The organism is Mangrovicoccus sp. HB161399 (assembly GCF_013184745.1).
Lineage (GTDB): Bacteria > Pseudomonadota > Alphaproteobacteria > Rhodobacterales > Rhodobacteraceae > Mangrovicoccus.
Map to the genome: position 1 here is coordinate 97,999 of NZ_JAATVU010000002.1, position 55,860 is coordinate 153,858.

The 55,860-nt window shown below is 67.6% G+C and carries 52 protein-coding genes and 1 tRNA gene (1 of these 53 only partly in view); 27 read left to right on the forward strand and 26 right to left on the reverse strand.

Annotated elements, in window-relative coordinates; all coding sequences use genetic code 11:
- From tuf (HCC78_RS01840) to HCC78_RS01865, 6 genes are all read right to left on the reverse strand, one after another.
- Nucleotides 1–1,143: elongation factor Tu (gene tuf, locus HCC78_RS01840; protein WP_172327026.1), on the reverse strand; the 1,143-nt coding region annotated here is incomplete at its 3' end.
- A gap of 88 nt (nucleotides 1,144–1,231) precedes the next feature.
- Nucleotides 1,232–3,355, reverse strand: coding sequence for an elongation factor G (gene fusA, locus HCC78_RS01845; protein ID WP_172327027.1), 2,124 nt, complete (start codon nucleotides 3,353–3,355; stop codon nucleotides 1,232–1,234).
- Nucleotides 3,356–3,389: 34 nt separating this feature from the next.
- Nucleotides 3,390–3,860 (reverse strand): 30S ribosomal protein S7, encoded by a 471-nt coding sequence (rpsG, locus tag HCC78_RS01850; RefSeq protein ID WP_138469896.1) that lies wholly within the window; start codon nucleotides 3,858–3,860, stop codon nucleotides 3,390–3,392.
- A 12-nt stretch (nucleotides 3,861–3,872) separates the two neighbouring features.
- On the reverse strand, nucleotides 3,873–4,244 hold the full coding sequence (gene rpsL, locus HCC78_RS01855; protein ID WP_008331617.1) for a 30S ribosomal protein S12: 372 nt from the start codon (nucleotides 4,242–4,244) through the stop codon (nucleotides 3,873–3,875).
- Between the two features lie 315 nt (nucleotides 4,245–4,559).
- The gene (locus HCC78_RS01860) at nucleotides 4,560–5,462 is read right to left on the reverse strand and encodes a DMT family transporter (protein WP_172327028.1); all 903 of its coding nucleotides are present in this window, start codon (nucleotides 5,460–5,462) and stop codon (nucleotides 4,560–4,562) included.
- 94 nt (nucleotides 5,463–5,556) lie between these two features.
- The gene (locus HCC78_RS01865; protein WP_172327029.1) at nucleotides 5,557–6,471 is read right to left on the reverse strand and encodes a LysR family transcriptional regulator; all 915 of its coding nucleotides are present in this window, start codon (nucleotides 6,469–6,471) and stop codon (nucleotides 5,557–5,559) included.
- Between the two features lie 99 nt (nucleotides 6,472–6,570).
- Between HCC78_RS01865 and ilvD the strand changes: the two genes are divergently transcribed.
- From ilvD to rpoC, 11 genes are all read left to right on the forward strand, one after another.
- A complete protein-coding gene (gene ilvD, locus HCC78_RS01870) occupies nucleotides 6,571–8,421 on the forward strand; it encodes a dihydroxy-acid dehydratase (RefSeq protein WP_172327030.1) in 1,851 nt (616 codons plus the stop codon).
- Nucleotides 8,422–8,602: 181 nt separating this feature from the next.
- Nucleotides 8,603–8,678 (forward strand) — tRNA-Trp (locus tag HCC78_RS01875).
- A 737-nt stretch (nucleotides 8,679–9,415) separates the two neighbouring features.
- Nucleotides 9,416–10,258 carry a hypothetical protein gene (locus tag HCC78_RS01880; protein WP_172327031.1) on the forward strand — a complete coding sequence of 281 codons (843 nt, stop codon included), beginning with the start codon at nucleotides 9,416–9,418 and terminating at the stop codon, nucleotides 10,256–10,258.
- A 51-nt stretch (nucleotides 10,259–10,309) separates the two neighbouring features.
- Entirely contained in the window at nucleotides 10,310–10,510 is a 201-nt protein-coding gene (secE, locus tag HCC78_RS01885; RefSeq protein ID WP_172327032.1) for a preprotein translocase subunit SecE, read from the forward strand.
- Nucleotides 10,511–10,666: 156 nt separating this feature from the next.
- Nucleotides 10,667–11,200: a transcription termination/antitermination protein NusG gene (gene nusG, locus HCC78_RS01890; RefSeq protein ID WP_172327033.1), complete on the forward strand. Its 534-nt coding sequence runs from the start codon at nucleotides 10,667–10,669 to the stop codon at nucleotides 11,198–11,200.
- A 123-nt stretch (nucleotides 11,201–11,323) separates the two neighbouring features.
- On the forward strand, nucleotides 11,324–11,776 hold the full coding sequence (rplK, locus tag HCC78_RS01895) for a 50S ribosomal protein L11 (RefSeq protein WP_172327034.1): 453 nt from the start codon (nucleotides 11,324–11,326) through the stop codon (nucleotides 11,774–11,776).
- 3 nt (nucleotides 11,777–11,779) lie between these two features.
- The gene (rplA, locus tag HCC78_RS01900) at nucleotides 11,780–12,490 is read left to right on the forward strand and encodes a 50S ribosomal protein L1 (protein WP_172327035.1); all 711 of its coding nucleotides are present in this window, start codon (nucleotides 11,780–11,782) and stop codon (nucleotides 12,488–12,490) included.
- Nucleotides 12,491–12,958: 468 nt separating this feature from the next.
- Nucleotides 12,959–13,477 (forward strand): 50S ribosomal protein L10, encoded by a 519-nt coding sequence (gene rplJ / locus HCC78_RS01905; RefSeq protein ID WP_172327036.1) that lies wholly within the window; start codon nucleotides 12,959–12,961, stop codon nucleotides 13,475–13,477.
- 68 nt (nucleotides 13,478–13,545) lie between these two features.
- Nucleotides 13,546–13,926 (forward strand): 50S ribosomal protein L7/L12, encoded by a 381-nt coding sequence (rplL, locus tag HCC78_RS01910; protein WP_172327037.1) that lies wholly within the window; start codon nucleotides 13,546–13,548, stop codon nucleotides 13,924–13,926.
- A gap of 253 nt (nucleotides 13,927–14,179) precedes the next feature.
- Nucleotides 14,180–18,316: a DNA-directed RNA polymerase subunit beta gene (gene rpoB / locus HCC78_RS01915; RefSeq protein ID WP_172327038.1), complete on the forward strand. Its 4,137-nt coding sequence runs from the start codon at nucleotides 14,180–14,182 to the stop codon at nucleotides 18,314–18,316.
- Between the two features lie 69 nt (nucleotides 18,317–18,385).
- A complete protein-coding gene (gene rpoC, locus HCC78_RS01920; RefSeq protein ID WP_172327039.1) occupies nucleotides 18,386–22,669 on the forward strand; it encodes a DNA-directed RNA polymerase subunit beta' in 4,284 nt (1,427 codons plus the stop codon).
- Between the two features lie 233 nt (nucleotides 22,670–22,902).
- Here rpoC and HCC78_RS01925 read toward each other — a convergent pair whose 3' ends face one another.
- The gene (locus HCC78_RS01925) at nucleotides 22,903–23,478 is read right to left on the reverse strand and encodes a lytic transglycosylase (RefSeq protein ID WP_172327040.1); all 576 of its coding nucleotides are present in this window, start codon (nucleotides 23,476–23,478) and stop codon (nucleotides 22,903–22,905) included.
- A gap of 90 nt (nucleotides 23,479–23,568) precedes the next feature.
- Nucleotides 23,569–24,450, reverse strand: coding sequence for an AEC family transporter (locus tag HCC78_RS01930; RefSeq protein WP_172327041.1), 882 nt, complete (start codon nucleotides 24,448–24,450; stop codon nucleotides 23,569–23,571).
- Nucleotides 24,451–24,541: 91 nt separating this feature from the next.
- On the opposite strand from HCC78_RS01930, the gene hspQ reads away from it, so the two are divergent.
- On the forward strand, nucleotides 24,542–24,868 hold the full coding sequence (gene hspQ, locus HCC78_RS01935; RefSeq protein ID WP_172327042.1) for a heat shock protein HspQ: 327 nt from the start codon (nucleotides 24,542–24,544) through the stop codon (nucleotides 24,866–24,868).
- A gap of 16 nt (nucleotides 24,869–24,884) precedes the next feature.
- On the opposite strand, the gene HCC78_RS01940 is transcribed toward hspQ, so the two are convergent.
- The 5 genes from HCC78_RS01940 to dapB all read right to left on the reverse strand — a co-directional run bounded on the left by HCC78_RS01940 (nucleotide 24,885) and on the right by dapB (nucleotide 28,689).
- On the reverse strand, nucleotides 24,885–26,465 hold the full coding sequence (locus tag HCC78_RS01940) for a gamma-glutamyltransferase family protein (RefSeq protein WP_172327043.1): 1,581 nt from the start codon (nucleotides 26,463–26,465) through the stop codon (nucleotides 24,885–24,887).
- A gap of 45 nt (nucleotides 26,466–26,510) precedes the next feature.
- Nucleotides 26,511–27,005: an ATP-binding protein gene (locus HCC78_RS01945; protein WP_253948995.1), complete on the reverse strand. Its 495-nt coding sequence runs from the start codon at nucleotides 27,003–27,005 to the stop codon at nucleotides 26,511–26,513.
- Nucleotides 26,995–27,339 (reverse strand): STAS domain-containing protein, encoded by a 345-nt coding sequence (locus HCC78_RS01950; RefSeq protein WP_172327044.1) that lies wholly within the window; start codon nucleotides 27,337–27,339, stop codon nucleotides 26,995–26,997. The genes HCC78_RS01945 and HCC78_RS01950 overlap by 11 nt, the downstream gene beginning before the upstream one ends.
- A gap of 132 nt (nucleotides 27,340–27,471) precedes the next feature.
- A complete protein-coding gene (locus HCC78_RS01955) occupies nucleotides 27,472–27,825 on the reverse strand; it encodes a dihydrodipicolinate reductase (RefSeq protein ID WP_172327045.1) in 354 nt (117 codons plus the stop codon).
- A gap of 51 nt (nucleotides 27,826–27,876) precedes the next feature.
- On the reverse strand, nucleotides 27,877–28,689 hold the full coding sequence (gene dapB, locus HCC78_RS01960) for a 4-hydroxy-tetrahydrodipicolinate reductase (protein WP_172327046.1): 813 nt from the start codon (nucleotides 28,687–28,689) through the stop codon (nucleotides 27,877–27,879).
- Between the two features lie 91 nt (nucleotides 28,690–28,780).
- Here dapB and rbfA point away from each other — a divergent pair, with 91 nt between their 5' ends.
- Complete coding sequence (rbfA, locus tag HCC78_RS01965; protein WP_172327047.1) at nucleotides 28,781–29,212, forward strand: 30S ribosome-binding factor RbfA; 432 nt, start codon at nucleotides 28,781–28,783, stop codon at nucleotides 29,210–29,212.
- A 1-nt stretch (nucleotide 29,213) separates the two neighbouring features.
- Nucleotides 29,214–30,128: a tRNA pseudouridine(55) synthase TruB gene (truB, locus tag HCC78_RS01970; RefSeq protein ID WP_172327048.1), complete on the forward strand. Its 915-nt coding sequence runs from the start codon at nucleotides 29,214–29,216 to the stop codon at nucleotides 30,126–30,128.
- Here the strand turns inward: truB and HCC78_RS01975 are convergent.
- Nucleotides 30,112–30,414: a hypothetical protein gene (locus HCC78_RS01975; protein ID WP_172327049.1), complete on the reverse strand. Its 303-nt coding sequence runs from the start codon at nucleotides 30,412–30,414 to the stop codon at nucleotides 30,112–30,114. The two genes, truB and HCC78_RS01975, sit on opposite strands and share 17 nt — an antisense overlap.
- A gap of 95 nt (nucleotides 30,415–30,509) precedes the next feature.
- Between HCC78_RS01975 and HCC78_RS01980 the strand changes: the two genes are divergently transcribed.
- The gene (locus HCC78_RS01980; protein ID WP_172327050.1) at nucleotides 30,510–31,022 is read left to right on the forward strand and encodes a DUF1643 domain-containing protein; all 513 of its coding nucleotides are present in this window, start codon (nucleotides 30,510–30,512) and stop codon (nucleotides 31,020–31,022) included.
- Between the two features lie 55 nt (nucleotides 31,023–31,077).
- On the opposite strand, the gene HCC78_RS01985 is transcribed toward HCC78_RS01980, so the two are convergent.
- Nucleotides 31,078–32,595, reverse strand: coding sequence for a catalase (locus HCC78_RS01985; protein WP_172327051.1), 1,518 nt, complete (start codon nucleotides 32,593–32,595; stop codon nucleotides 31,078–31,080).
- Between the two features lie 88 nt (nucleotides 32,596–32,683).
- On the opposite strand from HCC78_RS01985, the gene HCC78_RS01990 reads away from it, so the two are divergent.
- A complete protein-coding gene (locus HCC78_RS01990) occupies nucleotides 32,684–33,604 on the forward strand; it encodes a hydrogen peroxide-inducible genes activator (RefSeq protein ID WP_172327052.1) in 921 nt (306 codons plus the stop codon).
- Here the strand turns inward: HCC78_RS01990 and HCC78_RS01995 are convergent.
- Nucleotides 33,565–34,245 carry a TetR/AcrR family transcriptional regulator gene (locus HCC78_RS01995; RefSeq protein WP_172327053.1) on the reverse strand — a complete coding sequence of 227 codons (681 nt, stop codon included), beginning with the start codon at nucleotides 34,243–34,245 and terminating at the stop codon, nucleotides 33,565–33,567. The genes HCC78_RS01990 and HCC78_RS01995 overlap by 40 nt on opposite strands.
- Nucleotides 34,246–34,374: 129 nt before the next feature.
- Here HCC78_RS01995 and HCC78_RS02000 point away from each other — a divergent pair, with 129 nt between their 5' ends.
- Entirely contained in the window at nucleotides 34,375–35,520 is a 1,146-nt protein-coding gene (locus HCC78_RS02000) for an HlyD family secretion protein (RefSeq protein ID WP_172327054.1), read from the forward strand.
- Nucleotides 35,521–35,525: 5 nt separating this feature from the next.
- Complete coding sequence (locus tag HCC78_RS02005) at nucleotides 35,526–37,073, forward strand: DHA2 family efflux MFS transporter permease subunit (protein WP_172327055.1); 1,548 nt, start codon at nucleotides 35,526–35,528, stop codon at nucleotides 37,071–37,073.
- Nucleotides 37,074–37,089: 16 nt separating this feature from the next.
- Here the strand turns inward: HCC78_RS02005 and HCC78_RS02010 are convergent, their stop codons facing one another.
- The 5 genes from HCC78_RS02010 to HCC78_RS02030 form a co-directional block, all read right to left on the reverse strand.
- On the reverse strand, nucleotides 37,090–38,823 hold the full coding sequence (locus HCC78_RS02010; RefSeq protein WP_172327056.1) for a calcium-binding protein: 1,734 nt from the start codon (nucleotides 38,821–38,823) through the stop codon (nucleotides 37,090–37,092).
- A 200-nt stretch (nucleotides 38,824–39,023) separates the two neighbouring features.
- On the reverse strand, nucleotides 39,024–40,199 hold the full coding sequence (tuf, locus tag HCC78_RS02015; protein WP_172327057.1) for an elongation factor Tu: 1,176 nt from the start codon (nucleotides 40,197–40,199) through the stop codon (nucleotides 39,024–39,026).
- 182 nt (nucleotides 40,200–40,381) lie between these two features.
- Nucleotides 40,382–40,945: a hypothetical protein gene (locus tag HCC78_RS02020; RefSeq protein ID WP_172327058.1), complete on the reverse strand. Its 564-nt coding sequence runs from the start codon at nucleotides 40,943–40,945 to the stop codon at nucleotides 40,382–40,384.
- 77 nt (nucleotides 40,946–41,022) lie between these two features.
- Entirely contained in the window at nucleotides 41,023–42,132 is a 1,110-nt protein-coding gene (locus HCC78_RS02025) for a M48 family metallopeptidase (RefSeq protein ID WP_172327059.1), read from the reverse strand.
- The gene (locus HCC78_RS02030) at nucleotides 42,132–43,343 is read right to left on the reverse strand and encodes a DUF898 family protein (RefSeq protein WP_172327060.1); all 1,212 of its coding nucleotides are present in this window, start codon (nucleotides 43,341–43,343) and stop codon (nucleotides 42,132–42,134) included. The genes HCC78_RS02025 and HCC78_RS02030 overlap by 1 nt, the downstream gene beginning before the upstream one ends.
- 161 nt (nucleotides 43,344–43,504) lie before the next feature.
- Between HCC78_RS02030 and HCC78_RS02035 the strand changes: the two genes are divergently transcribed.
- A complete protein-coding gene (locus HCC78_RS02035; protein WP_172327061.1) occupies nucleotides 43,505–44,221 on the forward strand; it encodes a hypothetical protein in 717 nt (238 codons plus the stop codon).
- A gap of 22 nt (nucleotides 44,222–44,243) precedes the next feature.
- On the opposite strand, the gene parC is transcribed toward HCC78_RS02035, so the two are convergent.
- The gene (parC, locus tag HCC78_RS02040) at nucleotides 44,244–46,475 is read right to left on the reverse strand and encodes a DNA topoisomerase IV subunit A (protein WP_172327062.1); all 2,232 of its coding nucleotides are present in this window, start codon (nucleotides 46,473–46,475) and stop codon (nucleotides 44,244–44,246) included.
- Between the two features lie 112 nt (nucleotides 46,476–46,587).
- Here parC and HCC78_RS02045 point away from each other — a divergent pair, with 112 nt between their 5' ends.
- From HCC78_RS02045 to HCC78_RS02060, 4 genes are all read left to right on the forward strand, one after another.
- Nucleotides 46,588–47,268, forward strand: a complete 681-nt coding sequence (locus HCC78_RS02045; protein ID WP_172327063.1) for an SH3 domain-containing protein — start codon at nucleotides 46,588–46,590, stop codon at nucleotides 47,266–47,268.
- Nucleotides 47,265–48,107: an SDR family NAD(P)-dependent oxidoreductase gene (locus HCC78_RS02050; protein WP_216670994.1), complete on the forward strand. Its 843-nt coding sequence runs from the start codon at nucleotides 47,265–47,267 to the stop codon at nucleotides 48,105–48,107. Before HCC78_RS02045 ends, HCC78_RS02050 begins: the two co-directional genes overlap by 4 nt.
- Before the next feature lie 114 nt (nucleotides 48,108–48,221).
- Complete coding sequence (rpsO, locus tag HCC78_RS02055) at nucleotides 48,222–48,491, forward strand: 30S ribosomal protein S15 (RefSeq protein ID WP_172327064.1); 270 nt, start codon at nucleotides 48,222–48,224, stop codon at nucleotides 48,489–48,491.
- Nucleotides 48,492–48,615: 124 nt separating this feature from the next.
- Entirely contained in the window at nucleotides 48,616–49,650 is a 1,035-nt protein-coding gene (locus tag HCC78_RS02060; protein ID WP_172327124.1) for a sodium:calcium antiporter, read from the forward strand.
- A 28-nt stretch (nucleotides 49,651–49,678) separates the two neighbouring features.
- On the opposite strand, the gene HCC78_RS02065 is transcribed toward HCC78_RS02060, so the two are convergent.
- A complete protein-coding gene (locus tag HCC78_RS02065; RefSeq protein ID WP_172327065.1) occupies nucleotides 49,679–50,332 on the reverse strand; it encodes a peroxiredoxin in 654 nt (217 codons plus the stop codon).
- A 78-nt stretch (nucleotides 50,333–50,410) separates the two neighbouring features.
- Complete coding sequence (locus tag HCC78_RS02070; RefSeq protein ID WP_172327066.1) at nucleotides 50,411–50,971, reverse strand: HNH endonuclease family protein; 561 nt, start codon at nucleotides 50,969–50,971, stop codon at nucleotides 50,411–50,413.
- Between the two features lie 204 nt (nucleotides 50,972–51,175).
- On the opposite strand from HCC78_RS02070, the gene HCC78_RS02075 reads away from it, so the two are divergent.
- Nucleotides 51,176–51,754, forward strand: coding sequence for a HupE/UreJ family protein (locus HCC78_RS02075; RefSeq protein WP_172327067.1), 579 nt, complete (start codon nucleotides 51,176–51,178; stop codon nucleotides 51,752–51,754).
- A 32-nt stretch (nucleotides 51,755–51,786) separates the two neighbouring features.
- On the opposite strand, the gene HCC78_RS02080 is transcribed toward HCC78_RS02075, so the two are convergent.
- Nucleotides 51,787–52,452, reverse strand: coding sequence for an RluA family pseudouridine synthase (locus HCC78_RS02080; protein WP_172327068.1), 666 nt, complete (start codon nucleotides 52,450–52,452; stop codon nucleotides 51,787–51,789).
- A gap of 254 nt (nucleotides 52,453–52,706) precedes the next feature.
- Here HCC78_RS02080 and nhaA point away from each other — a divergent pair, with 254 nt between their 5' ends.
- On the forward strand, nucleotides 52,707–53,912 hold the full coding sequence (nhaA, locus tag HCC78_RS02085) for a Na+/H+ antiporter NhaA (protein WP_371743760.1): 1,206 nt from the start codon (nucleotides 52,707–52,709) through the stop codon (nucleotides 53,910–53,912).
- Nucleotides 53,913–53,979: 67 nt separating this feature from the next.
- Here the strand turns inward: nhaA and HCC78_RS02090 are convergent, their stop codons facing one another.
- Nucleotides 53,980–54,174: a DUF1674 domain-containing protein gene (locus tag HCC78_RS02090; RefSeq protein ID WP_172327069.1), complete on the reverse strand. Its 195-nt coding sequence runs from the start codon at nucleotides 54,172–54,174 to the stop codon at nucleotides 53,980–53,982.
- A gap of 45 nt (nucleotides 54,175–54,219) precedes the next feature.
- Here HCC78_RS02090 and HCC78_RS02095 point away from each other — a divergent pair, with 45 nt between their 5' ends.
- Both HCC78_RS02095 and HCC78_RS34690 read left to right on the forward strand, forming a co-directional pair.
- A complete protein-coding gene (locus HCC78_RS02095; RefSeq protein WP_172327070.1) occupies nucleotides 54,220–55,563 on the forward strand; it encodes an RsmB/NOP family class I SAM-dependent RNA methyltransferase in 1,344 nt (447 codons plus the stop codon).
- 109 nt (nucleotides 55,564–55,672) lie between these two features.
- Nucleotides 55,673–55,860 carry the start of a heparinase II/III family protein gene (locus HCC78_RS34690; protein ID WP_172327071.1) on the forward strand. The gene runs 1,528 nt beyond the window's last position, so only the first 188 of its 1,716 coding nucleotides appear in the window; it begins with the start codon at nucleotides 55,673–55,675; its stop codon lies off the right edge, out of view.

A 55,860-nucleotide genomic window follows, 5' to 3' on the forward strand; every position in this document is an offset into this window, starting at 1 on the left:
GACGGTGCGGCCGCCTTCGCGGATGGCGAAGCGCAGCTTCTCTTCCATCGCGATCGGAGCGATCAGCTCGACCGTGAACTTCAGGTTGTCGCCCGGCATCACCATCTCGGTGCCTTCCGGCAGCGTCACGGTCCCGGTCACGTCGGTGGTCCGGAAGTAGAACTGCGGACGGTAGTTCGCGAAGAACGGCGTGTGGCGGCCGCCCTCTTCCTTGGTCAGGATGTAGGCCTCGGCCTCGAACTTCGTGTGCGGGGTCACGGAGCCCGGCTTGCAGAGAACCTGGCCGCGCTCGACGCCTTCACGGTCGACGCCGCGCAGCAGCGCGCCGATGTTGTCGCCGGCTTCGCCGCGGTCCAGCAGCTTGCGGAACATCTCGACGCCGGTGCAGGTCGTCTTCTTGGTGTCGCGGATGCCGACGATCTCGATTTCGTCGCCGACATTGATGACACCGCGCTCGACGCGGCCGGTCACGACGGTGCCGCGGCCGGAGATCGAGAACACGTCCTCGATCGGCATCAGGAACGGCTGGTCGATCGGACGGTCCGGGGTCGGGATGTACTCGTCGACGGCAGCCATCAGCTCGCGGATCTTGTCCTCGCCGATCGCGTTGTCGCGGCCTTCCATCGCGGCCAGCGCCGAACCCGCGATGATCGGGATGTCGTCGCCGGGGAAGTCGTAGGAGGACAGCAGTTCGCGGACTTCCATCTCGACGAGCTCGAGCAGCTCCTCGTCATCGACCTGGTCGACCTTGTTGAGGAACACGACCAGCGCCGGGACGCCGACCTGGCGCGCCAGCAGGATGTGCTCGCGGGTCTGCGGCATCGGGCCGTCGGCGGCGTTCACGACCAGGATCGCGCCGTCCATCTGGGCGGCACCGGTGATCATGTTCTTGACGTAGTCGGCGTGGCCGGGGCAGTCGACGTGGGCGTAGTGGCGCGCCTCGGTCTCGTATTCCACGTGCGCGGTGGAGATGGTGATGCCGCGGGCCTTCTCTTCCGGCGCGCCGTCGATCTGGTCGTAGGCGCGGAATTCGCCGAAGTACTTCGTGATTGCTGCGGTCAGCGTCGTCTTGCCGTGGTCAACGTGACCGATCGTGCCGATGTTCACGTGCGGCTTGTTACGCTCAAACTTTGCCTTTGCCATGGTGGCCTCCTGTTTTCGTTCCTGGCGGTGAGCGCCGGGCTCACCCTACGGGTGGATGGCAGGGCGGGCCACAGGGCCCGCCGCCAGATCAGGCGTATTTCGCCTGGATTTCCTCGGAGATGTTCGACGGCACCGGATCGTAGTGGTCGAACTGCATGGTGAACTGCGCGCGGCCCGAGGACATGGAGCGCAGGGTGTTGATGTAGCCGAACATGTTGGCCAGCGGCACGAACGCGTCGATCGCGATCGCGTTGCCGCGGTTTTCCTGTCCGGACACCTGGCCGCGCCGCGAGGTCAGGTCGCCGATGATCGAACCGGTGTATTCTTCCGGAGTGATCACTTCGACCTTCATCATCGGCTCGAGCAGCTTCGCGCCTGCCTTCTTGAGGCCTTCGCGCATGCCTGCACGTGCGGCGATCTCGAACGCCAGGACCGAGGAGTCGACGTCATGGAAGGCACCGTCGGTCAGGGCCACCTTGAAGTCGATCACCGGGAAGCCTGCCAGCGGACCGGAGTCCATGACCGACTTGATGCCCTTCTCGACGCCGGGGATGTATTCCTTCGGCACCGCGCCGCCGACGATCTTGGATTCGAAGGAGAAGCCTTCGCCCGGCTCGGTCGGGGTGATGGTCATCTTCACGCGTGCGAACTGGCCCGAACCGCCCGACTGCTTCTTGTGGGTGTAGTCCACTTCGGCTTCGTGGCTGATCGTTTCGCGGTAGGCCACCTGCGGCGCACCGATGTTCGCTTCCACCTTGAATTCGCGCTTCAGGCGGTCGACGAGGATGTCGAGGTGAAGTTCGCCCATGCCCTTCATGATGGTCTGGCCCGACTCGAGGTCGGTCTCGACGCGGAAGGACGGGTCTTCGGCGGCGAGGCGCGCGAGGCCCTGGGACATCTTCTCCTGGTCGGCCTTGGTCTTCGGCTCGACGGCGATCTCGATCACCGGCTCGGGGAAGGTCATGGTTTCCAGGACGACCGGATCCTTCGGATCGCAGAGCGTGTCGCCGGTGGTGGTGTCCTTGAGACCCGCCAGCGCGATGATGTCGCCTGCGAACGCTTCCTCGATTTCCTCGCGGTTGTTCGAGTGCATCATCATCATGCGGCCGACACGCTCGCGCTTGCCCTTGGTCGCATTGAGCAGCTGGTCGCCCTTCTTCATGACGCCGGAGTAGATCCGGGTGAAGGTCAGCGAACCGACGAAGGGGTCGTTCATGATTTTGAACGCAAGGCCGGCGAAGGGCATGTTGTCATCAGCGCGGCGCGCGATGTTCCGGACTTCCTCTTCGTCGCCCGGCTTGAAGCCCATGTAGTCGACCACGTCGAGCGGGCTCGGCAGGAAGTCGATGACGGCGTTCAGCAGCGGCTGCACGGCCTTGTTCTTGAATGCGGAACCGCCCAGCATCGGGACGAACGCCATTTCCAGCGTGCCCTTGCGGAGCAGCTTGCGGAGGGTATCGACGTCGGGCTCTTCGCCTTCGAGATACTTCTCCATCCACTCGTCGTCCATTTCGACGGCGGCTTCGATCATGACGCCGCGCCACTCGTCGGCCTGGTCCTGCAGCTCGGGACGGATGTCCTCGAGGACCCAGCTTGCGCCGAGGTCGTCGCCCTTCCACAGCCATTCCTTCATCAGGACGAGGTCGAGCAGGCCTTCCAGCTCGGTCTCGGCACCGATCGGAATCGCGACCGGGATGGCGCGCGCGCCGGTGCGGTCTTCGATCATCTTGTGGCAGTTGAAGAAGTCAGCGCCGATCTTGTCCATCTTGTTGACGAACACGATGCGCGGAACCTTGTAGCGGTCAGCCTGGCGCCACACGGTTTCGGTCTGGGGCTCGACGCCTGCGTTGGCGTCGAGCACGCAGACAGCACCGTCGAGCACCGCCAGCGAACGCTCGACTTCGATGGTGAAGTCGACGTGGCCGGGGGTGTCGATGATGTTGAAGCGGTACTTCGTGTCAGAGGTACCGTCGGCGGTCGGAAGCTCCTGGCGCTGCCAGAAGGTGGTCGTCGCAGCCGAGGTGATGGTAATGCCCCGCTCCTGCTCCTGCTCCATCCAGTCCATGGTCGCGGCGCCGTCGTGCACTTCCCCGATGTTGTGGGACTTGCCGGTGTAGTACAGGATCCGTTCCGACGTGGTGGTCTTGCCCGCGTCGATATGGGCCATGATACCGAAGTTCCGGTACCGCTCGAGTGGGTAGTCGCGTGCCATGGGAGATGTCCTTCAGGCGGAGTAGGTCAGAAAGTTACCAGCGGTAGTGGCTGAACGCCTTGTTGGCGTCTGCCATCTTGTGCGTGTCTTCGCGCTTCTTGACCGCGGTACCACGCGAGTTCAGCGCATCGACGAGCTCGCCTGCGAGGCGCTCTTCCATGGTGTTCTCGTTGCGGTTGCGGGCAGCAGCGATCAGCCAGCGGATGGCCAGCGCTTCGCGGCGCTCGGGACGGACTTCGACCGGAACCTGGTAGGTCGCACCGCCGACCCGGCGGGAGCGGACCTCGACGGACGGCTTGATGTTGTCCATGGCCTCGTGGAAGACCTCGACCGGCGATTTCTTCGTCTTCGCTTCGACGCGGTCGAAGGCGTTGTAGACGATGCGCTCGGCGGTGGATTTCTTGCCATCCACCATGAGGTTGTTCATGAACTTGGTCAGAACCTTGTCGCCATACTTGGCGTCAGGCAGGACTTCGCGTTTTTCAGCAGCGTGACGACGGGACATCTACGTCTCTCCTTATTTCGGGCGCTTCGCGCCGTACTTCGAGCGGCGCTGCTTACGGTCTTTGACGCCTTGGGTATCCAGGACGCCGCGGAGGATGTGGTAACGGACGCCCGGAAGGTCCTTCACCCGGCCGCCACGGATCAGGACAACGGAGTGCTCCTGAAGGTTGTGGCTTTCACCCGGGATGTAGCTGATCACCTCGTAGCCGTTGGTGAGACGCACCTTGGCCACCTTCCGCATTGCCGAGTTCGGCTTCTTCGGAGTGGTGGTGTAGACGCGCGTGCAGACGCCGCGCTTCTGGGGGCAGGACTCCAGGTGCTGGGACTTGGAGCGCTTCACTTTGGGCTGCCGCGGTTTGCGGATCAGCTGTTGGATCGTTGGCATGCCGGGTATCTCTCCGCTTTGCACATTTTCTTCGTCTCTCGCGCACCTGCCGTGCGTAGGCCCCTGAGACGCCGAGCCCGGGACCCGGACAAAGCGCAAAAACCACGCCGTCCCACAGTGGGGTACGCCGTGGTGGGTCCTCAGAGGATCGGGGCTTTTCACGGCCCGGATCTTGACCACTTAAATACTTGAGATGCGACAGGATACAGTGATCCCGTCGCGATTGGGCGGCGTATATGCAGAGTCGCGGGGGTTGTCAACAGCACCCCGGACAACTGGACCCATTCCCCGGGAGGGTTTCCCGGCATGCCCGGATCACGGGCGCGGAATGACCGGCCGCGCGCGCAGGCGGCGCAGCCGGATCTCGCGCCAGAGCGAGTATCCGCCCGAGGCCACGACGATGGCCGAACCGATGACCGTATAGATGTCGAGCGTCTCCTTCAGCCAGATCACCCCGATCAGGATTGCCCAGAGCAGGCCCATGTAGCGGAAGGGCGCGACGAAGCCGATCTCGCCCGAGCGCATCGACTGGATCGCGAGCAGGTAGGCCGCGACCAGCAGCACCCCGCCGCCGCAGAGCGTGACCGCCACCAAGAGCGGCACCGCCTGCCAGTCGGAGAACATCCCCCAGACCAGCGCCATCGTGGTGGTGGCCAGCGAGCCGCAGAAGGCCGGGATGGTCGGCGGGATCGCCGCGGGGATCTGGCGCGAGGAGAGGTCGCGCAGCGTCAGGAAGGCCACGGCCAGCAGCGCCACCAGGCTCCAGGCCGAGAATCCCTCGGTGCCCGGGCGGATGATCACCAGCACGCCGAGGAAGCCAGCGGTGATCGCGGCCAGACGGCGCCAGCCGATCGGCTCCTTCAGGAAGACCGCGCCGGCCAGCGTCACGCTCAGGGGCGCCGCCTGGCCGATCGCGGTGAAGACCGACAGCGGCATGTGGTAGAGCGAGACGATCACCGAGGTCCCGGTCCCGGCCTCTGCCGCCGAGCGGGTCAGGATCGTGCGCAGGTCGCGCCCGCGCGGCATGGGCAGGCTCTTGCGCGTCGCGAAGAGGATGCAGGCCAGAAGGAAGCTGGAGACAGCGCCGCGGATGAAGATCGCCTGCGAGACCGGGATCTGGCCCGCAATCGACCGCATCAGCGCGTCATTGGTCGCGAAGGCGCCCATGCAGGCCGTCATCAGGACCGCACCGCGGATGTTGTCGGTGGAACTCAGCATGTCTCGGAACTTTCGCGGCGTCACGGGCAGGTGTCAGGTCCGTGAACCACAGAACCGGCGCCCCGGCAATGGCCCCTTCCGGGATCGGCCCGCATCAGCCGCCCTCGGCAAGCTCCGCCTCCACCACCGACAGGAAGTTGCGCAGCACCGGCGGCGCCTCCCCGGACCGCCAGATGATGCCGGTTTCCAGCTCGGGCGGCGCGGCGGCCAGATCGAGATAGCGCACGCCGGTCCGCGCAAGGTTGCGCAGGGACCGCGGCACCAGAGCGATGCCCATCCCGGCCGAGACCAGGCTGATGATGGTCTGCATCTGGATCGCATGCTGGGCGACATGGGCCTCGCCGCCGCATTCCGAATAGTAGCCGGTGACGAGATCGTGGAAGACCGGCGCGGCGCGGCGCGGGAACAGGATCAGCGGCGAGGCGATCACCGCCTCCGCCGGGATCCGCCCGGCCTCCGGGACCAGCCGCCCCTCGTCGATCCACAGCTCCGGAATTGCGGCGATCAGCGGCTCGACCAGCAGCCGGCGGTAGGCGAAGCCCTCGGGCAGAACGCCGACGCCCTGCCGGATCACGATCCCCGCCTGCCCCCTGCCCTCGGCCAGCGCCGCGATCTGCCGGTCGCTGGTCGCCTCGTTCAGCGACAGCTCCACCTCCGGGTAGAGCTCGCGGAAGCGGTGCACCAGCCGCGGCAGGATGGAATAGTCGGCGGTGGAGACGAAGGACAGCTCCAGCCGTCCGGAATGGCCGCCGAGGATCCGCTCCGCCGCCGGCTCCAGCGCATCGACGGCCGCCAGCGCCGCGCGCACCTGCGGCAGCCAGGCCGCGCCGAAGGGGCTGAGCGCCACGCTGCGCCGGGTCCGGATGAACAGGGCCGCGCCGAGCCGCCGCTCCAGCGCCTGGATCGACTGGCTGAGCGGCGGCTGCGTCATGCCCAGCCGCTCGGCCGCCCGCCCGAAATGCAGTTCCTCCGCCACCGCCGCGAAATGCCTCAGCGGGCGCACATCCATCCGTCATATCTCCAGCGACCCAATCTGCGCACAATAATATATTTCCCACCGCTTTTCGAGACTGATAGAAGGCGCCGACAGTTTCCAAGGGAGGGTCCGATGCCCCAGTACCGCTCGAGAACCAGTACCCATGGCCGCAACATGGCAGGGGCCCGCGGCCTCTGGCGCGCCACGGGGATGACCGACGACGATTTCGGCAAGCCGATCATCGCCATCGTCAACAGCTTCACCCAGTTCGTGCCCGGCCATGTCCACCTCAAGGACCTGGGCCAGATGGTGGCCCGCGAGGTCGAGAAGGCCGGCGGCGTCGCCAAGGAGTTCAACACGATCGCGGTCGATGACGGCATCGCCATGGGCCATGACGGGATGCTGTATTCCCTGCCGTCGCGCGAGATCATCGCCGACAGCGTGGAATACATGGTGAACGCGCATTGCGCCGACGCGATGGTCTGCATCTCCAATTGCGACAAGATCACCCCCGGCATGCTGATGGCTGCGATGCGCCTGAACATCCCGGTGGTCTTCGTCTCCGGCGGCCCGATGGAGGCCGGCAAGGTCGTGTGGGAAGACGGCAAGGAACAGGCACTCGACCTCGTCGACGCCATGGTCGCCGCCGCAGATGACCGGATCTCGGACGCCGATGTCGCCACCATCGAGCGCTCTGCCTGCCCGACCTGCGGCTCGTGCTCGGGCATGTTCACCGCGAACTCGATGAACTGCCTGACCGAGGCGCTCGGCCTGTCGCTGCCCGGCAACGGCTCGACGCTGGCCACCCACGCCGACCGCCAGCGGCTCTTCGTCGAGGCCGGCCATCTGGTCGTCGACCTCGCCCGCCGCTACTACGAGCAGAACGACGCCTCCGTGCTGCCGCGCTCGATCGCGACGGTCCCGGCCTTCAAGAACGCCATGACGCTGGATATCGCGATGGGCGGCTCGACCAATACCGTGCTGCACCTGCTGGCCGCGGCGGTCGAGGGCGAGGTCGATTTCGACATGTCCACGATCGACCAGCTCAGCCGCAACGTCCCCGTGCTCTGCAAGGTCGCGCCGGCTAAATCCGACGTGCACATGGAAGATGTCCACCGCGCCGGCGGCATCATGTCGATCCTGGGCGAGCTGGACCGCGCCGGCCTGCTCGACACCAGCGTGGGCTCCGTCCACTCGGAAAGCCTCGCCCATGCGCTGGACCGCTGGGACGTGACCCGCACGAATTCCGAGACGGTGCATGACTTCTTCCGCGCAGCCCCCGGCGGCGTGCCGACCCAGGTCGCCTTCAGCCAGGACCGCCGCTACGACACGCTGGATCTGGACCGCGAAGCCGGCGTGATCCGCGATGCCGAGCATGCGTTTTCGAAGGACGGCGGCCTGGCCGTGCTCTACGGCAACCTCGCCGAGGACGGCTGCATCGTGAAGACCGCCGGCGTCGACGAGTCGATCCTGGTCTTCCACGGACCGGCCCGCATCTTCGAATCGCAGGATACTGCCGTGTCGGCGATCCTGACGAACAAGGTGAAGGAAGGCGACGTGGTGCTGATCCGCTACGAGGGACCGCGCGGCGGCCCCGGCATGCAGGAAATGCTCTACCCGACCTCCTACCTGAAGTCGAAGGGCCTGGGCAAAGCCTGCGCGCTGGTCACCGACGGCCGCTTCTCCGGGGGCTCCTCGGGGCTGTCCATCGGCCATGTCTCGCCCGAGGCGGCCGAAGGCGGCACGATCGGCCTGGTCGAGGAAGGCGACCTGATCGAGATCGACATCCCGAACCGGAAAATCCACCTGGCAGTCGACGACGCGGCCCTGGCCGCCCGCCGCCTCGCCCGCGACGAGAAGGGCTGGAAGCCGGAAGAGAAGCGAGCCCGCAAGGTGTCCTCGGCGCTGAAGGCCTATGCCGCGCTGACCACCTCCGCCGCCAAGGGTGCCGTCCGCGACGTCACCCAGCTCGAGAAGCGCTGACCCGTTTTCCGCCGGGCGCCAGCCGCCCGGCGGGATGCAGCAAAGGAGGCGGATTTTTTCGATTCACCGGAAGAATCCGCTTGCACTCCTCCCCCGGCTGCACCAGATAAGGCCACCACAGGCGGCGGCTCAGCCAAGGCCTGACGGCAGATCGGCGGCACGCCCGCAAGGTCTGCAGGATAGGGGTATAGCTCAGCTGGTAGAGCGACGGTCTCCAAAACCGTAGGTCGCGGGTTCGAACCCTGCTGCCCCTGCCACCTTCCAATTGCCGGAACATTGCCAGTGCTGCCGCCGCATCGAGACGGATGCCATGTGCGGCCGTTCCCGCGACGCCGGACGGCAGCAGTCCCGCCACGCTCCGGAACCCGGGGCAGCGCATGACGGCCGGCACCCGTCCTTTCGGGACCGCTGAGGACGCCGAACATCAGCTGCGTGGCAGAACCGAAATCGCGCTGAACGCCAGGACGGGAACCGCCGATCACTCCGGAGCAGGCAGCTCCGGCGATATGACCGCGGAAAGCGTGCCGCGAAGAGCGGGATCTCCCGGGGATTCGCCGCTGCAAGCAGGAAGGCCCGGCAAGAGAGCCGCGCCCCCGAAATCTTGCCCGCGGCACCGGCGGAAAGGTCCAGCGCCTCGCGTACGAGGTGCAGCGCCGCACCAGCAATGCCAGATAGCCCGTGCCCGCCCTGCCGAACAGCGAGCAGAATAGCTCCGCGCCCGCCAAGCCCCGGCCCAGAGGCGGGCCGCAGCTCAGAGACCCGGCGCATTCCCCCAGATCATCGGCTGGACGCCGACCGCCCTGGCTGCACCGCACGGCGCTGCCAAGGCGACCTGGCGACATGATGTGTGCGGCAGAAACACGACCGAAGGACGCCCGGGCGGGGTGGTTCATGCCCCCGCATGCAGTCCAATGCGCGCCTGAAGCCTCCGCCGCGGTAGAGCATTCCTTAGGGCATCCGGCCTATGGCTTCGGGGAAACGCGCGGGAGGAGCCATGCCGACAGGCGGAACGCGGGGCTGCCACATCCATCTCGGCCTCCACAAGACGGCCAGCACGCATCTGCAGGCCGCGCTGGCCAGCGCCGGGCCGGAGCTGCGCGCGGCGGGCATCGCCTGGATCGGCCCCGGACCGATCCGCAAGGGAAAGACCGGCATTCTCGAGGCGATCGACGGCACGGCCGCGCCCGGCCGCGCGCGGCGCTGGCTCAGGCGTCTGTCGCAGGACTGCCGGCTGCTGGCGATCTCCGAGGAAAATATCCTGGGCACGATGGAAGAGAACTTCCTCGGCCCCTGCCCCGGCCCCTACCGCCGCGGCCAGGACCGGCTGGCTGGACTGCTCTCGGCGCTGGATCTGGGCGAGGTGCGGCTCTTCCTCGCCCTGCGCCATCCGGCCGACTACTATGCCTCCTGCTACCGCTTCCATCTGCGGCAGAACCCGTTCCTGCCCTGGAAGGCCTATTCCCGGCAGGTCCGGCTGGCCGACCTGCGCTGGCAGCCGCTGGTCGCGGCGCTGGCCGCCCTGCCCGGCGTCGCCGGGATCACCGTCTGGCGCTACGAGGACTATCCCGCCTGCGGACCGCAGATCCTTGGCGCGCTGCTGGGGCCCGGCCATCCGGAGGTCGACCTCTCGGGCCGCGCAAACGAAGGGATGGACGGCGCGGAACTGCGCGGCCTCTACCGCGCCCACGGCCTGCGCCCGGATTTCCGCGGCCCGGGCTTCCGGCCCTTCGGACCGCTGCAGCGGCTGCGTGCCGATGCCCGCCATGCCCGCGACCTGGAGGCCGTCGCGCGGACCCCCGGCGTCACCCTGATCGGCCCCGCGCGCCACGGGACTTGAACAATCTGTCCACAGGCAGTATCTGCGCCGGGATTCAGAGAGGTTCCGGACATGGCGACAACCAACCCCGTTCAGTTCATCCAGCAGGTGCGCGGCGAGATCTCCAAGATCGCTTGGCCCACCCGCCGCGAGGTGCTGATCACCAGCCTCATGGTGCTGGTCCTGACCGCCATCTTCGCGCTTTTCTTCTCGGTGATCGACATGATCATCCGCTTCGGGCTGCAGTCCGTCCTGACCGTTTTCGGCAGCTGACGGGCCCCCTCCGGGGGCGGAAAACGGCTCTTGCCTTTCGGATCGGCGGGGGCTAGCACGCACACTCACTCAAAACGTGGCGTGCCGCGATTCGCGGCGTGCTCTGCTGTTCCACAAAGGGACGAGCCGCTGCGGGCGGGACAAGGATAAGGCAAGATGGCGAAACGGTGGTACTCGGTCAGCGTCCTCTCGAATTTCGAGAAGAAGATCGCGGAACAGATCCGCCACGAAGTCGCCGAGAAGGGGCTTGAGGACCAGATAGAAGAGGTTCTCGTCCCGGAAGAGGAAGTGATCGAGATCCGCCGCGGCAAGAAGGTCTCGGTCCCGCGCCGCTTCATGCCGGGCTACGTGCTTGTGCGGATGGAAATGACCGATCAGGGCTACCACCTGATCAACTCGATCAATCGGGTCACCGGGTTCCTCGGTCCGCAGGGCAAGCCGATGCCGATGCGCGACGCCGAAGTGAACCAGATCCTGAACCGGGTCGAGGAAGGGGTCGAACAGCCCCGCACGCTCATCCATTTCGAGGTGGGCGAGAAGGTCAAGGTCGCCGACGGCCCGTTCGAGGATTTCGAAGGCCTCGTGGGCGAGGTGGACGAGGACAACCAGCGCCTGAAGGTGACGGTGTCCATTTTCGGCCGGGAAACCCCGGTCGAGCTTGAATTCACGCAGGTCACCAAGCTGATCTGAGTGCAAGGCGTGGGAGGTGCCCCGGACGCGTCCGGGACCTGACCACGGCAACGAGTGGCTGCCGGCGCGCCGGACAGCCGTTGGAGGCGGAGCAATCCGCCGCTTGTCAGAAGGAGAGGCCTCATGGCCAAGAAACTGATCGGCACCCTGAAGCTTCAGGTGAAGGCCGGCCAAGCGAACCCGTCCCCGCCCGTCGGCCCGGCCCTGGGCCAGCGCGGCATCAACATCATGGAATTCTGCAAGGCGTTCAACGCCAAGACGCAGGACATGGAGCCGGGCGCCCCCTGCCCGACCGTGATCAGCTACTATCAGGACAAGTCGTTCACGATCGACATCAAGACGCCGCCTGCGTCTTACTACCTGAAGAAAGCTGCGGGCCTGAAGCCGGTTGGCAAGCGCAACCGTCCGAAGGGCGCCGAGAAGCCCGGCCGCGAAACCATCGCGACCGTCACCGTTGCACAGGTGCGCGAGATCGCCGAGGCCAAGATGAAGGACCTCAGCGCGAACGACATCGAAGGCGCAATGAAGATCATCCTTGGTTCCGCGCGGACCATGGGCATCGAGGTGAAAGGCTAAGTCATGGCAAAGCTCGGTAAGCGCACCAAAGCCGCCCGCGAAGCCTTCGTCGGCAAGGAAAACCTCTCCGTCGAGGAAGCTGTCGCCCTGATCAAGGGCTCGGCCTCCGCGAAATTCGACGAGACCCTCGAGATCGCCATGAACCTCGGCGTCGACCCGCGCCACGCAGACCAGATGGTCCGCGGCGTGGTCACCCTGCCGAACGGCACCGGCAAGACCGTGCGCGTCGCCGTCTTCGCCCGCGGCGCCAAGGCTGACGAAGCCCTGGCCGCAGGCGCGGACATCGTCGGCGCGGAAGAGCTGATGGAAACGATCCAGGGCGGCACGATCGAGTTCGACCGCTGCATCGCGACGCCGGACATGATGCCGATCGTCGGCCGTCTCGGCAAGATCCTCGGCCCGCGCAACCTGATGCCGAACCCGAAGGTCGGCACCGTGACCATGGACGTGGCCCAGGCCGTGGCGAATGCCAAGGGCGGCGAAGTCCAGTTCAAGGTCGAGAAGGCCGGCGTCATCCACGCAGGCATCGGCAAGTGCTCCTTCGACGACGCCAAGCTGGCGGAGAACGTCCGTGCCTTCGTCGAGGCCGTGTCGCGCGCCAAGCCGACCGGCGCCAAGGGTGCGTACCTGAAGAAGATCTCGCTCAGCTCCACCATGGGCCCGGGCGTGTCGGTTGCCGTCGAAGACGCGGCAACGGCAGCTGCCGCCGTCTGATACGGCGCGGCACCGATTGCGGAGGGCAGCACCTTGCGGTGCTGCCCTTTCGCGTTCTCCGGCGGCTGCAGTCCATGCCCGTGGCGCCCGGAATGCAGCTGGTTTGCCCGGACGGACGGACGCCGCCGCGGAAATTGCCGTCCGCGGACGGACAATCCGGTCAAATCCGCAAGAAGGCCCTTCCCCCCGGAGCGAAAGACCGCTACAGGACACGCTCCTGCGGGAATCGGACATTGGCTGATTCCCGTAGTCTGTCCGAGACGGAGGGTGCGTCGAGGGAAGCCGCCAGGGGCTGACCGAAGGCGCTTAATGTCCTTCCTGAGATGGGGATCGAGACGTTTCTCTGGGACCAGGAAATTCCTGTTCTCTGGCGATCTGGCCTCGGGACCATCAGCGGACCCGAACGTCGGGCCCTGTGCCCGGCAGACATGAGCCGAGGGGGCAACCCCTCAAACTTGGAGCAAAACTGTGGATAGAGCCCAGAAAGAGAAAGTGGTCGAGGAACTCGGCCAGATCTTCGAAAGCTCTGGCGTCGTGGTGGTTGCACACTACGCGGGTCTCACGGTTGCCGAAATGCAGGATCTGCGGGCGCGCATGCGCGATGCCGGCGGATTCGTGCGTGTTGCCAAGAACAGGCTCGCCAAGATCGCCCTGAAGGACACTCCGGCGGAAGCCATGGGTGACCTGCTGACGGGCATGACCGTGCTGTCCTATTCCGAGGATCCTGTGGCTGCGGCCAAGGCTGCCGAGGATTTCGCCAAGGGGAACGACAAGTTCCAGATTCTTGGCGGCGCAATGGGTGGCACGGTGCTGGACCGGAACGGTGTGAAGACCGTGTCCCAGATGCCGTCGCGCGAGGAGCTCATCGCTTCCATCGTCGGCTGCATCGGTGCACCTGCTTCGAACATCGCCGGTGCCATTGGCGCGCCTGCAAGCAACATCGCAAGCATCCTTTCGACAATCGAGGAGCGCGGCGAGGCCGCGTGACATGGGAACCGCGTGGGGTTGGAACACTTCGCGTTGGAACACATATCTAGATATACGGAACCAGAGAAATGGCTGATCTGAAAGCACTCGCAGAGCAAATCGTCAACCTGACCCTGCTCGAAGCACAAGAACTGAAAACCATCCTGAAGGATGAGTACGGCATCGAGCCCGCAGCGGGCGGCGCCGTCATGATGGCAGGCCCGGCAGCCGACGCAGGCGCGGCCGCAGCCGAAGAGCAGACCGAATTCGACGTGATCCTGAAAGAAGCAGGCGCCGAGAAGATCAAGGTCATCAAAGAAGTCCGCGGCATCACCGGCCTGGGCCTCAAGGAAGCAAAAGAGCTGGTCGAAGCCGGTGGCAAAGCCGTCAAGGAGCAGGTCTCCAAAGACGAAGCCAACGACATCAAGGCGAAGCTGGAAGCAGTCGGCGCCGTCGTCGAGCTCAAGTAATCGCGCACGCGCATGTCGCGTAGCTGATTGCACTATTCGGTGGCTGGATCCGGATTTTCCGGGTCCAGCTATCCGCGTCTTGGAGAGGGGCCTGCCTCGTGCAAGCCCCGGCCCCTCTCCAGGGTGCGGACCGGTCGAGCGGCTCCCTTTGGGACGGGAGCCAGGAATGGACCGATCCCCCTGATTTCATCGGCGTGCGGCCGGCCACCCCACCGGCCTGCGCGTTGGCGAAACACGAAAGGTGACGACGCGCATGGCTCAGTCCTTCCTCGGCCAGAAACGACTCCGCAAATATTACGGTCGCATCCGTGAAGTTCTGGAGATGCCGAACCTCATCGAGGTTCAGAAAAGCTCCTACGAATTGTTCCTCAAATCGGGCGATGCCCCCCAGCCGCTGGACGGCGAAGGCATCATGGGCGTGTTCCAGTCCGTTTTCCCGATCAAGGATTTCAACGAGACCGCCGTTCTCGAATTCGTGAAATACGAGCTCGAAAAGCCGAAATACGACGTCGAAGAGTGCATGCAGCGCGACATGACCTACAGCGGCCCGCTGAAGGTGACGCTGCGCCTGATCGTGTTCGATGTCGACGAGGACACCGGCGCGAAGTCCGTGAAGGACATCAAGGAGCAGGACGTCTTCATGGGCGACATGCCGCTGATGACGCCCAACGGCACCTTCATCGTCAACGGCACCGAGCGCGTGATCGTGTCCCAGATGCACCGCTCGCCGGGCGTGTTCTTCGACCATGACAAGGGCAAGACCCACGCCTCGGGCAAGCTGCTGTTCGCCTGCCGCATCATTCCCTACCGCGGCTCCTGGCTGGACTTCGAGTTCGACGCCAAGGACATCGTGTTCGCCCGCATCGACCGCCGCCGCAAGCTGCCGGTCACGACCCTGCTCTATGCCCTGGGCCTCGACCAGGAAGGCATCTGCGACGCCTATTACGACACGGTGAACTTCCGTCTCGACGGCTCGCGCGGCTGGGTGACCAAGTTCTTCCCCGAGCGCGTGCGCGGCACCCGCCCGACCTACGACCTCGTGGATGCCGCCACCGGCGAGATCATCTGCGAAGCCGGCCAGAAGATGACCCCGCGCAAGGTCAAGCAGCTGATCGACGAAGCCACCGTCACCGAGCTGCTGGTGCCCTTCGACCACATCATCGGCCGCTATGTCGCCAAGGACATCATCAACGAGGAAAACGGCGCGATCTATGTCGAGGCCGGCGACGAGCTGACCTGGGAACTCGACAAGGAAGGCGAGATCTCCGGCGGCACGCTGAAGACCCTTCTCGATGCCGGCGTGCGCGAGATCCCGGTGCTGGACATCGACAACATCAATGTCGGCCCCTACATCCGCAACACCATGGCCGCGGACAAGAACATGAGCCGCGAGACCGCGCTCATGGACATCTACCGCGTCATGCGCCCGGGCGAGCCGCCGACCGTCGAGGCCGCCTCGACCCTGTTCGACAGCCTGTTCTTCGATAGCGAGCGCTACGACCTCTCGGCCGTCGGCCGGGTGAAGATGAACATGCGCCTGGCGCTCGACGCCGAGGACACCCAGCGGACGCTGCGCAAGGAAGACATCATCGCCTGCATCAAGGCGCTGGTCGAGCTGCGCGACGGCAAGGGCGAAGTCGACGACATCGACCACCTCGGCAACCGCCGCGTCCGGTCCGTCGGCGAGCTGATGGAGAACCAGTACCGCGTCGGCCTTCTGCGGATGGAGCGCGCCATCAAGGAGCGCATGTCCTCCGTCGAGATCGACACGGTCATGCCGCAGGATCTGATCAACGCCAAGCCCGCGGCTGCCGCCGTGCGCGAGTTCTTCGGCTCGTCGCAGCTGTCGCAGTTCATGGACCAGACCAACCCGCTGTCGGAAGTCACCCACAAGCGGCGTCTTTCGGCGCTCGGGCCGGGCGGCCTGACGCGCGAGCGCGCGGGCTTCGAGGTCCGCGACGTCCACACGACCCACTACGGCCGGATGTGCCCGATCGAGACGCCGGAAGGCCCGAACATCGGTCTCATCAACTCGCTGGCGACCTTCGCCCGCGTGAACAAGTACGGCTTCATCGAGACCCCCTACCGGGTGGTGAAGGACGCGCAGGTGACCGATGAGGTCCACTACATGTCCGCCACCGAGGAACAGCGCCACGTCATCGCCCAGGCGAACGCGTCGCTGGACGAGGAAGGCCGCCTCACCAACGAGATGGTCAACACCCGGATGTCGGGCGACTACACGCTGAACCCGCGCGAGAGCGTCGACCTGATCGACGTGTCGCCGAAGCAGCTGGTGTCGGTCGCGGCCTCGCTGATCCCGTTCCTGGAAAACGACGACGCCAACCGCGCCCTCATGGGCTCGAACATGCAGCGCCAGGCGGTCCCGCTCCTGCAGGCCACCGCGCCTCTGGTCGGCACCGGCATCGAGCAAGTCGTCGCCCGCGACTCCGGCGCGGCGATCATGGCCAAGCGCGGCGGGATCATCGACCAGGTCGACGCGACCCGGATCGTGATCCGTGCCACCGAGGATCTCGAGCTCGGCGATGCCGGCGTCGACATCTACCGGATGCGCAAGTTCCAGCGCTCGAACCAGAACACCTGCATCAACCAGCGTCCGCAGGTGAAGGTGGGCGATCTGGTCACGAAGGGCGAAGTCATCGCGGACGGCCCGTCCACCGACATGGGGGAATTGGCGCTCGGCAAGAACGTCATCGTCGCCTTCATGCCGTGGAACGGCTACAACTACGAGGACTCCATCCTCATCTCCGAGCGCATCGTGCGTGACGACGTCTTCACCTCGATCCACATCGAGGAATTCGAAGTCGCCGCCCGCGACACGAAGCTGGGCCCGGAAGAGATCACCCGCGACATCCCGAACGTCGGCGAGGAAGCCCTGCGCAACCTCGACGAGGCGGGCATCGTCTACATCGGCGCCGAAGTCGGTCCGGGCGACATCCTCGTGGGCAAGATCACGCCGAAGGGCGAAAGCCCGATGACGCCGGAAGAGAAGCTCCTCCGCGCCATCTTCGGCGAGAAGGCGTCCGACGTGCGCGACACCTCGCTGCGCCTGCCCCCGGGCGATTACGGCACCATCGTCGAGGTCCGGGTGTTCAACCGCCACGGCGTCGACAAGGACGAGCGCGCGATCCAGATCGAGCGCGAAGAGGTGGAACGCCTCAGCCGTGACCGCGACGACGAACTCGCCATCCTGGAGCGCAACATCTACGCGCGCCTCAAGGACATGATCCTCGGCAAGCCCGCGGTAAAGGGTCCGAAGGGCATCCGTCCGGGCACCGAGATCACCGAGGAGGTCCTTTCCGGCCTGAGCCGCGGCCAGTGGTGGCAGCTCGCGCTGGAAGACGAGGCCGAGGCGCAGATGATCGAGGCCCTGAACGCGCAGTACGAGGCGCAGAAGCGCGCGCTCGACGCACGGTTCGAGGACAAGGTCGAGAAGGTCCGCCGCGGCGACGACCTGCCTCCGGGCGTGATGAAGATGGTCAAGGTCTTCGTCGCGGTGAAGCGCAAGCTTCAGCCGGGCGACAAGATGGCCGGCCGCCACGGCAACAAGGGCGTGATCTCGCGCGTGGTGCCGATGGAGGACATGCCGTTCCTCGAGGACGGCACCCCGGTCGACTTCGTCCTGAACCCGCTGGGCGTGCCGTCGCGGATGAACGTCGGGCAGATCCTGGAAACCCACATGGGCTGGGCATCGCGCGGCCTGGGCATCCAGATCGACGAGGCGCTGCAGTCCTACAAGCACAACGGCGACCTCACCCCGGTCCGCGACGCCATGAAGTTCGTCTATGGCGACGAGATCTGGGAAGAGGGCATCGCCGATATGGACGAGGGCCAGCTTCTGGAAGCGGCGGGCAATGTCACCGGCGGCGTTCCGATCGCGACGCCCGTCTTCGACGGCGCCAAGGAGCATGACATCAACGAGGCGCTGACCAAGGCAGGCTTCTCCACCTCCGGCCAGAGCCGTCTGTTCGACGGCCGCACCGGCGAGGAGTTCTCGCGCAAGGTCACCGTCGGCGTGAAGTACCTGCTCAAGCTGCACCACCTCGTGGACGACAAGATCCACGCGCGGTCCACCGGTCCGTACTCGCTGGTCACCCAGCAGCCGCTGGGAGGCAAGGCGCAGTTCGGCGGCCAGCGCTTCGGGGAGATGGAGGTCTGGGCCCTGGAAGCCTATGGCGCCGCCTACACCCTGCAGGAAATGCTGACGGTGAAGTCGGACGACGTGGCAGGCCGGACCAAGGTCTACGAGAGCATCGTCAAGGGCGAGGACAACTTCGAGGCCGGCGTGCCGGAATCGTTCAACGTTCTCGTCAAGGAGGTCCGGGGTCTGGGCCTCAACATGGAACTCCTGGACGCGGAGGGATCGGAGTAACCGGGTTTTCCCCCGGGCGGGCCTCCGGGCCCGCCGCTCCATTTTCCGCGCAATTTCAAGGATAGCCCAATGAACCAGGAACTCGTGAACAACCCGTTCAACCCCCTGACCCCGCCGAAGCAGTTCGACGAGATCAAGGTGTCCCTCGCCTCCCCGGAACGGATCCTGTCGTGGTCCTATGGCGAGATCAAGAAGCCCGAGACGATCAACTACCGCACGTTCAAGCCGGAACGTGACGGCCTGTTCTGCGCGCGCATCTTCGGTCCGATCAAGGACTACGAATGCCTCTGCGGCAAGTACAAGCGGATGAAGTACCGCGGCGTCGTCTGCGAAAAGTGCGGCGTCGAGGTCACCTTGCAGAAGGTGCGCCGCGAGCGCATGGGCCATATCGAGCTGGCCTCGCCGGTCGCGCATATCTGGTTCCTGAAGTCCCTGCCCTCCCGGATCGGCCTCATGCTCGACATGACGCTGCGCGATCTGGAGCGGATCCTCTATTTCGAACAGTACGTGGTCATCGAGCCGGGTCTGACCGACCTGACCCAGGGCCAGATGCTGTCCGAAGAAGAGTACATGGACGCGCAGGACGCCTATGGCGTTGACGCCTTCACCGCCAATATCGGCGCCGAGGCGATCCGCGAGATGCTGTCGATGATCGACCTCGAAGCCGAGGCCGAGCAGCTGCGCGCTGACCTCGCGGAGGCCACCGGCGAGCTGAAGCCGAAGAAGATCATCAAGCGCCTGAAGATCGTCGAGTCCTTCATCGAATCCGGCAACCGTCCGGAATGGATGATCATGACCGTGATCCCGGTCATTCCGCCGGAACTGCGTCCGCTGGTTCCGCTGGATGGCGGCCGCTTCGCGACCTCGGACCTCAACGACCTCTACCGCCGCGTGATCAACCGGAACAACCGCCTCAAGCGGCTGATCGAACTGCGCGCGCCGGACATCATCATCCGCAACGAAAAGCGGATGCTGCAGGAATCCGTCGACGCGCTGTTCGACAACGGCCGCCGCGGCCGCGTCATCACCGGCGCCAACAAGCGTCCGCTGAAGTCGCTGTCCGACATGCTCAAGGGCAAGCAGGGCCGCTTCCGCCAGAACCTTCTGGGCAAGCGGGTCGACTTCTCCGGCCGGTCCGTGATCGTGACCGGTCCCGAGCTGAAGCTGCAGCAGTGCGGCCTGCCGAAGAAGATGGCGCTCGAGCTCTTCAAGCCCTTCATCTACTCGCGCCTCGAGGCCAAGGGCCTGTCGAGCACCGTGAAGCAGGCGAAGAAGCTCGTCGAAAAAGAGCGTCCGGAAGTCTGGGACATCCTCGACGAGGTGATCCGCGAGCATCCGGTGATGCTGAACCGCGCACCGACGCTGCACCGCCTCGGCATCCAGGCCTTCGAACCGGTCCTGATCGAAGGCAAGGCAATCCAGCTGCACCCGCTGGTCTGCTCCGCGTTCAACGCCGACTTCGACGGCGACCAGATGGCCGTGCACGTCCCGCTGAGCCTCGAGGCCCAGCTGGAAGCGCGCGTCCTGATGATGTCGACGAACAACGTCCTGTCGCCCGCCAACGGCGCGCCGATCATCGTTCCGTCGCAGGACATGATCCTGGGTCTCTACTACGTGACCCTGGAGCGGAAGGGCATGGTCGGCGAAGGCATGGTCTTCGCCAACATGGAAGAGGTAGAGCACGCGCTGGCCTCCGGTGCCGTCCACCTGCACGCCTCCGTCACCGCACGGGTCAAGCAGATCGACGACAACGGCCTTGAAATCGTCAAGCGCTACCAGACGACGCCCGGCCGCCTGAAGGTCGGCGCGCTGCTGCCGCTGAACGCCAAGGCCCCCTTCGAGCTGGTCAACCGCCTGCTCAAGAAGGGCGAAGTCCAGCAGGTCATCGACACCGTCTACCGCTATTGCGGCCAGAAGGAGTCGGTCATCTTCTGCGACCAGATCATGACGCTCGGCTTCCGCGAGGCCTTCAAGGCCGGCATCTCCTTCGGCAAGGACGACATGGTGATCCCCGACAACAAGTGGGAGATCGTCAACGGCGTGCGCGACCAGGTCAAGGAGTTCGAACAGCAGTACATGGACGGCCTGATCACCCAAGGCGAAAAGTACAACAAGGTGGTGGACGCCTGGTCGAAGTGCAACGACAAGGTCACCGACGCCATGATGGCGACCATCAAGAAGCTGCCGATCAACGAGGACGGATCCGAGGGCGAACCGAACTCGGTCTACATGATGTCCGACTCGAAGGCGCGGGGCTCCGTGACCCAGATGAAGCAGCTGGGCGGGATGCGCGGCCTGATGAACAAGCCGAACGGCGAGATCATCGAGACGCCGATCATCTCGAACTTCAAGGAAGGCCTCACCGTTCTCGAGTACTTCAACTCGACCCACGGCGCCCGGAAGGGCCTGTCGGACACGGCACTGAAGACGGCGAACTCGGGCTACCTGACCCGCCGTCTGGTGGACGTGGCGCAGGACTGCATCGTCCGCCAGGACGATTGCGGCGGCTCCCGCTCGATCACCGCGCAGGCGGCGGTCAATGACGGCGAAGTCGTGTCCTCGCTCGCCGAGCGCATCCTGGGCCGCACCGCGGCGGAGGACATCTTCCGTCCGGGCACCGAGGAGCTGCTGGTTGCGCAGAACGAGCTGATCGACGAGCGCAAGGCCGACCTGATCGAGTCCGCGCGCATCCAGACCATGCAGATCCGCTCGCCGCTGACCTGCGATACCGAGGATGGCGTCTGCGCCAAGTGCTACGGCCGCGACCTGGCCCGCGGCACGCCGGTGAACATCGGCGAAGCCGTCGGCATCATCGCGGCCCAGTCGATCGGCGAACCCGGCACCCAGCTGACGATGCGGACCTTCCACATCGGCGGCGTGGCGCAGGGCGGCGGCCAGCAGTCCTTCCAGGAATCCAGCCAGGCAGGCCGGGTCGAGCTGCGCAACCCGCAGCTGATGACCGCTGCCAACGGCGACATCCTGGTCATGGGCCGGAACCTGGTCCTGGCGATCGTCGGCGAGACCGGCGAGGACCTGGTGACCCACAAGGTCGGCTACGGCTCCAAGCTCTGGGTCAAGGACGGCCAGGAAGTGAACCGCGGCGAGCGCCTGTTCGAATGGGACCCCTTCACCCTGCCGATGATCGCGGAAGCGGCGGGCAAGGTGAAGTTCGTCGACCTGACCGCGGGCATCTCGGTGCGCGAGGATGTCGACGATGCCACCGGCATGTCGCAGAAGATCGTGATGGACTGGCGGACGGCGCCCAAGGGCAACGAGCTGAAGCCGGAGATCATCATCGTCGGCGAGGACGGGCAGCCCATGCGTAACGACCAGGGCCGTCCGATCACCTACCCGATGTCGGTCGACGCGATCCTGTCGCTGGAAGACGGCACCGAAGTGCAGCCGGGCGACATCGTCGCGCGGATCCCGCGCGAAGGCGGCGGCACCAAGGACATCACCGGCGGTCTGCCGCGGGTGGCGGAACTGTTCGAAGCACGGCGTCCGAAGGACCATGCGATCATCGCGGAGCTCGACGGCTACGTGAAGTTCGGCCGCGACTACAAGAACAAGCGCCGCATCACGATCGAGCCCGCGGACGACACCATGGACTCGGTCGAGTACATGGTGCCGAAGGGCAAGCACATCCCGGTGGCAGAGGGCGACTTCGTCCAGAAGGGCGACTACATCCTCGACGGCAACCCTGCCCCGCATGACATCCTGCGGATCATGGGCATCGAGGCGCTTGCCGACTACATGATCGACGAGGTCCAGGCGGTCTACCGGCTGCAGGGCGTGAAGATCAACGACAAGCACATCGAGGTGATCGTCCGCCAGATGCTGCAGAAGTGGGAGATCCTCGACTCCGGCGACACCACGCTCCTCAAGGGCGAGCATGTCGACAAGGTCGAGTTCGACGAGGCCAATGCCAAGGCGGAGGCCAAGGGCGGCCGTCCGGCATCGGGCGAGCCGATCCTGCTGGGCATCACCAAGGCGTCGCTGCAGACGCGCTCCTTCATCTCGGCGGCCTCCTTCCAGGAGACCACCCGCGTGCTCACCGAGGCCTCGGTCCAGGGCAAGCGCGACAAGCTCGTCGGCCTGAAGGAAAACGTCATCGTCGGCCGCCTGATCCCGGCGGGCACCGGCGGTGCGACCCAGCGGATCCGCCGGATCGCATCGGACCGCGACGCCAAGGTCATCGAGGCGCGCCAGGAAGAGGCGGAAGCAGCGCTGGCGCTGGCCGCTCCGGAATCCGACGACATGTCGGGCGGCTTCGGCCAGGTTCTGGGCGACGACATCTTCGGCGGCCCGGACGACAGCGGCCTGGTCGATCTGCCGGAGCGCGGCGAAGACTGACGCGTCCCGCAGCTACAGACATGCAAAACCCCCGCTTCGGCGGGGGTTTTCTTTTGCCCGGCCTCCAGGCGCGGCACCCGCTGGCCGGGACATGTCTCTCCCGTGTCCCGGACCGGGCAGGCTGCCCGCGGGAACGGATGGCAAATTTCAGGAAAAGATCGAATGCGGCTTCAGGCGGTATCCGTTGGGCCCGCCCGCAGGCAGGCCCTCCGGTTCCGGATCGTCCGCCGGCGCTACTTGCCGCAGGCCCTCAGCTGCTGCTTGTAGGCATAGGCGCGGCTCTCGACGCTGGAAGCCACGCTCAGGAGCCAGGGCTTCGAGTTGTAGCTGCCGCGCGCGTAGCCGCCGCGCCCCTCGTGATAGGCCAGGTACTGGCGCTTGGCGTCGCTCTTCGGGATTCCGAGCGTGCGCCAGCTGGCATCCATGTACCAGCCGATGAAATCGGTCGCGTCGCGGATGTTGCTCCGCTTGGCGCCGCTGCGGCCCGGACCGCGGCGGTATTCGTCCCAGGTCCCGTCCAGCGCCTGCGCATAGCCGTAGGCCGAGGACTGCCGCCCCATCGGAATCACCCCGAGACCCCATTGGTAGGGCGTCCGCGCGTTGTCCTTGAACCGGCTTTCCTGGTGGATCGTGGCCATCTGCACATGCACCGGCACGCCCCATTTTCGCTCGGTCTTCTTCATGGCCCGGTAGATATCTGCCCTCTGGCTGGCGATGCTGCAGGCATTGTCCAGATTCCGCGGCGGAGCTTTCCCGCCGCAGGCTGCAAGGCCCAGACACAACCCGAGCGCGATCAGACGACTGCTCATCTCTGCCTCGTGTTTATTTCTTGCTTTCTTTGGGCAGAGCATATCCCAGATTGCCGGCGCCGGGAAAGCAAAACCGTCCGCCGGGGCGGCTCAGAGAACCAGCGCCAGCAGCAGCGGCAGCGCGGCGATCGACATCGTGGTCGAGACAACGACCAGACCTGCCACGGCATGGGCATCGGCGCCGTATTTCTCCGCCAGCATGTAGGAGGTCACCGCGATCGGCGTGGACAGCTGCAGAACCAGGACCGCGCGCGCCACCGGGTCGAGACCGAACAGCGTGCCCAGCAGCCAGCCCAGCCCGGCGCAGGCGACGATCTTCAGCGCCGACAGCCCCACCGCCAGCCACACGCCGCCGGGGCGCAGCCGCGCGACCGCCACCCCGAGCGTGATCAGCATCAGCGGAATCGCCATCTGTCCGGTCAGTTCCAGCGTGTTGGTGACCGCGGGCGGCGTCTTCCAGCCCTGCCAGAGGAACACCGCCCCCAGCGCAGTTGCAGCGACGATCGGTTCCTTCAGCACTTTGCCGAGCCCGCCCCCGCCCGCGACGATCCAGATCCCGAAGGTGAAGGACCACAGGATCATCACCGCGAAGACCACTACCGCATAGTCGAACCCGGTCGGCCCGAAGGCGAAGAGCGCCAGCGGCAGGCCGAGATTGCCGGTATTGCCGAAGATCAGCGGCCCCAGATAGGTGCGCTGGCTGAGCTTGCCGAGCGCCAGCAGCGCCGCGAAGCCCAGCGACAGCAGACCGTAGGCCGCCACCGAAGCAAGGGTCAGCGAGCGGATCGCGGAGGGGTCGATCTCGGTCTTCATCAGCGCCGTGAAGATCAGGCAGGGCACGCCGAGCGTCATCGTCAGGCGGGTGACGAACTGGACGCTGTATTCCAGCCCCATCCGGACCCAGGCAAAGCCGACGATCGCAAGGGCGATCACCGGCGTGACGACTTCGAGGACTTTCAGGAAGAGTTCCACGCGCTCTGGTCTCCGCGGCAAAAATATGACATGACGCGGTCTCGAACACGGCCGCCCGGGCCGGTTCTATGTCGTAACGGGGTGCAAGGTCATGCTGAAAACTCAGGCCAAGTACAGACTGGGACAGGTTGTCCGCCATCGCAAGCACCCGTTCCGCGGCGTGGTCTTCGATGTCGACGCCATCTTCTCGAATACCGAGGAGTGGTACGACGCGATTCCCGAAGACAGCCGCCCGTCGAAGGACCAGCCCTTCTACCACCTTCTCGCCGAGAACGACCAGAGCTACTACGTGGCCTATGTCTCCGAGCAGAACCTGGAACCGGACCACAGCGGCGAGCCGATCGACCACCCCGACGTGGTCGACATGTTCGGCGACTACGCCGACGGCGCCTACGAGCTGCACGCGCAGATGAACTGAGCCCCGCGCGCTCCGCCTACCAGCCGAGCGCGCAGCCGTCCTTGCGCGGGTCCGAGGCGCCTTCGAGAATTCCGTTGCGGTAGTCGATGCGGATTGCCTGCGCGCCGCCGAGCGGCCGCTCGCGGAAGGCGACTTCATGGCCCATGTAGCCCAGTTCCATCGCCACCGCCTTTGAATAGCCTTCCTCCAGCATCACGGTGCCATTCTCCCAGAAGCAGCGCGGCGAGTCGATCGCGGCCTGCAGCGGCATGCCGAAATCCACCAGGTTGGTAAGGAAGCGGACATGGCCGGTCGGCTGGTAGGCCCCGCCCATCACGCCGAAGACCGTGCTGACCTTGCCGCCCTCGCGCAGCATCGCCGGAATGATCGTGTGCATCGGCCGCTTGCCGCCGGCCGCCTCGTTGGGATGGCCGGGCTGCAGGCTGAATCCCGCGCCGCGGTTTTGGAACAGGATGCCGAATTCCGGCGAGGCGATGCCGGAGCCGAAGCTGTGGAAGATCGAGACGATCAGCGAGACCGCCATCAGGTTGCGGTCGACCACGCAGAGATAGACCGTCTCGCGGTGGATTTCCCCGGCCTGCGCCAGCGCCATCGGCTTCGCATTGTATTCGTCGATCAGCGCCGCCAGCTTGCCGGCGGTCTCCCCGGAAAGCATGTGGTCCAGCCGCCGGACATGGTCCGGATCGGCAAGGAACCGGTCGCGCGCGTCATAGGCCAGCTTGGCCGCCTCGATTTCCAGATGCGCCCGCCAGGGGTCGAGCGGGTCGTTCTCCGCCAGGTCGAACTTGTTGAGGATGTTGGTCATCAGGATCGCCGTCGCGCCCTGCCCGTTCGGCGCATGCTCCAGCAGCTCGACATCCCAGTAGCGGCCCGAAATCGGGACGCCGCGGCTGCAGCGCGTGGCCGCGAAATCCTCCAGCGTATGCGGTCCGCCCGCAGCGCGCAGCGCCGCGACCATGTCGTCGGCCACCTCGCCTTCGTAGAACCCGGCCCGGCCCTCGGCCGCGATGCGCCGGAGCACCTCGGCCTGGCGCGGCGCGCGGAAGATCTGGCCCTGCAGCGGCGGCTTGCCGCCGGGCAGGTAGAACCCCCTCGCCGTTTCGCCGAGCACGCCGTGATCCTCGCGCCAGTCAAGGGCCACCCGCGGCGCGACCGGAATGCCCTCCTCGGCATAGCGCACGGCCGGGGCGAGGACGGCGCCGAGTTCCATTTTTCCCCAGCTTTCGTGCATGTGGCAGAAGGCGTCGACCGCCCCCGGAACCGTGACCGAGACGGCATCGTGCCGCGGCATCGCATCGTGCCCGGCCGCGCGCAGCGCCTCCGCCGATAGCCCGGCAGGCGCCCGGCCCGACCCGTTCAGCGCGATGACCTCGTCGCTGCCGGGCAGCTTGACCAGCGCGAAGCAGTCACCGCCCAGCCCCGTCATCTGCGGCTCGGCAATGCCCAGAACCGCCGCCGCCGCGACCGCCGCGTCGACGGCATTGCCGCCGGCTTCGAGAATGGAGACCGCCGTCTTCGATGCAAGGGGATGCGAGGTGGCGCACATGCCGTTCGCGGCAAGGACGGGCGAACGCCCCGGCAAGTGAAAGTTTCTCACGGACACAGTCTCCACCAACTCCCTGGGGGGCGGTCCCCCGCGGGATCACGCTTCGGATGCGGGCCGGCCCAGTCCCAGGCCGAACCGGACGATGTTCTTCCCGTCCTGGCGGGCATAGCTCAGCTCTTCCACCAGCTCGCGGATCAGGAACCAGCCGAAGCCGCCCTCGGGGAGATCCTGTCGCGCGACGTCCGTCGCGGCAAGTCCCTTCTCGGGCAGCCGGTCGCCCGGCATCGGTCCGCCGCCGTCGCTGATCGTGCAGACGAGGCGCGTCTTCCGCCTCTCGCATTCCAGCTCGATCCCGCCTTCGGCCCCGGGATCATAGGCATGTTCGACGATGTTGTTCAGCAGTTCGGCCAGCACGATCTCCGCCGTTCCGATCTCCGGCTCGGCGAGTCCCAGCCGGGGCAATTCCCCGCGCAGCCGGAGCAGGGCCTGCCGGACCGCTTCGCTCCCCGCCGGGAAGGCCATCCGGAAATGGGGCGCGGCCCCCTCCGCATCGCCATCCACCTCGACGCAATCCGCCGCGTCAGGAGGCATCCGCGCAGGATCCGCTCGCCTGTTGCAGCGTCTCGTGGATCGGAAAGACCTTGTCCATCCGGGTCAGCCGGAACACCTTGGACACGGTTGGCGACAGCGCCACGAGTTCCAGCGTCTGATCCGCCTCCAGCTGCTTCAGCGCGGCGACGATGGCGCCCAGCCCGCTGCTGTCGACGAAATCGACCTTCGACAGGTCGAGCAGGATCCGGCCCGACGTGCCGGCCGTCAGTTCCCGCATTCTGTCCTTGAACTGGATCGCCACGGAGGCGTCGATCCGCGAGTCGCCGACCGTGACCAGCAGGCCGAAGGGTTGTTCCGTAGATTCCAGCTTCATGTTCCACCTCGCAGTTGCGCGCTGTGGAAGGCTAGGCGGCAGACCTTAACACGGGCTGATCCGTCCCGCAGGGAACCTCGGGAATTGCGGCCGAGTTGAGGACAATTTTACCGATCTTCCGCCGGGCGCGGCTCAGCGCAGGTTCAGCACCGCCGCCTCGCCGGTCCCCCGGTCGGAGGCGAAGCGCAGCCGGTCGCCGTCGATCGCGACCTGCTGGCAATTGTGCGGAAAGCTGCGCGCCCCCCAGGCGAGATCGCGGCAGAAATAGCCGTCCTGCCAGCGCCACTGTCCCGTCACGTCGCGGCCGAAGGCGCGGCCCGCGATGGCGCCGCCCTGGGTGACCGTCAGGCTGACCCCCAGCCGGGTCAGCTCCCGGCCGCTGACCAGCGACCTGAACTCGGATTCCTTCTGGACCACCCGGAACTCCGCCCGCGCCGGAGACGCCGCGAGCAGGGCCAGGAGGACGGCTGCAAATGCCCGTGCCATGGGTTCCTCCGCCTGTTTCCTTTCGGGATACGCAGGCGGAGGCCGTCCGGATCACTCCAGCCCGAGCACGTCCATCATGTCGTACTCGCCGGGCCCCTTGTCCTGGCCCCACAGTGCCGCCGCAACCGCGCCGCGGGCGAAGATGCCCCGGTCTGTCGCCAGATGGCGCAGCACGATGCGCTCGCCCGGGCTGGCGAAGATCACGTCGTGCTCGCCCACCACGTCGCCGCCGCGGATCGCCGAGAAGCCGATCGAGCCTTCTTCCCGCGCGCCGCGGCGCTGCAGGCGCGTCATGTCCTGAAGCTCTTCCAGGGACTTGCCGCGCCCCTCGGCCGCCGCTTCGCCCAGCATCAGCGCGGTGCCCGACGGCGCGTCGACCTTGTGGCGGTGATGCGCCTCGACCACGTCGATGTCCCAGTCGGTGCCCAGCACCGCGGCCACCCGGCGGGTCAGCCCGACCAGAAGGTTGACGCCCAGGCTCATGTTGCCCGCCCGCACCACGACCGCATGGCGCGCTGCCGCGGCGATCTTCGCCAGGTCGCCCGGCTCGAAGCCGGTGGTGCCGATCACATGGACCGCCCGCGCCTGCGCCGCGACTGCCGCGACCTCGGTGCTCAGCTCCGGCGTGGTGAAGTCGATCACCGCCTGCGCCTGCGCCATCGGCGCCAGCAATTCGTCGGAGACCGTGACGCCGAGCGCCGGACCGCCCATCGCCGTGCCGACATCCTGGCCGACCCACGCATGCCCCGGCCGCACGACGGCACCGGCCAGCCGGGCCCTGCCGCTCTCGGCCACGGCCTGCACCAGCATCCGGCCCATCCGCCCCGCGGCGCCTGTGATCACAATTCCCGGCAGCTCCGTCATCGCCTCTTCCTTCGCCTCTTCATCCGGCGCCCTGCGACATTCCTTCCAGAGTCCTGTTGCGGGCGCCCCTGCGATGCCTTACATGCCGGCCATGGCACGCCACAAGCATCACGACACCTTCTCCGGCCCTTCGCAGCGCCAGCTGCGCGTGGGCGAGCTCATCCGCCGGACCCTGTCCGAGGTGCTGAGCCGCGGCGAGATCCACGATCCGGACCTCAACCGGATGTCGATCACCGTGGGCGAAGTCCGGTCCTCTCCCGACCTGAAGGTCGCAACGGCCTATGTCATGCCGCTTGGCGGACAGGGCGCCGAGGCGGCGATCGAGGCACTGAACCGCAACCGCAGCGAGCTGCGGCGTGCGGTCGGCAAGGCGGTGAAGCTGAAATTCTCGCCCGAGCTGCGGTTCCGCATCGACGAGACCTTCGACCGGATGGACGAGACACGCCGCCTGTTCTCGCAGGACAACGTGCGCCGCGACCTCGATGACGGCGCCGAAGACGACGACTTCGATCAGGACGACTGACATGGGACGCAAGCGCAAGGGGCGCGAGGTTCACGGCTGGCTGGTCGTGGACAAGCCCGCCGGTCTGACCTCGACCGCGGTGGTGAACAAGGTCCGCTGGGCCTTCGACGCGAAGAAGGCCGGCCATGCCGGAACGCTGGATCCTGCGGCAACAGGCGTCCTGGCAATCGCGCTCGGCGAAGCGACCAAGACCGTTCCGTTCATCACCGACGCGCTGAAATGCTACCGCTTCATGGTGCGGCTCGGCCAGGCGACGAATACCGACGATGCCGAGGGCGAAGTGATCGCCGAGTCGGCGCAGCGCCCCTCCACCGAGGAGATCGCCGCGGCCCTGCCCGGCTTCACCGGCGACATCATGCAGGTGCCGCCGAAATTCTCGGCGGTGAAGATCGACGGCGAGCGCGCCTATGCGCTGGCGCGCGAGGGCGACGATCCGCAGCTTTCGGCGCGGCCGCTCTTCGTCGAGAGCCTGGAGCTGGTCTCCCGCCCCGATGACGACCATGTCGAGCTGGAGATGGTCTGCGGCAAGGGCGGATATGTCCGTGCCATCGCGCGCGACCTGGGAGAGACGCTGGGCTGCAAGGCGCATGTCGACTGGCTGCGCCGCGTCTGGTCCGGTCCGTTCGAGGCCGACGAGGACGGGGTGAGCTTGGCCGATATCGAGGCCGGGGCGAAGGATCCGGCACTCGACCGGCTGCTGCTGCCGCTGGAGGCCGGGCTGACCGACCTGCCGAAGGTGGTGGTCTCCGCCCATGGCGCGACCCGGCTGATGAACGGCAATCCGGGCGAGGTCCTGTCCTCGGAGGCCGAGTTCGGCGAGGAAGCCTGGGCCGTGCATCAGGGCCGCCCGGTCGCGGTCGGCATCTACAAGGCCGGGATGCTGCATCCCAGCCGGGTGTTCAATCTGTCCGAATGAACGGCTCCCGCGGGCTGAGATCGAGAGGTTTCGGCCGCGTGAACGTCACCTGGCGCCCGCCCCCGTCCGGGGGCGGCTGCGCCCGGGACGCCGCCAAGTCCTGCTGCGGGGCCGGACTCCGGCAGGGCAGCGCCGCGAACTCCGCGGCCGGAAGCCCGATCGCCGCGCGCAGCGGGGCCCCGGCACCCGAAAGCAGCATGACGGTCACGAAGGCGGCCACGCCCGCCGACAGTGCCGCCAGAAAGACATGGCCCAGTCCGTAGGCAATCAGCTGTCCCGGTCGCATCGCAGGCTCCTTTCCGCCACATCCTTAACCGCGATCCCTTGCCGAAGGATGAAGCCGGGCTTGCGCCCGGCCCGCCAATCCCGCACATCCGCTGCATGATCACCCGCACCCACCAGAAGGGCGATGCCGCCTCCATCGCCGTCTATTCGCCCTGCGAGCTCTACCGCTACACGCTGACCCGCGTCTGGGACCCGGCGGGACAGAAGGTGACCTTCGTCATGCTCAACCCCTCGACCGCCACCGAGGTGCAGAACGACCCGACGGTCGAACGCTGCGAGCGGCGGGCGCGGACGCTGGGCTACGGCGCGTTCCGGGTGACCAACATCTTCGCCTGGCGCGACACCGACCCGAAGGCGATGCGCGCCGCGCCGGAACCGGTCGGGCCGGAAAACGATGCGGCGATTGCCGAGGCCTGCGGCTGGGCCGACCGCGTGGTCTGCGCCTGGGGCACCCATGGCGCCTTCCTCGACCGCGGCCCGGCGGTCGAACGCCTGATCCGCGCCACCGGCGTCACGCCCTACCATCTGGGCCTGTCGAAGGCCGGGCATCCCAAGCATCCGCTCTACCTGCCCTATGCCCAGCAGCCGGAGCCCTGGCTGATCTCCTGACGGACGAAGGGCCCCGCCGGAGCGGACCCCTCCAGGCCGCCGTTCCGGCGCGATCCTATTCCGCTGGCTCGTTGACGCCAAGCGGGGTGTCTTCGGTCACCGGCAGCGAATTGGTGTCGCCGGGACCGGAAGCCACGACCTTGCGCACGCCCGCCTCGTAGTCGGGATGGACGCGGCGCAGCACCTCGAACCAGCGCTCCTTCACGCTGTCGGAGCAGGGCGCCATCGCACCGCCCATGTTCCGGTAGAGCCGGCCGCGCTCCTCGTCGGTCATGACATCCATCACCAGCGCGCGGACCTGCACGTAATCCGCATCCGGATCGGCCTGGTCATAGCGCGCCGCGTCGCCGTCGATCTTCAGCGGCGGTTCGGCCACAGTGCCGTCGGCGCGGGCTGCTTCCTCGTACTGGTTCGGCTCGTAATAGGCGTCCGGATGGCCGGAATTCGGCGGGAAGAACCGCATCCCGCCGTCCTTGTGGTAGTTGTGCGTCGCCGGAGCCGCCTTGGGGAAGTTGGCCGGAAGCGCCTCGTAATGCGTCCCCAGCCGGTAGCGGTGGGCGTCGGCATAGGAGAATACCCGCGCCTGCAGCATCTTGTCCGGGCTGAAGCCGATGCCCGGCACCACGTTCGACGGCGAGAAGGCGGCATTCTCGACATACATGAAGTAGTTTTCGGGGTTGCGGTTGATCTCCAGCTCGCCGACCTCGATCAGCGGGAAATCCGCATGCGGCCAGACCTTGGTCAGGTCGAACGGGTTGAAGCTCTGCTTCGCCGCGTCTTCCTCGCTCATCACCTGGATGCAGAAGGTCCATTTCGGGAAACGCCCTTCCTCCAGCATGTTGTAGAGGTCCTCCTGGTAGGACTCGCGGGTCTTGCCGATCAGCTTTTCCGCCTCTTCCGAGGTGTGGAAGTCATGGCCCTGCTGCGTCTTGAAGTGGAACTTCACCCAGAAGCGTTCGCCCTTGGCGTTCCACATCGAATAGGTGTGCGAGCCATAGCCGTTCATGTGCGACGGGTTCTTCGGGATGCCGCGGTCCGACATCAGGATGGTGACCTGATGCACGGATTCCGGCTGGCCGGCCCAGAAGTCGAACATCGCCTCGGGGCTGCGCATGTTGGTGACCGGGTGGCGCTTCTGCGTGTGGATGAAATCCGGGAACTTGTAGGCGTCGCGGACGAAGAACACCGGCGTGTTGTTGCCCACCATGTCCCAGTTGCCGTCCTCGGTATAGAATTTCAGCGAGAAGCCGCGGACGTCGCGTTCCGCATCCGCCGCGCCCGCCTCGCCTGCCACGGTCGACCAGCGCGCCAGCACCTCGGTGCGCTTGCCGACCTCCGAGAAGATCTTGGCGCAGGAATACTGCGAGATGTCCTTGGTGATGGTCAGCGCGCCGAACGCGCCCCAGCCCTTGGCATGGACGGTGCGCTCGGGGATGCGCTCGCGGTTCTGGTGTGCCAGTTTCTCGAGCAGCTGGTAGTCCTGCATCAGCACCGGGCCGCGCTTGCCCGCGGTCAGGCTGTTCTCGTTCGTGGGCACCGGGGCGCCTGCGGTGGTCGTGAGACGCTTGCTCATGGACTTCCTCCGTCGGTCTTAATGGGTAACGCGTACCCCGAGTCAAAGAGCGGATTGCGCATACGGTTCCCTCCGATAAGATCAACTGATGGCTCACGTAACCTTGAAACAGCTGGCCTATTTCGAAGCCCTCGCCCGGACCGGCCATTTCGGACGGGCGGCGGCGCTGTGCCATGTCACCCAGCCGGCCCTGTCGATGCAGGTGGCCGAGCTGGAATCGCAGCTCGGCGTCGCGCTGGTGGAGCGGCGGCCGCGCGGCGTGACGCTGACCGCCGCCGGACAGGAGGTCGCGCGGCGCGCAGGCGATATCGGACAGTCGGTGCGCGACCTGGTCGAGGCGGCCGGGATGCATGCAGGCGGGCTGGCCGGGCCGCTGCGGCTGGGCGTGATCCCGACCGTGGCGCCCTACCTGCTGCCCGGGCTGCTGAAGGAGATCATCCGCCGCCATCCCGGATCGGAGCTGAAGGTGCGCGAGACGGTGACCCACACGCTGCTGTCGGAACTGGCGCAGGGCACGCTCGACCTTGTGATCGCGGCGCTGCCGCTGGTCCATCCCGAGATCGAGACCCACCCGGTCTTCTCCGAGCGTTTCATGCTGATCGCCCCGCCGGGCACGCCTGCCAGCCAGCCCGACGAGGAGGTTCTGGCGCAGCACCCGCTGCTGCTGCTGGAAGAGGGCCACTGCTTCCGCGACCATGCGCTGGCGGCCTGCGGGCTGACCGTGGCGGACGAGGTGGACACGCTCGCCGCCTCCAGCCTCTCGACGCTGGTGCAGATGGTGGCGCACGGGCTGGGCGTCACGCTGATCCCGGAAATGGCGGCACGCAGCGAGGCCCAGCATGACCGGGTCGCGGTGCGCACCTTCGCCGGCCCGCAGCGGACCCGCACCGTGGCGCTGGCCTGGCGCAGGTCCAGCCCGCGCGATGCGGAATACCGGCTGCTGGCCGCGATGCTGGCGGATCTGGCGGCTCAGACCCCGCTGGAGCGCGCCCCCGAGCCGGTGCCGTAGCAGGCGAGAAACATCGTCACGGCAGACCCAACGGTGCGCGACAGTTCCGCCTCCGTCGGCTCGCGGTCGAGATGCGCCATCACGCGGCGGCGGAACAGCCCGGCAAGGCAGAGCTCCACGAACTGGTAGGCGGCCAGTTCGGGATCGGGAATCTCCAGCTCTCCCGCGGCGATCTGCGTCCGCAGGTAGCCGCGCAGCGCCTCCATCCCGCGCCGCCCGCCGGCATCGTAGAAGCGGCGGCCGAGATCCGGCTTGCGCTCGGTCACGCCGATCACCGTGCGGTGCGCCGCGATCACCGGCTCGGAACACAGCACCTGCGCCAAATGCTGCCCGTATGCGTGCAGCACCTCCGCAATCGGGCCGGGCCGGTCCAGTTCCGCGAGGATCTCGGCGAAGATGCGCTCCCTGGCCTCGGAGATCAGCGCCTCGAACAGCTCCTCCTTGGAGGAGAAATAGACGTAGATCGTGCTCTTCGAGACCCCCGCCTCGCGCGTGATGTCGTTCATCGAGGCCGCGTCGAAGCCGAGCTGGGCAAAGACCGTGCGAGCGCCGTCGAGGATCTGCGCGCGCTTGGCCGGGTCCTGTCCGGCCGCGGCCTTTCCGCGGCGGCGCGGGGCCACGGGAACGGCAGGATTTGACATCTTGTTCACCTCTGCGAGAGATTTCGAACCGGTTGGTTCGATTTTGTGTTGATCTGCCCGGAGCTTTCCCCCATGTCAACCACCAATACCGAACCGTTCGGTTCGATTCTCTGACAAGGATCATGAGGCATGGCATTCGACACTTCCGATGACGGCTCCGGCCAGAGCCAGGACCGCGCGGCGGAACCGGTGCGGAACGGCGCGGCGGAAGAGCCGAAGCCGCGCCGCCGGCCGGTGCGCAAGATCGTCCTCGGCCTCGTGCTGCTGGCCGCGCTCGGCTTCGGCGGCCGCGAAGGCTATGGCTGGTGGACCGACGGCCGCTTCATGGAAACCACCGACGACGCCTATCTGCAGGCCGACATCTCCGAGATCTCGCCCGAGGTCACCGGCACGGTCACCGAAGTCGCCATCACCGACAACCAGCCGGTGAAGGCCGGCCAGGTGCTGTTCCGCATCGACCAGGGCGACTACCGCATCGCGCTGGACAAGGCCAAGGCCGAGGTTGCGACGCAGCAGCAGACCATGGCGCGGATCCGCGCGCAGATCGAGGCGGCAAAGGCCTCCGTGACCCAGGCCGAGGCCACCCAGCGTTCGGCCGCGGCGGCGCTGAAGAACGCGCAATCGACCGCCGACCGGGTCAAGAACCTCAATTCCTCGAGCTTCGCCAGCAAGGCCTCGCTCGACGACGCGGTGGCCGCGCTGGAAGAGGCCCAGGCCCAGCAGGCCAATGCCGATGCCTCTGTCCGCTCCGCCGAGGCCAATGTCTCCGTGCTGGAGGCGCAGCTGGCCGAAGCGCAGGCGCAGAGCCGCTCGCTCGAACTGGCCGTCGACCAGGCGCAGCGCAATCTCGACCGCACCGTGCTGCGCGCGCCCTATGACGGCGTGGTGGCGAACATCGCGGCCGAAAACGGCGAACTGGTCAGCCCCGGCACGCTGCTGGCCGCCGTGGTCCCCTCCGGCGCACTCTATGTCGAGGCGAATTTCAAGGAAACCCAGCTGGGCGAGGTCCGCGCAGGCGCCGTCGCGCATCTGACCTTCGACATGCTGCCGGGCGTCGAGGTCGAGGGCCGCGTGGAGTCGCTTGCCCCGGCAACCGGCGCGCTGTTCTCGCTGCTGCCTGCGGAGAACGCGACCGGCAACTTCACCAAGGTGGTGCAGCGCGTGCCCGTGCGCATCGCGCTCCCGGCGGACACGCTGGCCGACGGACGCCTGCGCGCCGGGCTGTCCACCATCGTCTCGGTCGATACCCGCACCGGCGGAACGTCGGGCAGCTGACCGCCATGGCCGTCCCCGAGGAGCATATCCCGCCGCGCCGAATCTTCGCTTTCGTGGCGATGATCTTCGGCATGTTCATGGCGATCCTCGACATCCAGATCGTGGCCGCCTCCCTGTCCGAAATCCAGGCCGGGCTCGGCGCCTCCGCCGACGAGATCAGCTGGGTCCAGACCTCCTACCTGATCGCCGAGGTGATCATGATCCCGCTCTCGGGCTTCCTGGGGCGGGTGATGTCGACGCGGATCCTGTTCACCGTCTCGGCGCTCGGCTTCGCGGCGACAAGCTTCCTCTGCGCGACCGCCACGAATATCGACCAGATGATCGTCTACCGCGCGGCCCAGGGCTTCATCGGCGGCGGCATGATCCCCTCGGTCTTCGCCGCGGCCTTCTCGATCTTCCCGCCCTCGAAGCGGTCGATCACCTCGCCGCTGATCGGCCTCATCGCGACGCTGGCGCCGACCATCGGCCCGACCGTCGGCGGCTATCTTTCCGATGCCTTCTCCTGGCACTGGCTGTTCCTGATCAACGTGATCCCCGGCATCTGCGTGGCGATCGCGACCTTCCTGCTGGTGGATTTCGACGAGCCCGACTGGAAGCTCTTCCGCCGCTTCGACTGGACCGGGCTGGCGGCAATGGCGGCCTTCCTCGGCGCGATGGAATTCGCGCTGGAGGAAGGGCCGGCCAATGACTGGATGCAGGACGAGATCGTCGCCCTGGCCGTGGTGGTGATGTGCGCCGGCGGCGTGCTGTTCTTCTGGCGCGCGCTGACCCGCGAGGTGCCGGTCGTGGACCTCTCGGCCTTCGGCGACCGCAACTTCGCCATGGGCTCGCTCTTCTCGTTCGTGATGGGCACCGGGCTCTACGGAATGACCTATCTCTACCCGCTCTACCTGGCGCAGATCCGCGGCTATGACAGCCTGATGATCGGCGAGGCGGTCTTCGTCTCGGGGGCAGCGATGTTCTTCACCGCGCCGCTGGCGGGGATCCTGTCCTCGAAGCTGGACCCGCGGGTGATGATGGGCATCGGCTTCGCCGGCTTCGCGCTCAGCTCGCACCTGCTGACCGGAATGACCGTCGAGTGGGACTTCAATGAGCTGCTGCTGCCGCAGATCCTGCGCGGCGTGTCGCTGATGCTCTGCATGGTGCCGATCAACAACCTCGCGCTCGGCACGCTGTCCCCCGACAAGCTGAAGAGCGCCTCGGGCCTGTTCAACCTGACGCGCAACCTCGGCGGCGCGGTGGGGCTGGCGATCATCAACACCGTGCTGAGCCACCGCAGGGCCTTCCATTACGAGCGGCTGTCGGAGCATGTCACCTGGACCAATCCCGAGGCGCTGTCGCAGCTGCAGTCGATGGCGGCGAACAACGCGGCGCACGGGCTGGACGCCTCCACCGCGGCGCTCAGCCAGATGCGGGGGATCGTGGTGGAGCAGGCCAGCGTGATGTCCTTCATCGACGTCTTCGCGCTGTTCACCTTCCTGTTCCTCGGCCTCGCCGCAATGACACTGATGCTGCAGAAGCCGAAGGACCGGGCGGCGGCCCCTGCGCATTGAGCGCGGGCCGCCCCGCTCAGGCCGCGAAGATCACGTCGGTTTCCGACAGCGCCATGCGGGTGTCGATCTCCACCACGTAGCCGTTGTAGGCGATCTCGGCGCCCGTGCCGCCGTCGAGGGAAACGACGGCCCCCTCGGGCAGCTGGCTGAGATCGAGTAGGTCCGTGCCGGTTTCGAAATCGGTGATGGTCATGAGCCCGTCGCGGGTGACCGGGATGGAGAAGACGAAGACATCCGCCCCCGTGCCGCCGGTGATCCGCGCGTTGTAGCCGCCGCAGATCGTGTCGTCCCCCGCCTCGCCCAGCAATTGGTCATGGCCGTCGAAATAGGCGACATAGCCCATCTCGGCCGAGATCAGCAGGTCGTTGCCGTCCCCCCCGCGCAGCATGTCGTTGCCGAAGCCGCTGACCGCGCGCAGCGTGTCGTTGCCGTCGCCGCCGTCCAGAGTGTCGTCGCCATGGCCGGCGATCAGGCTGTCATCGCCGCCGCCGCCGGAAATCCGGTCGTCGCCGCCGCCGCCATCGACCACATTGGCGAAGCCGTCGCCCGAGAGCGTGTCGTCGCCGGAACCGCCGGTCAGGTTCTCCACCTCGTAGACCGCGTCCCGTCCGTAGATGCCGGTGGCCTGCGCGCCGGTCACGCCGAGCGAGAAGGAGACGCCGTCGCGCGCCGCCTGGAAGCTGTAGGTGTCGATGCCCTCCCCGCCGCGGATCACGTCATTGCCGGCATCCGCGAGGATCAGGTCGTCGCTGGCGCCGCCGAAGATCCGGTCGTCGCCCGCGTCGCCGCGCAGCGTGTCGTTGCCGAGGCGGCCGAAGATGCGGTCGTTGCCGTCGCCGCCCCAGACATTGTCCTGGCCCATGCCGGCCACGATCTCGTCGTCGCCCGCCCCTCCGGAAAGCGTGTCGCTGCCGGCGCTGCCCATCAGCGTGTCGTTGCCGTCGCCGCCCTGGAGCGTGTCCCGGCCGTTGAAGCCGAACAGGAAATCGTCGCCGTCATCGCCCGACAGCCAGTCGGAGCCGAGCCCGCCGAGGATGTGGTCGTCGCCCGCCCCGCCGCTGATCACGTCGGAGCGGAAGCCGCCCATGATCCGGTCGTTGCCGTCGCCGCCCTGGATGCTGTCCGCACCTTCCGCGCCCTCGATGTCGTCGTCATCCTCGCCGCCCTCGATCCAGTCGGCGCCGAGCCCGCCGATGATCGTGTCCCGGCCCGGTCCGCCCAGCAGCGTGTCCATCCCCTTCTCGCCCTGCAGCAGGTCGTCGCCGCGGCCGCCGTCGATCCGGTCCGATCCCTCGCCGCCGAACAGCGTGTCCTGGCCGATGCCGCCCAGCACAGTGTCGTTGCCGAGCCCGGCGAAGATGGCGTCGTCCCCGCCGAAGCCCTGCAGCGAATCCGCCAGGTCGGTGCCGAACATCTCGTCGGCCTCGCGGAACAGGTATTCCTCCAGCACCTGCAGCATGCCCAGCCCGCCATGGTCGCGGACCGGCTTGTAGCCGAAGGCGAAGGCATCGATGAAGGTGCCGGTCACCGAATAAATGTCGGTGCCGTTCTCGCTGACGGTGAAGCGGGACGCGGTGCCGATCGGCAGCACGTAGCCCGGGAAATACTGGTAGCTGAAGCTGCCTTCGATCAGGACCTGCCGCGTGCCGTCGGCATAGCCGAAGAGATCCGCGTCCATGCGGATTATGTTGACCGGCAGATCCGCGGCGACGGGGTACCGGAAAACCGACAGGTAGCGGGCCTGTGCCATTCGCGCCTCCCTGGAATGAGCCCCCAAGGTTTGACGCGAATTTTCCTAAGATATTCCTCTCCGCCGCAGCCTGCAGGCGGAAATTTGCCTTGAATTGTCCCTAACCTCGGGCGGTGGCCGCCGGAAACGCAAAAGGCCCCGGCAGAACCGGGGCCTTTCGGAAGCCTGTCCGCTCCGTCCGGAGCGGCGGCGATCGCCGATTACTCGATGATCTTGGAGACGACGCCTGCGCCAACGGTGCGGCCGCCTTCGCGGATGGCGAAGCGCAGCTTCTCTTCCATCGCGATCGGAGCGATCAGCTCGACCGTGAACTTCAGGTTGTCGCCCGGCATCACCATCTCGGTGCCTTCCGGCAGCGTCACGGTCCCGGTCACGTCGGTGGTCCGGAAGTAGAACTGCGGACGGTAGTTCGCGAAGAACGGCGTGTGGCGGCCGCCCTCTTCCTTGGTCAGGATGTAGGCCTCGGCCTCGAACTTCGTGTGCGGGGTCACGGAGCCCGGCTTGCAGAGAACCTGGCCGCGCTCGACGCCTTCACGGTCGACGCCGCGCAGCAGCGCGCCGATGTTGTCGCCGGCTTCGCCGCGGTCCAGCAGCTTGCGGAACATCTCGACGCCGGTGCAGGTCGTCTTCTTGGTGTCGCGGATGCCGACGATCTCGATTTCGTCGCCGACATTGATGACACCGCGCTCGACGCGGCCGGTCACGACGGTGCCGCGGCCGGAGATCGAGAACACGTCCTCGATCGGCATCAGGAACGGCTGGTCGATCGGACGGTCCGGGGTCGGGATGTACTCGTCGACGGCAGCCATCAGCTCGCGGATCTTGTCCTCGCCGATCGCGTTGTCGCGGCCTTCCATCGCGGCCAGCGCCGAACCCGCGATGATCGGGATGTCGTCGCCGGGGAAGTCGTAGGAGGACAGCAGTTCGCGGACTTCCATCTCGACGAGCTCGAGCAGCTCCTCGTCATCGACCTGGTCGACCTTGTTGAGGAACACGACCAGCGCCGGGACGCCGACCTGGCGCGCCAGCAGGATGTGCTCGCGGGTCTGCGGCATCGGGCCGTCGGCGGCGTTCACGACCAGGATCGCGCCGTCCATCTGGGCGGCACCGGTGATCATGTTCTTGACGTAGTCGGCGTGGCCGGGGCAGTCGACGTGGGCGTAGTGGCGCGCCTCGGTCTCGTATTCCACGTGCGCGGTGGAGATGGTGATGCCGCGGGCCTTCTCTTCCGGCGCGCCGTCGATCTGGTCGTAGGCGCGGAATTCGCCGAAGTACTTCGTGATTGCTGCGGTCAGCGTCGTCTTGCCGTGGTCAACGTGACCGATCGTGCCGATGTTCACGTGCGGCTTGTTACGCTCAAACTTTGCCTTTGCCATGTCTTCGGGCGCCTTTTCTGGGGGCGGTCCGCCCGCCCTTGGTCATCAACGGCAGCCGGGTACGGAACCCGTGCAGGAGAGTCAAGCCTTCCGAACGCGCCAGGACCCTGTTTGCGGCGCCCCGGCACCGTTTCCGCGCTGCGGCACGCGCGCAACGGGCGGAAATCCGCGGGCGGCGGCGGTCAGCTGGCGGGTTCGGCGTCCCCGGCAGGCACGGAGGGGGCGAACCAGCCCTCGTTCTCGCGCATCCATTTCTCGATCTCGACGGCGGCATTGTCGGCAAGTTCGGCCAGCTGCTCTTCGGCCCCCTGGGTGTAGCCGGTGCCGAGGATCTGGTCGCCGCCGGCATCCTCCCAGACGACGAGCTGCTTCCAGTCGCCGCTGATCCGCTTCTGGCCGCTGTCGTAGATGCCGACATTCATCGCCAGCAGCGAGCGCGGCGCCAGGATCACCGGGATGCCCGGCGCGGCCAGCGCGTAGGCCACGACCTTGATGGCGATGGAGTACTTGCCGCTGCCCTCGAAGCGGCGGAAGCGCGCATCGACCGCCTGGGTCACCGCCGTCTCGATCGAGGCGTCGTCGGTGCTGCGCGACATCGGGCCCTTCTGCGGGTCGTCGACCACGACCACCAAGTGCTGCAGGCTGAAATCGCCCAGCGGCCGCCCAGCAACATCCGGAGAGATGTCCGTGGTGCAGGCTGTCAGGGCGAGGCTCGCGGTCAGGGCAAGGGCGGTACGGCGGTTCATCGTCTGGCTCCCGAAGGCAATGGCGTCCCGGTTAGCAGGGCTTTCGCGGCTTGGCAAACCGCCGGCGCGCGGCCGGGTCACGGCGTCGCGGATGTCCGGCGGCAGACCGCCTGCAGCGCCTGCCATTCCCGTGGGCTGAGCACCGGCCGGTCCGCGGCACGTTCCGCCGCGCCGCGGGCCGCGCGGCTGCGGGATTCCAGCGCCGGATGCGAGGCGAAGAGCCCGAGCACGCCCGGGGACCCGGGCGACTCCGCCGCCAGCCGCTCGAAGAAAGTGGCCAGGGCAGCGGGCGAGACCCCGGCCGCAGCCAGCCGTTCCGCCGCGAACGCATCAGCCGCGGTTTCGGCGCCGCGGGCGTAATGCGCGTCGAGCAGCGCCCGCGAGGCCGCCGCCACCGCGGCCGCCCCGACCACATCGCCGACGACCAGCCCCAGCACGGCCGCCGAGCCCGCCGACCGCAGCGCCAGCCTTGTCGGGTCGCGATGGGCGACATGGCCGATCTCGTGGGCCAGCACCGCGGCGACCTCCTCGGCGCTGTCCGCCGCATCGATCAGCCCGGACATCACCACCACCTCGCCGCCCGGTGCGGCGAAGGCATTGACCGCATCGGCATTCATCACCGACAGCCGCAGCTCGTGCGGCAGATCGGCCCCCTCGGTCAGCCGCGCCGCCATCTTCCGCAGCGCCGCCAGCCCGGAGCGGCCGGCGCACCAGCGCGCGCCCGCCGGTGCGTCCGAGAACAACCCTGCCGCCTGGTCGCGGATCGCCCGGCCGAGCTGCGCCTCCGCCTCGGCAGGGATCCAGTGCGCCATGCGGTTCGCCAGGAGCGGGATCGCCACCGCCATGATCAGCGCCAGGGCCGCCGCTGCGCCGCCCGCCCAGAGCAGCATCCGCCGCGTGCCCGCCGGGTCGCGGACATGGGCGCCCAGCTTCGGGCAGGCGGCCAGCGCCCAGCGGATCGCCTCGGCCTCTTCGGCCACCAGCCGGGCATCGCCGCCGGGCAGGCGCAGGATCAGCCGGTCGCGGCTGCCGTTGTCGCGCAGCGCCCGGATCTCCTCCAGCGGCCAGAGGACCTCCTCGCCGGCGTCCTCCAGCCCGATCGCCAGCATGCCCTCGCGCACCGACAGCCTCGCGGCGAAGCGCCCGGCGCGCCGTCCGTCGAGATAGTAGCCCCGCGGCAGCGCCATCAGAACACGCCGCCGACATCCAGCGCGTCGGCGAAGCCGTCGGCATCGGCAAGTCCCTCGCCCTCGCGCTGCGCCACCGAGGTCAGCAGGATCGGGTTCGCGATCCAGGCATGGCGCACGACATGGGCCAGCACCGGCTGGGCGACCAGCGCCAGCTTCAGCGGCTCCCAGAGCAGGAAGGTCAGCAGCGCCGGCAGGCCGAAGGGCAGCAGCAGCTCCGGCCCGGAAATCTCGACCGTCCCCTCCTCCAGCGGGACGAGCGAGCCGAAGGCCATCACGGCAGCGGCAATCCAGGCTGCGCCCAGCAGCGCGCCGATCGCCAGCCAGCCGCCCGCGATGCGGCCGAAGACGGTCCCGCTGGCCAAGGCGGCACCGAGGCGGATGCCCTGCCCTGCCGTCTTGTGGCGGGCGAGGATGGCAAAGCTCTGCACGCGGTAATGCACGGCACCGAAGACCAGCCCGGCGCCGCCGGAGAGGAAGCCGAGGATGCCCAGGGGCGGGAAGACCACCGCCATCGGCAGCGACAGGACCAGCACGAGGATCGCAGCGCCGAGCGGCTTCATCGCGGCATAGAGCATCTTCCAGTCGCCTCCCTGGTGCCAGCGGGCATCGCCGAACCAGCTGCGTTCGGCCATGTATTCCTCCAGCTTGAAGGTCATCAGCGGCCAGAGTGCGCCGAGGGTCGCGGCGACCAGCAGCCAGTAGCAGCTGGCCCGCCAGGCATAGCCCCAGCCGCCCGGCTCCATGCCGAAGCGGATGCCGCGCCAGGTGGTCCGCGCCATCCGGTAGCGGCGCGCGCGGTAGGCGGCGTAGAAATAGAGCGGCGCCAGCAGCACGGCGGCATTCTGCAGTGCCGGGGCCAGCACGACCATGCCGCCGGGCGTCTCCTCCTCGAAGGCGGTGAAGCCGAGGAAGGCGAGACCCAGCGCGAGGATGCCGAAGGCCGCGCCCAGCACGGTGACGGCGATCAGGAAGCCGATGAACTTCTCCTTGCCCGTGCCGGTATATTCGAACGGGTCGCCGCCCGGCGCGACCGCCGACCAGACATGCCGCCGGATCCGGGTCTTGGCCCAGAACCGGTAGAGCCCGAGCGTCGCCAGCGTCAGCACCGAGGTCCAGAGCGCCAGCCGGAACAGCCCCCAGAACGTGCCGGAGTAGCTGCCCCGCAGCGCGGTCTCCGGCGGTTTCAGGTCGGGCTCTGTCAGGGTCATCGCGGGGCAGCCTCGGTCAACAGGTGTCCAGAGGTACCGGTCCCGGGCTCCGCCGCAAAGGAGAAATCCCCTCTGGGGGAATTCCCTGCCCCGCCGCGCTTTGCTCCGGCCCATATGTGACGTAAGGTCAATAAAGTCGGACTGCGGAGGGAGGCCGCCGGATGATACGGGAACTCGACCCCGGAATGGTCACGGTGCTGATGGCCGCGGGGCTGGTCTTTGCCTCGGCCGGGCTATGGATGCTGATCCGCCGCGACGCGGCCTCGGCGAAGATCGAGCTTTTCGGCATGAAATTCGAAAGCTCTTCGGCCGGGCTGCTGATCGCGGTGATCGGCGCGGGCTTCATCGCCACGCCGCTTTTCGTCGGGACGAAAACCGCAGATAGTCGTCGCGCCGAGGTGATTTCCGATCCGCCGCCGGGGCCGGGAACGGACGTGACCGAAGCCACCCCGGTGCCGGATCCGCCGGACAGTCCCGTTCCCGCGGCCGACGGCGTGCCGCCGATGCCTTCGGGCGGCGGCCGCAGGATAACGGTCGAGGCGCAGGAACAGGAGCCGAATGGCAGCCTGGCCTCGGCGACGGAAATCTGGCCGGGAACCTCGGCCGGCGGCATGCTGGCGGACAGTTCGGAACGCGATGTCTTCGCCGTGCTCATCCCCGACGGCGCCGCGGGGGAACTGGTCCTGTCGGCAACGGCCGCCAATGTCAGGATGATCGTCTATGACGGAGTGGGCAACGAGATATCGAACAAGTGGCGGGCCGATCGCGGCGCGCTGAGCTTCTCGACCGAGGTCAAGTCCGCGACCTATTATGTCGGCATCGAAAACTGGTCGGTCGGCAGGGACACGCCCTACCAGCTGACGGCCGTGCTGCGCTAGGCGCGGCCGGCCGCCGCCAAGATCAGGACGGGAACTTGTTGTCCCGGGGGAAGCCGCGCGGCGCCATGCGGCCGGAGCCGGCGCGCTTGGCCACCCATTCCTCAAGCTCGGGGTCGGCGACAGTGCGGGTCTTGCCGTCGCCGAAGGGCCAGCTGAGCCCCTCCGAGCGGGTGAAGGTCACCGCGTCGGACATCCCGCCATCCTTGTACTTCTGCAGCCGCACGCCCTTGCCGCGGGCCATTTCCGGCAGCTCTTCGAGCGCGAAGACCAGCATCTTGCGGTTCTGCCCGACCACTGCGACATGGTCGCCCGCGACCGGCTTGCAGACCGCCATGCGGTCCGGCGCCTTGACGTTCAGCACCTGCTTGCCGCCCTTCTGCGAGGCGACCAGATCGTCCTCAAGCACGACGAACCCGTCCCCGGCGGTGGAGGCCATCAGCCGCTTGCGGCCCGGCACATGCGGGAAGAGCGCCATCATCTCGACCTCGTTGGGCAGGTCGATCATCAGCCGCACCGGTTCGCCCATGCCGCGCCCACCCGGCAGGCCGTTGGCGGACAGCGTATAGGCCCGGCCGTTGCTGTCGAGCAGGAGCAGCTTGTCGGTCGTCTGGGCATGGAACAGGAACAGCCCCTCGTCGCCATCCTTGTACTTGACCGGCTGGCTCAGATCGACATGGCCCTTCATCGCCCGGATCCAGCCCATCTTGGAGCAGACCACGGTGATCGGCTCGCGCTCGATCATGTCCTCGAGGCTGATCTCCGCGACTTCCACCGCCTCGGAGAAGCCGGTCCGCCGCTCGCCGAACTCGGTGTGGCGGCCGAACTGCTTGCGCACGGCGCGCAGCTCCTCGGCGATCCTCTTCCACTGCAGGTCCTCGGAGGCCAGGAGCCCGACCAGGCCCTCCTGCTCCTGGATCAGGTCGTCGCGCTCCTTGCGCAGTTCCATCTCCTCGAGACGGCGCAGGCTGCGCAGGCGCATGTTCAGGATCGCCTCGGCCTGCACGTCGGAAAGCTCGAACTCGGCCATCATCACCGGCTTGGGCTCGTCCTCGGTGCGGATTATCTCGATCACCCGGTCGAGATTGAGGAAGGCAATGATGTAGCCTTCGAGCACTTCCAGCCGGTGCGCGATCTTGTCGAGCCGGTGCTGCGAGCGGCGCTGCAGCACCTCGCGGCGGTGGTCGAGGAAGGCGCGCAGCACCTCCTTCAGCCCGCAGACCTTGGGCGTGCGCCCGTCGATCAGCACGTTCATGTTCAGCGAGAAGCGGATTTCCAGATCGCTGAGGCGGAACAGCGTCGCCATCAGCATCTCGGGCTCGACGCTGCGCGCGCGCGGCTCCAGCACGATGCGGATGTCCTCGGCGCTCTCGTCGCGCACGTCGGTCAGGATCGGGACCTTCTTGGTCTGGATCAGGTCGGCGAGCTTCTCGATCAGCTTCGACTTCTGCACCTGGTAGGGAATCTCGGTGACCACGACCTGCCACTGGCCGCGGCCCAGATCCTCGACCTGCCAGCGGGCGCGCAGGCGGAAGGCGCCGCGTCCGGTCCGGTAGGTCTCGATGATCGACGCGCGCGGCTCGACGATCACCCCGCCCGTCGGGAAGTCCGGTCCCGGGATATGCTCGATCAGCGTCTCGTCGCGCGCGTTCGGCGACTTGATAAGGTAAAGGCAGGCCGAGACCAGCTCGTCGATGTTGTGCGGCGGGATGTTGGTCGCCATGCCGACCGCGATGCCCGACGATCCGTTGGCCAGCAGGTTCGGGAAGGCGGCCGGCAGGACCACGGGTTCCTGCAGCGTGCCGTCGTAGTTGTCCCGGAAATCGACCGCGTTCTCGTTCAGCCCCTCGAGCAGCGCCTCGGCGGCGGCGGTCATCCGCGCCTCTGTGTAGCGCGAGGCCGCCGGATTGTCGCCGTCGATATTGCCGAAATTGCCCTGGCCGTCGACCAGCGGGTAGCGGACGTTGAAGTCCTGCGCGAGCCGCGCCAGCGCGTCGTAGATCGCGGCATCGCCGTGCGGATGGTAGTTCCCCATCACGTCGCCGGAAATTTTCGCGCTTTTCCGGAAGCCGCCGGCGGAACTCAGCCGAAGCTCGCGCATTGCATAGAGGATACGGCGATGCACCGGTTTCAGCCCGTCTCGGGCATCGGGCAGCGCACGGTGCATGATGGTCGAGAGCGCATACTGGAGGTAGCGCTCGCCGATGGCGCGCCGGAGCGGCTCGGAACTGTCGTGGGGCGTGGTCGTGTCGGACATGAACCCTGTGGTACTCAAGCCAGCGTCAGCGGTAAAGTGGCTAATCGGCGGTAGAATCAGTGCTACCATTGCGCGAGTCATTTATTCTGATGTCAGCATTAGGAGACGGTAGATGGCAATTCGGCTCACGGCTATTCTCTTGCTGGTCATTTTCGCGGTGATGCAATTCGGCGGGCGCGACCTGGACGGCAGCCCGTTCGCCGAAATCCCCAGCGACGACCCCTCCACCGTGATCCTCGCCGTCGCGCCCCTGGACGAGCCGCTGCAGGCGGCGCCCCGCCCCGCGGCCGCAGCGGATGGCCCTGCCGGAACGCCGGTCGCCGCCGCGATCGCCGCCGTGGCCTCCTCCATTCCGGGGGCCGAGCCGGCCGTGGCCGCCACGGCCCCCGCGGGAACCGGAACGGGCGTCTCGATTGCCGAGCCCGACGGGCAGACCGCGCTCGACATGGCGGTGATCGACGCCGCCGTCGTGGGCAAGGATTTCTCCGCGGTGCCGTCGCGCACGCTGCAGCCGGGCGTCTCGCCCTCCTCGGTCGCGAGCCTCGACACGTTCAAGAAGCGCCAGATCGCCGCGGCCGGGGCGAACTCGTCCGACATGGCGCAGGTGACCGGCAGCAACGTGAACCTGCGCTCCGGCCCCTCGACCGGCAATGCGGTGGTCGGCCAGGCCCGCGAGGGCGAGCACGTCGAATGGATCTCGGAGCCCGCGCCGGGCTGGGCTTTGATCCGCCATCCGCGCTATGACGGCGACATGTACATGTCCTCGAACTACCTGCAGCGGATCTCCGATTGACCCCACCGACAGGCGGCCCCGGCCGCATCCTGATCACCGGCTGCTCCTCCGGGATCGGCCTCGACGCCGCGCGCACGCTCCATGCGCGCGGCTGGACCGTCTATGCCACCTGCCGCAGCGAGGCCGATTGCGACAGGCTCCGCGCCGAGGGGCTGGACAGCTTCCGGCTGGACTACCAGGACGAAGCCTCGATCGCCTCGGCCATGGCCGAGGTGGAGGCGCGCGGCGGGCTGGACGCGCTGTTCAACAACGGCGCCTTCGCGATCCCCGGCGCGGTCGAGGACCTGCCCCGCGGCGCGCTCCGCGAGATCTACGAGGCCAACCTGTTCGGCTGGCACGACCTGACCGCCCGGGTCATTCCGCTGATGCGGGCGCAGGGCCGCGGGCGGATCGTCAACTGCTCGTCGATCCTGGGCTTCGTCCCGGCGAAATGGCGCGGCGCCTATGTCTCGACGAAACACGCGCTCGAAGGCCTGACCGACGTGCTGCGGCTTGAGATGGCCGATACGCCGGTCCAGGTGATCCTGATCCAGCCCGGCCCCATTGCCACCGAGATCCGCCGCAACTCCCGCGCGCCCTTCGAACGCTGGATCGACTGGGAGGCCTCGCCGCGGGCGGCGCAGTACCGGTCGAGCCTGCTGAAGCGGCTCTATGTCGAGCCGCCCGCACCCACCCCCGGCGAACTGGGACCGGAGGCGGTCACCAAGGCACTGATCCATGCGCTTGAAAGCCCGCGGCCGCGCGCGAAATACCGCGTCACCTGGCCGACCAGGGCGGCCTGGGCCTTCCGGCGGCTGCTGCCGATCCGGGTGCTCGACAAGCTCTGCGCCAAGGGCTGAAGACGAATCGCCTTCCCTTCCGCGCCGATATGGCGTAATGGCGCCCTCTCGATAGGCCCTGCTGGACGACATCCCGGCTTGCGCCGTTCACTCCAGACACGAAGGAGACACCCGATGTCGATCACGCCCGAGGAAAAAGACCGCCTCATCAAGGAATTCGCCACGAAGGAAGGCGACACCGGCTCCCCCGAGGTGCAGGTTGCCATCCTGAGCTCGCGCATCGCGACCCTGACCGAGCACTTCAAGACCCACGCGAAGGACAACCATTCGCGCCGCGGCCTGCTGAAGCTCGTCGCACAGCGCCGCAAGCTGCTGGACTACGTCAACGCCAAGGATCCGTCCCGCTACCAGGACCTGATCAAGCGTCTCGGCCTGCGCCGCTGATCCTGAGGTCCCCGCGACTTTCCGAACACCCGCCGGTTCCGGCGGGTGTTTTCGTTTGCGCGGAACCCTGCCGGCCGCGCCCCGTTGACCCGGGACCGCAACGACAGGAGACCGCCCCTTGCCCATGCTCGCTGACCTGCCCTTCGCCGCCCTGATCCTCGGACTCGCGCTGGCGGCAGGGGCGATCCTGGCGGGCGGGCTGCGGATGACCGGCCTCGCCGACCGCATCGCCGACCGCACCGGTCTGGGCGAGGCCCTGGTCGGCGGCGCGCTGCTGGGCGCGGCGACCTCGCTTTCGGGCGTGGTGGTCTCGCTCTCGGCCGCGCTCGACGGCCGCGCCTCCCTGGCCTTCTCCAACTCGGTGGGCGGGATCGCCGCGCAGACCGCCTTCCTAGCGCTCGCCGACCTGCTGTGGCGCAGGGCCAATCTCGAACACGCCGCGGCGGAACTGGCCAACCTGTTCCAGAGCGCGCTGCTGCTCCTGCTGCTTGCCCTCCCCGTGCTTGCCTATGGCGGGCCGGACATCACCGTGTTCGCCGTCCACCCCGTGTCGCTCGCGCTGCCGGTGCTCTACGCGATCGGGCTGATCGGCACGCATCGCAGCCGCCAGGCGCCCATGTGGCAGCCGGTGAAGACGCAGGAGACCCGCGAGGATGCCGACGAGGAGGACGGGCGCGACGACACCCCGACCTGGCGGCTGTTCCTCGCCTTCGGGCTCTTGATGGCGGTGATGGGCGCGACCGGCTTCGCCATCGCCAAGCTGGCAGGCGAGATCACCGACCGCACCGGCCTGTCCTCGGCGCTGGTCGGCGCGCTGCTGACGGCGGTTATCACCTCGCTGCCCGAGCTGGTGACGACGCTGGCCGCGGTGCGCCGCGGCGCACTGCAGCTGGCGCTCGGCGGGATCATCGGCGGCAACACCTTCGACACGCTGTTCCTGACGCTGTCGGACATCGGCTACCGCGAGGGATCGCTCTACCACGCGATCGGGCGGGCGGACCTGTTCTGGCTGGGAACCGGGATGGCGATGACCGGGGTGCTGCTGCTCGGCCAGCTCTACCGCGAAAGGCAGGGCCCGGCGGGCATCGGGCTGGAGAGCGTCGCGATGCTTGGCATCTATGCCGGGGCGGTGGCGCTGCAGGCCATGGCCGGGGGGTAGGGGCGCGCGGCACGCGCCCCGTCCGGAATCAGAACGGGCTCTTCGCCTTGCGCAGGTAGGGCAGCACGATGTCGAGCTCGCCGAACTTGGCTTTCGCCGCCTCGTCGTCGAGGCTGAGCGCGACGATCACGTCCTGCCCGGCGGTCCAGTTCGCCGGGGTGGCGATCGGGTTGCCGTAGGTCGCCTGCAGCGCGTCGAGCGCGCGCAGCACCTCGGCGAAGTTGCGGCCGACCGACATCGGGTAGGTCATGGAAAGCTGGAGCTTCTTGTCCGGGCTGATGATGTAGACCGAGCGCACCGTGGCGGTGTCGGCGGGCGTGCGGCCGTCGGGCAGATACGCGTCCGCGGGCAGCATGTCGAAGGCCTTCGACACGGCCAGCCCCTCGTCGGCGATGATCGGGAAGGGGACGTGGCAGCCCGCGACCTTCTCGATGTCGCCGATCCATTTCAGGTGCTCGTCCACGCCGTCGACCGAGACGCCGATCACCTTAGTCTTGCGCTTCTCCCATTCCGCGCCGAGCTGCGCGACGGCGCCGAACTCGGTGGTGCAGACCGGGGTGAAGTCCTTGGGATGGCTAAAGAGGATCGCCCAGCTGTCGCCGATCCAGTCATGGAAGGTGATCTCGCCCTGGCTGGTCTGGGCGGTGAAATCCGGAACGGTGTCGTTGATGCGAAGAGCCATGTCTCGCCTCCTGTCATGTGGATCGCGGCCAACATGTGCCGCCGGCGGGCCAAGGGCAAGGGGGCGCGCCCTTGCGCCTCAGGCGTTGCCTTCGCCGCTGCAGGCCTGCGCCGTCGCCCGCGCCATTTCGCGCGACCAGGCCTCGCTGACCTCCAGCCGGTAGGCGGCCACGACGCCCGAGAAGCCGCGCAGGTAGCTGCAGTGATAGGACCGGTCCGGCGGCATCCAGTCCAGCGGATCCTTCGCGCCCTTCGAGGCGTTCAGCGAGCCGCTGACGATCAGCAGATTGCGCGGATCGAGCGCGAAGCTGTCGCGGCGGGCGCCGCTCCATGCGGCCGCGCCATGCTCCCAGGCCCATTTCAGCGGAACCAGGTGGTCGATCTGCAGGTCGCGCGCGGAGGTGAAGCTCTTGCCGGAATAGGGATCGGTCCATTTTCCGGCCTCGACCGAGCAGCCGGTCGCGGTCAGCGCGACCGCGCGCGTGGACTGCGAGATCAGCATTTCCGAGCGCGTCGCCTGGCAGTCGCCGTCGGTGTCGACCCAGGAACTGAACTTGGCGCGGTCGTAGTCGGGGACCTCGTCGGGCGGCAGGCCGCAGAAGGACAGCCCCAGAAACACCAGCACCAGAAGACGGTCCATCGCCCCGCACCTTTTAACTCACACACGCATACCATCCTACCGGCCGGGCCGGAGCGCGGGTAGGGATGCCGTTGCGGCAGGGCGAACAAAATCGGAACGGCCTGCGACCGGACGGCCGGTTGCCCCGCCGGATCCCCGCCGCGATAGTGGCGCGCGATACGACCCGCACCGGGGTATCTGGTTGACCTGAAAGGAACCGCACGCATGAAACGACTGCTTCTTCCCGCCATTCCGCTTCTCGCCGCCGCGCCGGCGCTGGCCCATGAGGGCCACGGCGCGCACGGCTCTGCCGCCGCGGGCTTCCTGCATCCGCTTTCCGGCGCGGACCACATGCTGGCCATGGCGGCAGTGGGGCTCTGGGCCGCGCTGCTGGGCGGCCGCGCCATGTGGATCGCTCCGGCAGCCTTCGTCTCGGCCATGGTGGCGGGCTTCGCGCTCGGGGTTGCCGGCGTGCCGGTGCCGATGGTGGAGCCGATGATCCTGGCCTCGACCGTCGTGCTCGGCCTTGCCGCCGCGGCCGCGCTGAGGATCGGCACCGCGCCGGCCGCCGCGCTGGTCGCGGTCTTCGGGCTGGTCCACGGCCATGCCCATGGCGGCGAACTCGGCGACGCCGCGGCGCTGCGCTTCGGCCTGGGCTTCATCGCCGCCACCGCCGCGCTGCATGCCGCCGGCATCGGGCTGGGCCTGGGGCTGAAGCGCCTCTCCGCCCGCCATGGCAGCCGCATCGCGCAGGTCGCGGGCGGTGCCATCGCATTGGCCGGCCTGTCGCTGGCCATCGGCTGATCCCGGTCCCGGCCCCTCCGCGGGGCCGGGCCTCAGAACGGCGCGGGGACCGAGAAGGTCATGCTCTGCCCGCCATCGGGATTGCGGAGGCGCAGCCGCTCCGCATGCAGCATCAGCCGCGGGAATTCCAGCGCCGGGCCGTCCGCATAGAAGGGGTCGCCCAGGATCGGGTGGCCGAGCGACAGCATGTGGACCCGCAGCTGGTGGCTGCGCCCGGTCAGCGGGTTCAGCCGCACCCGGCTCTCGCCGCCGCCGACCTTGACGCGCTTCCATTCGGTGACGGCCTTGCGCCCGGTGTCATGGCAGACCTTCTGAAGCGGCCGGTTCGGCCAGTCGACGATCAGCGGGAGGTCGACCACGCCCTCGGCCTCTTCCATCTCGCCCCAGACCCGCGCGACATAGGTCTTCTTCACCTGCCGCTTCTCGAATTGCAGTCCCAGATGCCGCTGCGCATGCTTGGTCAGCGCGAAGACCATGACGCCCGAGGTGTCGCGGTCGAGCCGGTGCACCAGCAGCACCTCGGGGAAGATGCCCTGAAGCCGCGCGATCAGGCAGTCGGCCAGATGCTCGCCCCGCCCCGGCACGGAGAGAAGCCCCGAGGGCTTCTCCACCACCAGCAGGTGCTGGTCGTGATGCAGGATGTTCAGCGGGTCGGTCGGCGGGTCGTAGGGCGCGGTGCCCGGAACGAACTTGGTCATCGGCAGGACCTCGGCGGCAGCGGTCAAGCGCCGCAAATGCCCGCTCGTCCTCCGGATGACAAGGCCGGCAGAGGTGCAAAATGCCGAAAAACGTGGCACAAGGGGAAGCAAGGGAAGGAAACCGGGCAGGACCGGCCCGGTTTCGGGGCCGGCCAAATTGAATTCACGCAACCGCGACCCGATATCGGTCGGAGAGCGGGCGCCGGGCGACCATGACGCCCCGCTTGGCATGTCATCTGATTGGGAGAATGGCCGTGAGCAAGGCGATGGAACGCCTAGACAATTTCCTTCACAAGGATACCAGCGCGGGGATCGTCCTGATCGTCGCCACCATCCTGGCCCTGGCGGCCAGCAATTCGGGCCTCGCGGAGGCCTACAACCACTTTCTTCACATGCACATGAAGATCGAGATCGGCAGTCTCGTCATCGACAAGGGGCTGAGCCATTGGATCAATGACGGGCTGATGGCGATCTTCTTCTTCCTCGTGGGGCTGGAGATCAAGCGCGAGCTTGTGCAGGGCGACCTGTCGAGCTTCGACAAGGCGATGCTGCCGCTCCTCGCCGCGATCGGCGGCATGGCGGGACCGGCGCTGATCTACTGGGCGGTGAATTCCGGCTCGCCCGAGACGCTGAAGGGCTGGGCCATTCCGGCGGCGACCGACATCGCCTTCGCGCTCGGCATCCTGGCGCTGGTGGGCAGCCGCGCGCCGGTCTCGCTGAAGATCCTGCTGCTGGCCATCGCGATCATCGACGATCTCGGCGCGATCATCATCATCGCCGCCTTCTACAGCACCGACATGTCGGTGGTCGCGCTCGGCGCGGCGGCGATCGGCGTCGTGGCCGCGGTCGGGCTGAACCGGCTGGGCGTCAACCGTGCCTTCCCCTATGTCGCCTGCCTGATCTTCGTCTGGGTCTGCGTGCTGAAATCCGGCGTCCACGCGACGCTGGCCGGCGTGCTGATCGCGCTGACCGTGCCGCTGACCGCCAAGGACGGCAGCAAGGGCCTGGCGCCGAAGATGGAGCACGCGCTGCATGTCTATGTCAGCTTCCTGATCCTGCCGATCTTCGCCTTCGCCAATGCCGGCGTCAGCTTCTCGGGCATCACCGCGGACATGTTCCTCAGCCCGGTGCCGCTGGGCATCGCGGCAGGCCTGTTCTTCGGCAAGCAGGCGGGCGTGTTCCTGATCGTGCTGGCCCTGGGGCTCACGGGCCTTGCGCGGCTGCCCAAGGGAGCGAGCTGGGCGCAGCTCTACGGTCTGGCCTGCCTCACCGGCGTCGGCTTCACCATGAGCCTCTTCATCGGCAGCCTGGCCTTCACCGACGAAACGCTGATGAACGAGGTGAAGCTGGGCGTGATCACCGGCTCGATCCTGTCCGGCGTGGTCGGCTACGCGGTGCTCTACATCTGCGGCAAGCCCGCCGGAGCTGCGAACCCGCGGCAGCACACGCAGGCCACCTGACCCCGGACCGGGGGCAGCGGAACAGGAAGGCGCGGGCATCCCCCGCGCCTTTTTTCATGGGCGCCCGTCAGAAGTCGATGGCGATGCCCTTCTTCTCCCAGTCGCCGTAGCGCACGGGTTCCGGCCCGTCGCGGCCGCCCAGCTCCTTGGGCAGCGCCTCGGCCGCTTCCGATGCCTTTCGGCGCGCCTCGGCCTCCTTCAGCGCGCGCAGCGCGGCGGGCGGCAGGTTGGACAGGTCGCGCTCTTCGCCTTGGTCGGACATGACGGGACTCCTTGTTTCGGTTTCCGCGCATGGTATACGCCGCCGATGGCCGAGAACAAGAAATCCCGTGCGCCCCGAGGCGCTGCCCGCCCCGCCCGCCCGCCGCAGCCGGGCCTTGCCGCCCGCCGTGCCGCGCTGGCGCTGCTGCAGGCGGTGCGCCGCGACGGACGGCTGCTGGCCGAGCTGACCGAGGCCCCCGAAGGCCCGCTGCACGGGCTCGCCCCGCCGGACCGCGCCCGCGCCCAGCGGCTGGCCGCCCAGGCGCTGCGCCACGCCCAGCGGATCGACAAGGCACTCGGCCCCTATCTGGAGAAGGCGCCGCCCGCGCGCATCCGCCTGGTTCTGCATCTCGCGGTGGTGGAACTCTGCGAGGACCGTGCCGCCGCGCATGGCGTCGTGAACGGCTGGGTGACGCTGGTGCGCAACCATCCCAAGACGGGCCATATGGCCGGCCTCGTCAATGCCGTGCTGCGCCGCGCCTCCGAAGAGCTGGTGCCCGGCTGGGACGCGCTGCCGCCCTCGCGCCTGCCCGACTGGCTGAGGAAGCCGTTCCGCAAGGCCTATGGCGGCGAGGCGGTCGCCGCGATGGAGGCGGTCTTCGCCCGCCAGCCGCCGCTCGACCTGACGCCGAAGGACGGCGATGCCGATGCGCTGGCCGCGGCGGTCGGCGGCGAGGCGCTGGCGACGGGCTCTGTGCGGCTCGCCGCGCCCGGCCAGGTCTCGGCGCTGCCGGGCTACGGAGCCGGGGATTGGTGGGTGCAGGATGCCGCCGCTGCCGTGCCTGCGCGGGTGCTTGCCCCGGCAAAGGGCGCGCGGGTGCTCGATCTCTGCGCCGCGCCGGGCGGCAAGACCCTGCAGATGGCCGCCGCGGGAGCCGAGGTCACCGCACTCGACATCTCGGCGGCACGCATGGCACGGCTCTCGGAAAACCTCGCCCGCACCGGGCTGGCAGCCGAGGCCGTGGTCGCGGACGCAATGGAGTGGCAGCCGGAAGCGCCCTTCGACGGCATCCTGCTCGACGCGCCCTGCACTGCTACCGGCACGATCCGGCGCCATCCCGACCTGCCCTTCGCCAAGACCGGCGCCGAGACCGCGCCGCTCGCCGCGCTGCAGGCCGCGCTTCTCGACCGCGCGCTCGGCTGGCTCGCCCCGGGCGGCACGCTGGTCTTCTGCACTTGCTCGCTGCTGCCCGAGGAAGGCGAGGCGCAGGTCGCCGCCGCGCTCGCCCGGCATCCCGGACTGGCCGCCGACCCGCTCGATCCGGCCGCATTCGGCCTGCCCGCGCAGGCTGCCGCCGTGCACGGCCTGCGGCTCCGCCCCGATTTCATCGCTGCCGAAGGCGGCATAGACGGGTTCTACATCGCCCGGCTCCGCCCCGCGGCGCTGTGACATTCGCGGAACGCGCGCCGGACATATTCGCCTGCCCGGATGACAGGCGGGGCGCGTCGGCGTAAGCTGCCGTCCGCAGTCAAGTTCCCCGTTTCCAAGGAGTTCGCGCGTGTCCAGTGCCGAAGCCAAGACCCAGCGCAGCCGCGAGGGCCCGACCCGCTTCCGCGTCTGGCGCGCCGGGCTGGGCCTGCGCCCGGCGGATTTCGCCACCCCGCCCGAGCCGCGCAGCATCGGCTCCGCCGCCATCGGCCGCGCCATCTGCGAGGGCGAGATCCAGCTCGGCGGCCGGCGCCGCGA

Excerpts from the sequence above, each read along its gene's own strand:
- HCC78_RS02045 (WP_172327063.1), top strand. The coding sequence starts at position 46,588 with ATGGCAATTCGGCTCACGGCTATTCTCTTGCTGGTCATTTTCGCGGTG.
- HCC78_RS02035 (WP_172327061.1), top strand. The coding sequence starts at position 43,505 with ATGATACGGGAACTCGACCCCGGAATGGTCACGGTGCTGATGGCCGCG.
- HCC78_RS02010 (WP_172327056.1), bottom strand. The coding sequence starts at position 38,823 with ATGGCACAGGCCCGCTACCTGTCGGTTTTCCGGTACCCCGTCGCCGCG.
- HCC78_RS01985 (WP_172327051.1), bottom strand. The coding sequence starts at position 32,595 with ATGAGCAAGCGTCTCACGACCACCGCAGGCGCCCCGGTGCCCACGAAC.
- HCC78_RS02070 (WP_172327066.1), bottom strand. The coding sequence starts at position 50,971 with ATGGACCGTCTTCTGGTGCTGGTGTTTCTGGGGCTGTCCTTCTGCGGC.
- rplK (WP_172327034.1), top strand. The coding sequence starts at position 11,324 with ATGGCCAAGAAACTGATCGGCACCCTGAAGCTTCAGGTGAAGGCCGGC.
- HCC78_RS01950 (WP_172327044.1), bottom strand. The coding sequence starts at position 27,339 with ATGAAGCTGGAATCTACGGAACAACCCTTCGGCCTGCTGGTCACGGTC.
- dapB (WP_172327046.1), bottom strand. The coding sequence starts at position 28,689 with ATGACGGAGCTGCCGGGAATTGTGATCACAGGCGCCGCGGGGCGGATG.
- HCC78_RS02005 (WP_172327055.1), top strand. The coding sequence starts at position 35,526 with ATGGCCGTCCCCGAGGAGCATATCCCGCCGCGCCGAATCTTCGCTTTC.
- HCC78_RS02060 (WP_172327124.1), top strand. The coding sequence starts at position 48,616 with ATGCTCGCTGACCTGCCCTTCGCCGCCCTGATCCTCGGACTCGCGCTG.
- HCC78_RS02095 (WP_172327070.1), top strand. The coding sequence starts at position 54,220 with ATGGCCGAGAACAAGAAATCCCGTGCGCCCCGAGGCGCTGCCCGCCCC.
- HCC78_RS02030 (WP_172327060.1), bottom strand. The coding sequence starts at position 43,343 with ATGACCCTGACAGAGCCCGACCTGAAACCGCCGGAGACCGCGCTGCGG.
- rplL (WP_172327037.1), top strand. The coding sequence starts at position 13,546 with ATGGCTGATCTGAAAGCACTCGCAGAGCAAATCGTCAACCTGACCCTG.
- rbfA (WP_172327047.1), top strand. The coding sequence starts at position 28,781 with ATGGCACGCCACAAGCATCACGACACCTTCTCCGGCCCTTCGCAGCGC.
- rpoB (WP_172327038.1), top strand. The coding sequence starts at position 14,180 with ATGGCTCAGTCCTTCCTCGGCCAGAAACGACTCCGCAAATATTACGGT.
- fusA (WP_172327027.1), bottom strand. The coding sequence starts at position 3,355 with ATGGCACGCGACTACCCACTCGAGCGGTACCGGAACTTCGGTATCATG.
- tuf (WP_172327057.1), bottom strand. The coding sequence starts at position 40,199 with ATGGCAAAGGCAAAGTTTGAGCGTAACAAGCCGCACGTGAACATCGGC.
- nusG (WP_172327033.1), top strand. The coding sequence starts at position 10,667 with ATGGCGAAACGGTGGTACTCGGTCAGCGTCCTCTCGAATTTCGAGAAG.
- HCC78_RS01880 (WP_172327031.1), top strand. The coding sequence starts at position 9,416 with ATGCCGACAGGCGGAACGCGGGGCTGCCACATCCATCTCGGCCTCCAC.
- HCC78_RS02020 (WP_172327058.1), bottom strand. The coding sequence starts at position 40,945 with ATGAACCGCCGTACCGCCCTTGCCCTGACCGCGAGCCTCGCCCTGACA.
- HCC78_RS02090 (WP_172327069.1), bottom strand. The coding sequence starts at position 54,174 with ATGTCCGACCAAGGCGAAGAGCGCGACCTGTCCAACCTGCCGCCCGCC.
- parC (WP_172327062.1), bottom strand. The coding sequence starts at position 46,475 with ATGTCCGACACGACCACGCCCCACGACAGTTCCGAGCCGCTCCGGCGC.
- HCC78_RS01990 (WP_172327052.1), top strand. The coding sequence starts at position 32,684 with ATGGCTCACGTAACCTTGAAACAGCTGGCCTATTTCGAAGCCCTCGCC.
- rpoC (WP_172327039.1), top strand. The coding sequence starts at position 18,386 with ATGAACCAGGAACTCGTGAACAACCCGTTCAACCCCCTGACCCCGCCG.
- HCC78_RS02075 (WP_172327067.1), top strand. The coding sequence starts at position 51,176 with ATGAAACGACTGCTTCTTCCCGCCATTCCGCTTCTCGCCGCCGCGCCG.
- rpsG (WP_138469896.1), bottom strand. The coding sequence starts at position 3,860 with ATGTCCCGTCGTCACGCTGCTGAAAAACGCGAAGTCCTGCCTGACGCC.
- HCC78_RS01925 (WP_172327040.1), bottom strand. The coding sequence starts at position 23,478 with ATGAGCAGTCGTCTGATCGCGCTCGGGTTGTGTCTGGGCCTTGCAGCC.
- truB (WP_172327048.1), top strand. The coding sequence starts at position 29,214 with ATGGGACGCAAGCGCAAGGGGCGCGAGGTTCACGGCTGGCTGGTCGTG.
- HCC78_RS01945 (WP_253948995.1), bottom strand. The coding sequence starts at position 27,005 with ATGCCTCCTGACGCGGCGGATTGCGTCGAGGTGGATGGCGATGCGGAG.
- HCC78_RS01995 (WP_172327053.1), bottom strand. The coding sequence starts at position 34,245 with ATGTCAAATCCTGCCGTTCCCGTGGCCCCGCGCCGCCGCGGAAAGGCC.
- HCC78_RS01860 (WP_172327028.1), bottom strand. The coding sequence starts at position 5,462 with ATGCTGAGTTCCACCGACAACATCCGCGGTGCGGTCCTGATGACGGCC.
- rpsO (WP_172327064.1), top strand. The coding sequence starts at position 48,222 with ATGTCGATCACGCCCGAGGAAAAAGACCGCCTCATCAAGGAATTCGCC.
- HCC78_RS02025 (WP_172327059.1), bottom strand. The coding sequence starts at position 42,132 with ATGGCGCTGCCGCGGGGCTACTATCTCGACGGACGGCGCGCCGGGCGC.
- rplA (WP_172327035.1), top strand. The coding sequence starts at position 11,780 with ATGGCAAAGCTCGGTAAGCGCACCAAAGCCGCCCGCGAAGCCTTCGTC.
- HCC78_RS02080 (WP_172327068.1), bottom strand. The coding sequence starts at position 52,452 with ATGACCAAGTTCGTTCCGGGCACCGCGCCCTACGACCCGCCGACCGAC.
- HCC78_RS01955 (WP_172327045.1), bottom strand. The coding sequence starts at position 27,825 with ATGGCACGGGCATTTGCAGCCGTCCTCCTGGCCCTGCTCGCGGCGTCT.
- HCC78_RS01980 (WP_172327050.1), top strand. The coding sequence starts at position 30,510 with ATGATCACCCGCACCCACCAGAAGGGCGATGCCGCCTCCATCGCCGTC.
- HCC78_RS02000 (WP_172327054.1), top strand. The coding sequence starts at position 34,375 with ATGGCATTCGACACTTCCGATGACGGCTCCGGCCAGAGCCAGGACCGC.
- HCC78_RS01975 (WP_172327049.1), bottom strand. The coding sequence starts at position 30,414 with ATGCGACCGGGACAGCTGATTGCCTACGGACTGGGCCATGTCTTTCTG.
- HCC78_RS02065 (WP_172327065.1), bottom strand. The coding sequence starts at position 50,332 with ATGGCTCTTCGCATCAACGACACCGTTCCGGATTTCACCGCCCAGACC.
- secE (WP_172327032.1), top strand. The coding sequence starts at position 10,310 with ATGGCGACAACCAACCCCGTTCAGTTCATCCAGCAGGTGCGCGGCGAG.
- ilvD (WP_172327030.1), top strand. The coding sequence starts at position 6,571 with ATGCCCCAGTACCGCTCGAGAACCAGTACCCATGGCCGCAACATGGCA.
- hspQ (WP_172327042.1), top strand. The coding sequence starts at position 24,542 with ATGCTGAAAACTCAGGCCAAGTACAGACTGGGACAGGTTGTCCGCCAT.
- rpsL (WP_008331617.1), bottom strand. The coding sequence starts at position 4,244 with ATGCCAACGATCCAACAGCTGATCCGCAAACCGCGGCAGCCCAAAGTG.
- HCC78_RS01865 (WP_172327029.1), bottom strand. The coding sequence starts at position 6,471 with ATGGATGTGCGCCCGCTGAGGCATTTCGCGGCGGTGGCGGAGGAACTG.